The sequence below is a fragment of the Candidatus Fukatsuia endosymbiont of Tuberolachnus salignus genome (assembly GCF_964030845.1).
GTDB classification, from domain to species: domain Bacteria; phylum Pseudomonadota; class Gammaproteobacteria; order Enterobacterales; family Enterobacteriaceae; genus Fukatsuia; species Fukatsuia symbiotica.
Genome location: NZ_OZ034983.1, coordinates 2,187,567 through 2,245,237, shown reverse-complemented (window position 1 = coordinate 2,245,237; position 57,671 = coordinate 2,187,567). Strand labels below are relative to the sequence as shown.

Sequence of the window (57,671 nt, the reverse complement as noted above, 5' to 3'; positions counted from 1 at the left end):
TGACCTTCGACGGCTTCTTCATTCAACCGGGCGTGGGTAGTCAGCCCGGTTAAATAGTTTGCAACAGCAGGGGCGCCCTGTTGATCGGCAGCCAACAAACCGAGTCCCAGCGCAGTGGAAAATGTTCTCGCATAGCGGCTCTTATCACCGAGAAACAGTGCTTGTGGCGCAAGATCAACCCTCACATCAGGCCATTGTGCTTCAAACGTTTTCCAGTCGGTGATGGCACTGACCTGTTGCTCGCTCCAGTTTTGGCTGCGCGTCAGCGCCCGCTGGCCGCTTAAACCCGCCAACTGTGTATGGACACCTCGTAATTGTAACAGTTGTACGACATTATTACGCCAGAGCTGATAAACCCGCGGCTGACTCAGGGCTTTTGCGATTGCCTCTTGATTCAGCGAACCATCCCGACGATGAAAGAAATCAGTCAGGTTTCGACTTTCCTCTGCATCCAGTGTGCTAAGCTGCCGACGATTAGCATGCAATGCATCCATTAATTCGAGTACCTGCCACAGGCGAAAGGTTAAATGGTTTCTGGCTCTCGGGAGATCAGCAGAATCGACAGGACGTAGCGACTCATTGAACGCTGCATTACCACCGAACAAGCCTGTTGGCCTTGACGTGCCAAGTTGCATAACCAGAGGGGCAACAACGGTATGGCCTTCAGGTGATAGACTCAATGGTGCCATGTAATCAATAGTAACTTCACTCCGGCGAGGTAACGGTTCGTTGTTTGCATCAAGATCGTTGATAACAGTCATGTAATCTAATGTAACCCGGAGATTTACCGGATTAACACCGGCTAAATATTGATGAATAAAACGGCCTATTTTTTGCTGGGTATCAGGCAATGTTTGGCCATTCCATTGTATGTTTGATGAAAAGCTTGATTTATCACGGATAAACAGCACCTGTGCGTGTTGATCCGTTGGCAAGGAAGCTATTTGCTGCCTAAACGCTCGCCGTACGAGTTCTGAACTTGCCAGTTCAAGCGGATTTCCATTAGGTGAATAGATAACGCCATTAATATCGACGAGGTGTCTACGTGTTTGATCCTCTCTTAACCATTGACCCGCTGCAATCATGGCATTCTCATCATCTGGATTCACCACCGCAATTTCATATGCATACAAAACATGACCGGCGGGTGGGATATGGGAAGGAGAGGCACGTAGGTTCTGATCAAGAGCAGGGTAGTGCCTGTGTTCATAGTGACGAATATTCTTCAGGGCATTAAATGGGGTGATTTCACTGAGATCCAGTACAAGCAATCCCTTATTTTCAGCTTTAATAAATAAATAGTTGTAGGCGTCTGAATTAATGCCGGCAAAAGTTTGCGTCTCTAGCGATGAAAGTTCTTCATGGAAATGTTCACGTAGATCATCAATTTTGACCGCTTTTGTACCATCACCGTTAACTAACCATATGCGATTAGAAGGAAGGCCGGTACGAGGAACAGAAACGTGTATTTCAGCTGATACTGTCATGCCGCCTACTGTTGCATTATCTGGATTGAGGACCTGATTATCTGCTATTGGCACCGCCTCCATGCCTCGTGTGTCGATTAAATAAACGAATCCATCTTTTTGTCTTCGCCGTAATGCACCAGATTCATCATCGTCACTCTCATCCCCGGAATCAAAACTATAATACTCATCGTCGTCCTGGTAACCATAGTGGAAATGCTCTGCTGATCCTGTATTTTCACGACCATATTTATACGCATCGCCATAGGCAGTACTGGTGCACAATGTTATATCGGTAGTATGCTGTTCTGTGTGTCCACTACTAAATGCTATCATTTTTCCGTGGCTTGCCAATTCATCGGGTGTGCGGTGATCGCCACGAAATACTCCGCTGATATCCGTTCTAAACAGCGCGTTTTCTCTATTACGTTGATAACCGAGGATTTGAGTATAGGCGCGAAGAAATTCAGGGCTAAAATGATAAATGGCGCTGTGGTGGCTGCTAGGATGCCCTCCTACACTCTTCTGAAGAGAAGTAAGAATAGGCGTTGTGACAGCTGTTATGTTATCGAATCTATTGAGATTATTGGGATTCATCGAAGCCACCCGATGATATTCTGCCCACACAGGAACCTGGCCAGTACTAATCAATGCAGATATGAACCGCTGGCGCAGTTCACCCGACATATTGTAGCTACCCCATAACATTTCAATGCTTTTTTTATCCTTCTCTGGATGTAATCTTTTAAGTGTTTCGAGTGATTGTCTCTCGTCTTCTGTAAATGGCCACCCGTAAATATTTTTCGGCCAATAACCACTTTCCTGATAATTACCTGCTGATGCTGTAGGGAGCTGTGGTATAGCAACTGGAGGGGCTGGAGGCAGCGCCTGTTCATGGGGGGGACCACAATAGTGCCAAATTCCACCCTGGTTAGAGAATGGTACTTCTGACTATCTGGTTGTCCAGGCCTGATTGACGCAAGACTGTAACCATAGCTCTGAATACCGTTTAGCAACGTCTGGTAGTCATTGAGTCTGGTCATTGCAGGAAAATTAAATTGCCTGAGGAATGCTACCGCTGCAGCAGTTGAGTAAGAGGGGTCGATATCCTGAATTCTTTGGACCAATAGCGCCAATTGCGTTGGTGCTCCACCAGGCAAGCCTGTTGATCCTGGCGCGCCAGGTGGCACAACAAGAAGGTTGTCAACGATATTGCCTGTAGGTGATGCACTCAATGGCGCCAGATAATCAATAGTGACTTCACTCCGGCGTGGTAAAGGTTCATTATTTGCATCAAGATCCTCGATAACAATAATCTGACCTAATATAACGTGGAGATTTACCCTCTCAACACCGTTTAAATGTTGATGAATAAAATGGCTAATCATCTCCCTGGTATCAGCCAGGGATTGGTTATTCCATTGTATTTCTGATGAAAATACCTGTTTTGTACCCAAAAACAGTACCCGCACCTGCTGCCCAGGGGGTAAGGAAGCCATCTTTGCTCTCAACGCTTCCCGAGTAGTTGCTGCACTTGCCGATTCAAGCTTATTTCCATTGGGTGAATAGATATCACCATTAATATCGACGAGATATCTCCGCGCTTGATCCTCTCTTAACCATTGACCGGCTGCCCTCATAACCTCCTCATCATTCGGGTTCACCACCGCAATTTCATCTGCATCAACGGCATGACTAAAGGGGAAAACAACAGCGGGAGCTATACTGTCTGAGTGTGCGTTATCGATTGCCTGTCCTCCTTCAGCAACTTCATTTTGCCGGATGAGGCCAAGGGCGACTAAAGTGCCAAGTTCAACACGGTTTATCAATTCCTGGACAAAGACGGCGAGATGTCCTGATATTTGTTCTTTCAGCAAATGTGGGCCCGGATTAACAGGCACCGCTGTTTCCACAGCAGTAACCGGATAGGGGAAAGATAGCTCGGTACCGTCCGCAAATTGGTAACGTACCCCCTTATAGGTTTCTAAATTATTTTCTAAAACACGAACATTGCGTTGTAATAGCCTTTTTCTATCCTCAGAGAGAACAGGTATTGTCAGCAGTACGCATGAATTTTCCTGATCTCCAAGTGAAATAACAGTAGCGGTTATAGCCGTATTATCCAGCAATTCCATGCTGAACACGGCCCCTTGCCTGACAGCTCCCTCTATCCCGCCGCGCCTTATCGATATCAGATAGGGATTGTTTGACAAAGGGGCCTGGACACTGAGACTGGATGATTCTATATGTAAGCGCATGACGCCTGATATTTTTAATTCGAAACGTCCATCAGGTTGAGCATCTACACGTGCAAATACCCGCCTGCCAGCGCCTATTGGTACGGCAACCATGCTACCGTTATCCTGCTGAATAAAACGCCGATTTACCATTAAACGGCCTTCTTGCAATTCGATACGAAGAGGTAGCATAGACTCACTCAATGATGTAAGGAGTGATTGTTGAATAATTGCCCTCGCCTGTAGATTAAAATAGTGTTCCGGCGGACCGTTATATTGAGCATAATCAAGAGGAAGCTGGTTTATGATTTCATTCAGTGCATTTTCTGTACGTTGAGTTAACCTCTGTGGGATGAGATTGCTGATAAAATCATCAACTACTGATTTTAGTTGTTCGTCTAGATCAGCAGGTATATTTCCTGAATTGACTAACGCCTGTAATGCTAATACCTGTAAGTTAGGTGTGATTAGCCAGATCAGTTTCTCCATGGCTGAGGTGGTATTTACTGAAGGCTGCGAAAGCTTTTCAATGTGTTCGATAATGCTCAATTTGAGACGACGGGTGTAAGCACTCCGTAAAAGAGTACCTAACCGTAGAGACTCTCTGATACTTTCTTTTAACTCTCCAGGTGTTGCCCTCTCTACCACGGCTGATTGCCTAATCTCTCCTGTCTGGACGAAGTAGGTCTTGTCTATAGGTCCACTGACATGGATAAGTCGCCAGAATTGAGTATCACTATTCTGCCCGAAACCAGAGACTTTTAAACCCAATTCATTATTTTCGTATACTATCTGCGCCAATTGGCTGTTTCCATCCGATGTAGGCAATGCCACCATCTGACCAACGTCTTCTTGAGAAAAATTCCGATTGGCGTGTAAACCCTGCCTTTTTCGTTCTATACGGAGAGCAATCAGTGGTTCCTGCACGGCTTCTGTGAATAATTTTCTAACAATTTTAGCCGACTCTTGCCGAATGAAGACGTCTTCTGTCGGAGTGAAGTGCGTTGTTTCAAGATTTAGGAAATAGTCATCCAGTGTCCGTGTTAATAACTCCTGAGTTAGCCTGGGTAAAATTTTATCTCTGATTACGCTAGTAAGGCTGTCCTTCAGCTGGTTCTTTTCTTGTAGAGAAAAGTAGGTTAACTCCCTTAATTTATCGAGTATGGATGCGTGTATATCATCCGGTAACATGCCTACCAGCATATTGATTGCTGCTACATCACTGTCTGGGGGAGCCTGGACCATCCGGATGACGTTAAACTCAAGTACTGAACGCAAACGGGCTAAAACTGCCGCGGATTTTCTTTGCAGCTGTAATCGTTGAAAAGTATCGTCGATCGTTGCCTTGAGCTTATTTAACGGAATGAACTGTTCCGCTATTTTTGTCGGTGGCAGATTATCCTGGAAAGATAAACGGCTACCGTCTGCAAGTTGGTAAATTGGGCGTCCATAGATTTTTTTCCCCTCACGCAACATCATAGTATTGCGTGGTAAGCTCGCGCGTTCTGCTTCGGAGAGTTGTCCCCGTATCTCCAGTTCTACCAATGGATTTTCTTCTGATCCGATGGCCAAGACTCTGGCCGTTACTGTACGTGCGGTCTTGCCTTCGTGAACGGTAAAGGTTACATCTTCTTCTATTTTTTCTATTGTTGCACTTTGCGTAGTTGGCCTCTCGGTTAGAGAATAGTGGACCCTTGAAAAGGGAACTTTTACGTTATACGAGGGAGGCTGATCTGAATTGATTACCGTGTTAAGTACTTGAGCAGGAGGTAGAACTGGCCCTTGGGCTTGCAGGGACCATTTTTGGGAAATGCCCGATGCTTTTAACATGAAACTGTTATTTTCAAATGCTATACGGGCAAAGTATATTCTTCCTGCACCATCAGGTACGGCAACCATGTGCCCAATGTCCTGTTGAGTCAAAGGACGATTTATTTGCCAGCCTTCTCCTGCCGCCAATTTCTCTACATGAAGGGGAATCAGCGGTTCATCGAATGCCTGGGTGAATAATGTGTTTATAATTTCATTCGTTTTTTGTGCAAAGAATTCATCATCCCATACCCTTTCAGGTTTATCTGCCTGAATGATATGTTGACATACGCTATTGTCTAATAATGATTGAGTTAATCGGGGTAAAATTCTTTCCCTGATACTATTTTCAATCTGTGTGATGAGATCTTCTTTCTGTTGCTGGTCCATGAAGCGTATTGACATTTCGAGTTTTTCTGACAACTCTGGCACAGAAGGAAAAAGGCTGACAAGCCGACTGATTATGTCAGCATCGTTTGTCGGGCGTAGATGAATATTGCGCATAACACTTGCTCTAAGACGCTGGTATCTATCCACATTGTTTAAAATAGTATCAAGTGGCAACTGTTGTTTAATCTGTACCGCTAGAGTGTAGGATGCATCAACAAGCATTGGGCCTGGCAAGGTTGTGCGGAAGAAGCTAGGATGATTGTAAGCGTATTTTTTATTGGAAAAGGACGTATAAATATAGCTTTCAGTGATTGCAGACATTGGACCATTACTGCAGAGCACAAAGTCACCTTCCCACTCGATTATTGTAGCAACAAAATGGGCTTCACTTCTGTTGGGAAGGTTAACGGTGTGGCCCACATCTGCCTGGCAAAAGGCCCGGTTAGCCACCCACCTATCCCCTTGTAGCTCAATAACAAGAGGCACTGGCGGCTCTGTTAACAGGTTATTGAACAATCCCCTTAATTGTTCAGTAATAGCGATATCTGTTGCCCGTTGCTCTATCCGTTCTTCATTCCAAGGCTCATCATGTTGATCATAATCAGGATAGTGTTCCGTTAACATCCCCACGAATCGATCTTTATCTACTCTTGATAAAATCGCTTCTCTTATAGCATGTTCAATCTTGAGGTGTATTTTTCTTAGCAAATAGTCAGGTATTTCCCCTGCCTGTATCCGTTGTTTCAGCGTTGATAGTGCTGGATCTGAAGGCATGAAACGAGCCAGTGCTGCGACGGCCTCGAGCGGATTGGCAAAAAAAGGCAGCATTTTATTGACAATTCTGCGCTGGATAATTTCTGTATATTGCGGTTTTAAGACGTTCTCTAATTTTAGCTGTGTAGTTATTTGTGTTACCGGGATAACAGGAGTTTCGGCAAGGGGAGAGTGATCCAGAAAAGATAAATCAGAGCCGTTTGGAAATTGGTAAACAGGCCGCCCATAAATCGTTTGCCCATTGTACTGAATAAGAAAATTGCGTTGTAACCCGTTTTTCTCCTCTTCGGAAAGGGCCGGCATTTTCAGGATCACAACGGGACCTTGTTCGTTGTCTGTTATTGAAACGACTTCCGCCCTTATATCTTGATTATTAACTTTCAAAGGTTGATGATCCCCAACTGATCATTGGGATGTCACCGGAGAGTTTGTTTGCGCCCTTAGGCTTAAAGCTTGTGCAGTCAGATAAAACCCCGGTGACATATTTATCGTCGCCTGTAAGACCGAACGGTATCTTGTGCTAAGAGCACGTATTTATAAGGAAGGTCGGGGCGATCATTTAATTATCTGTTTTTCATGGGAGAATCAGCCATGGACAAGACCGCAGTGGGTATTGATGTTGCCAAATTAAAATTCGATGTTGCAGTGTGGGTAGAGAGAAAAAAGTATAAAACAAAAGCATTCCCGAATACCCCCTCTGGATTTAGCCAACTACTGAAATGGCTTATCCCTTACGGGGATTGTCATATTTGTCTCGAAGCCACAGGGAGTTACAGTGTTCCACTGGCTATGTTCTTAGTTGATAATGGCATTGACGTCAGCCTAGAAAACCCATCACGTATTCATGCCTTTGGTGAGAGTGAACTGAGTCGGAACAAGACGGATCAGGGGGATGCAAAAATGATAGTGCGCTACTGCGCACTGCATACACCTGTCCTCTGGACTCCTCCTCCCTTGAGCGAACGTCAATTAACCGCGCTAGTACGCCATCTAAAGAGTTTAGAGGAAATGAGGCAAATGCAAGAAAATCGGCAATCAGTGGCTGACGATGTCGTTCAATCCTCACTGCTTGAAATCATTTCTGCACTTAAACAACAAATCCAGGCCACCAAAGAAAAAATAAAAAACCATATCGATAACGATCCTGACTTAAAGAAAAATAAAGCGTTGCTGGAGAGTATTCCTGGTATCGGTGAAATACTAAGTGCCAGTTTGCTGGCGTATGTGGGTAATGTGTCAAAATTCACTAACAGTAAGGCAGTGGTGGCCTATGCCGGGCTTAACCCAAAACTTTGTGAATCAGGTTTATTTAAAGGACGGAGCCGCCTATCAAAACGGGGTCATACCGAGCTCAGGAAAGCGTTGTATATGCCCGCTCTGGCTGCCCTTTCTTGTAATCCGATAGTGAAAGCACAGTGGCAACGACTCGTATCACGCCATAAAGGGGGTAAAATGGGCGTCTGTGCAGCAATGCGCAAATTACTCCAACTGGCGTATGGTGTGCTGAAATCAGGCATCCCATTCGATACAAAAATAGCACTTGCATCATGATGGGCAAGACGGTATCTGACGTAAAAAAGGGTAATTCAGCCACCATCAAATTGCGAATAAATAGTTCGTTAACCTTGTTAAAAAAGGATAAATATCACCCATGATTAATTGATTGTCCTCCAACCCTGACTGATCTCTTTAAGCGTCTTTCTATGAGATTTGAGATGGTGTTTCATTAATTTGATATCGTGCAAATAGGGCTCCGTTTGGGAAACGGAAAATATTGTACGTTAAGATGATTTTTTGTACTGACTGATATGGCTGAACGACATAATAATGATTATGCACTATATTGAGAGAATAAGGCGTCAAGGCTGCAATTTAAGTCCCTTCTTTTGCTTTTGGCTTGTGCCCATTTATGTTCAATGGGATTGAGGTCTCACTTTTACCCACAAAGTTGAATGAAAAATGATTCAGGTGAAATTGGATTATTGGTAGAGTCAATAGTTAAATCAGGAAACAGGCACATGAAAACAGTAACGGGTAATGGAAATGAGTGGATCCGGGAAGAATTTCATCAAATTGATTTCGGAGATAAACGCCTTAAAGAGCGTTTTTTTGAAACAGCGGGCTTATTATCATCAAAAGCGTCAGGTTCAATTTACCCAAGCTGTCATGGCTCCTGGTCACAGGCCAAAGGAGCTTATCGATTTTTTAGCAATGAGAGAGTGAGCGAGAGCGCGCTATTCCGTACACATTGTGTGTAAACACAAAAACGTCTGGAGGGGCATTCACTGGTTTTTTCTCTTCAGGACACATCAGAGTTGAACTTTGACTCACATAAAAAGAGAGGGGTTGGGAAGTCTATCTCAAGCCTATCACAAACATAAAATGGGGTTGATGCTTCATGCAAGTTTGATGGTAACTCAGGAGGGCTTGCCGCTTGGGTTATCCTCGCTTAAATGCGGGTCACGTGTTTCCCGAGAGGAAACCCCTCAGGAAAAACAGCGGCGGCTTTATCAATCGACAATGAAAGAAAAAGAAAGTATTAAGTGGATAGAGACCCTCTACGAGACAGCGGCGCTGATACCCAAAGATACCTGCTTAATCACGCTGGGAGACAGAGAAGCGGATATTTTCGAACTTTTTCGGGTTGCAAGCTCACTAAAAACATTTTTTATTATCCGCAACCGGAAAGACAGAAAATTTATCGATGAAAAGGGAAAAAAAACAACGGTGCAAACCGCCTTGTCAAAGACGCCGATTTTAAAAACCATAGCACTCACCCTGCCCAAAAATCAGCAAAGGGTAGCAAGAACGGCTTATGTGGATATTCGCTCCATTTCAGGCTGGCTCCCCATTAGAAATAATCTAGTTTATGGGCCTACCAATAAAGACGCTTCACGGCATATCCATGAAAAGGTTCACGTATCTGCCATCAGTGTTAAAGAACAGCCTCCTCCAGAAGGAGTAGCGCCTGTCGAATGGGTATAGACTGAGATGGAAGATAGAAGAGTTCTTCAAAACACTGAAATCAGGATGTTGTGTTGAACAATGTCGTTTAAATACGGCAACCCAATTAACGAAAATGATCACACTCAAAAGCATTATCGCCTTCAAACTGATGCATATGACCAAAATGGCAGAGTTGTGTCCTGAGGCTACCTGCACCGATGTGTTGTCAAAGATAGAATGGCAAACCCCCACAGTGCTTCAGGCAATAACATGGCTGGGTCAATTGGGAGGATTTCTTAACCGACGTGCCGAGGGTTTACCGGGAATCATGTCGCTTTGGCGAGGGTATGAGATCCTGCAAGAAAATGTGAGATTGTTCATTATTCTTAATAACAAAAATTGTGGGTAAAAGTGAGACCTCAATCCCATTGAACATCAATGGGCACAAGCCAAAAGCAAAAGAAGGAACTTAAATTGCAGCCTTGACGCCTTATTCTCTCAATATAGTGCATAATCATTATTATGTCGTTCAGCCATAACATTATTTCGTATTAATGAATAGGGCACTTATAATCTCAACAATATGTATAAAGTCGCTGTTGACGCTTGTATGACGAACAAAAAACATTCATGAGAACACCCTGGAGAGCAGGCACGCCAGCGTGATACAGTGCTATCAAATTTTAAGGATCTGCTCATCTTGCCCAGCATCCTAATTTGAGTTCATGATAATGATCATACTCCGACAAATTAAGGACTGAATTATGAATTACGACGACGAAGAAGTAGTACCGGTGGGAGATTGAAGTAAAAATGATTATATTATGCTGAAGTGTTTTCCCTGAAAGATCATTGAGTTAGTGAAATTAAAAAAGGGGGGAAACAACTCGCATCGTAGGTCTCGTCGACCTTCTATCGAAAATTGAGTGTTGATGACTACTGCAGTGCCTGTGCAGAAATTAAGCGCTGGATATTCGATGGCGGTAAAGGTTGTCGTATCCGTGCGAATAACTGTTCAGGTCAACCGATTAGACGAGAGCAAGAAAGTGAGCTTACGTGTTGGGGATTAAATGTTTAATCGCTTATTTCTTATTCTTATAAACCTCATTCTGCTCGTGAGTCTCGCGGCGCTTTATTATCACGCTGAATCAGCAAAAAAAGACAGCGTCATTAAAACGGTAAGTGATGAGCGAGATAATCTCTTGGTCACTCTCCAAACAACGCAGAGACAACACCAACAAATAGCGGTGCTCGATAGCAAACACACTCAGGAATTAGCCGATGCAAAAACTCAGCTTACTGCCCTTAAACGTGATGTTCTTGCTGGCAAGCGTCGGATGCAGCTCGCTGCCCGCTGTCAAACATTGCCCGCCACCCCCACGGCCACCCGCCTGGATGATGCTACCGGTGCCCGACTTGACGACGCCGTTATCAACGATTATTTCCGTCTCCGAAAAGGCATTGAAATAGTCACGCAGCAAATTGCGGGCCTGCAGGCATACATTACCCAGGTCTGTTTGGTCCAATAAATAATCGAGAAGATAACGTTGGGTTACGGTGTTAGTGCCATACGCATTTGAAATGCCGATGGTGAATTCATCCGTAAGCATTCTTAAAAGGTAGCATTTGAAATACGCCCCCTTAGCTACCGTTTTGCTCGTTAATCAATGCTTATCAACAGCAATCGAATTTTGACCCACTAACGTGGTAAAAACGGCAATATAAAATTGACACATCTTGAGTATTTTTTATCCAAAAATCAGTGCTTTTCTAGATCGGTGACAGGTACAATTCCTGCTGTTTTTTTCCTTTTAATCGGTAGCTGTTACCGCTGATTTGGACTATGTGTGCATGGTGCAGTAACCTATCGAGTAAAGCAGCCGTTAACGTTTGATCGTCTGCAAAGGCCGTTGAGCACTGTGAAAAAGGCAAATTACTTGTCACCATCACGCGTCCTTGTTCATAGCGTTTTGCTATGACGTTGAAAAACAGATTAGCCTCTGCCCGTCCAAACGGGAGATAACCAATTTCACCAATCACGAACAGCTTTGGCGACAAAATACTGCGTTTCAGGTAAGCCTCTAAGTGTTCTTGTTTCTTTGCTATGCTAAGTTGCAACATTAAATCTGCTGTGCTGATAAATCGTACTATCCAAAACACCGCATTAATAAATTGCCGATTATCTCGAGCTATACCGCACCAGGTGCCTTTTCTTCCAGGGAGATGAGGTTCCAATCGGCTCCAAACAGGATCGGATATATCGTGGCGGCGATGGGCTAAATTCATTCCCGAATCATCTCAACAGTAGTCGTTATTTGCTGCATGATAATATATTTTTTATTACGTGACGGCCCTATTTAGGGACAGAACCTGGTCATAATATAAATATTATATTTTGACCAGGTATTATATCAGCGAGTATTTTTTACTGGCTGTAGCTATAAAGAAACCTTCATGCTTATTCTTAATTCTTATTAAGTAGATTAAAGATTAATTAATAACATTTCTTTAAGATTAGAACACAATCTTTGCTATTTTAAATTTTTATTAGGGTTAAACAGCATCAGGACCTGTTGACACTTAACTAGTGCTTGACCATCTGGTTATCTTTTTACATTAAATAAGGATGAAGGTTGAAAGATTGTGTAGGTAATATGCAAACGGGATGCATTCAAAAATAAAGAATGAAAACACTGACCTCTTTTTTGGGAATAAAAGTAAAAGAAAAAAAACAGGATAAGAGTAAACTGGTTGCAGAAAGTAATGCAGAGGGAAGAAACAGTAATAATCCACTGGCAGCTGCTTCAACAACATCGCCAAACAGTATGGCCGGTGTTGACGAAAATAACACCAGGCTCCTCGCTATTTTTAGCAATATGTTGCAAAACCCGACACAGCTCGGTTCAACTCTCGAGATAATCACCCGTTTATTGCCCGATAACGTACAGGTAAAAGAGTTGCTGGCATTCATCCCTACTATTCACTCCGCCCCGCGTGAAATAGAAGATTACCTGCAAACCCAACTTAACGATATCTTCAAAGATATTATCTTGCCACGTATTACATCCACACAGTGGCAAGAGATAATCCCTCAACTTAACGGAGCTCCGAGGGATGAGGCCGCTATCAGAGATAGAATAGTGACAATCATTCTTGACTCACTCCCAACATGGCTAAATCAACCCCTTATCCCCTTGGAAATAGTACACAAAGAGGGTACCTGGCAAGTCAATCGCTGTTTCACGCAACAAGATAGTGGTAGCACGGTTAACTTTCCGACTCAAAGTGGACAGTTCATAGAAGCCCGCGTGCTCTTTGAGAATGAACAATTTCGTTTACAACTCTCCGGTGTTAACCCGGAGGAACATTTAACGGGCGTAACATTACAGCCCCCCTTGTTAACAACGCCATATCCGATTGAAATGATAGAAAATGGACAAGAAGAGAAGCCATCTAGAATCGGGCAGAAGTTTATTCTTAGACCAAGAAAGGGGGGGGGGTACAATTTGCAATCGCCGCTAGAGTTACCGCAATTGAACCCGTCACGGGAAAAACCACTATAGTAAAACTGCACATACAAAATCCAGCCAGTGATTATCTAACCTGGTTACCTGCCCATATTGCTATTTTACAAAGAGGCAGAGAAAGTTATGGGCAAGCGATCTATCAATTTCCTGATCGCCCTGAATTTAACCCCTTAGCGCCTCTCTCCCCCGTAGTTGCCACCACCATCCCGGCTGCACAACAAATTACAGAACGATTAGAATTGAGCGTCATTTTAAAACCCTTTCACATAAAAGCTGCGGTTATTCGCAAGCTTTTACAGCCTCCTACAGATAGCTATGTAATGGCAGCGATAATCGCGGGCCTGCAACCACAAACGCTAACAGCACCGGCATTGGTTGATGCAATTAATTTAACCAGTTTGGCACAACGCGAGAGTTTGGCAGATCGTGTTTATACTATCATTAGGGACTATATTTTCCTGCGAGCCGATCAACGCTTATTAGACGAGATTCTGGATCAACATGCTGCTGATTTTAATCAACAGGGAAATGTGCCAGATGGACAATTTATTGAGCAACAGGCTAATAATATCATTCAGGCATTGCTTACCAGAGCACTGAATGAACCTGTGATCCCTCTTCGTCTCACCCTTTCACAAGATGGAACCTATTGGCAGACAAACCGCTATTTTACTCAACAAGATATTGGTAGCATGGTTGCCGTACCAACAGCGAGCGGCCAGACGGTCTTTGCACGTATCGATAGAGATCCGGAGGATATCAATCTTCCTTTTCATAAAGCCCGTGTTGTATTCAAAATTTCAGGTGTTAACAAAGACTCTATTAAAGTGTTGGGGGATACGGCCAGGAGAGTACAACGATTACGTTCAGACTTCATCGATCGTCATCAAATAGCGCCACCAACAATCGGTTCGGATTGGCTTACTACGAGGCCAGGCAATGTAAAAGAAACTAACGCACTTCAACAAGGCGAGGAATTTACATTGCAATTTGAAGGGAGAGATGTCAGATACCGTCTTGCCCATCATGATGCAAGTGCTATTTTTGTATCGAATGGGATGCCTGATTTCAGCACACCATACGCCAGTTGGAGTAATTTGCGCATTGCTGCACAGACGCCCATTTTACCCCCTTTATGGCGTGATACGAGTCGTTGCCACTGTGCTTTCACTATCGGATTACAAGAAAGGGCAGCCAGAGCGGGCATATACAACGCTTTCCTGAGCTCGGTATGACCCCGTTTTGATAGGCGGCTCCGTCCTTTAAATAAACCTGATTCACAAAGTTTTGGGTTAAGCCCGGCATAGGCCACCACTGCCTTACTGTTAGTGAATTTTGACACATTACCCACATACGCCAGCAAACTGGCACTTAGTATTTCACCGATACCAGGAATACTCTCCAGCAACGCTTTATTTTTCTTTAAGTCAGGATCGTTATCGATATGGTTTTTTATTTTTTCTTTGGTGGCCTGGATTTGTTGTTTAAGTGCAGAAATGATTTCAAGCAGTGAGGATTGAACGACATCGTCAGCCACTGATTGCCGATTTTCTTGCATTTGCCTCATTTCCTCTAAACTCTTTAGATGGCGTACTAGCGCGGTTAATTGACGTTCGCTCAAGGGAGGAGGAGTCCAGAGGACAGGTGTATGCAGTGCGCAGTAGCGCACTATCATTTTTGCATCCCCCTGATCCGTCTTGTTCCGACTCAGTTCACTCTCACCAAAGGCATGAATACGTGATGGGTTTTCTAGGCTGACGTCAATGCCATTATCAACTAAGAACATAGCCAGTGGAACACTGTAACTCCCTGTGGCTTCGAGACAAATATGACAATCCCCGTAAGGGATAAGCCATTTCAGTAGTTGGCTAAATCCAGAGGGGGTATTCGGGAATGCTTTTGTTTTATACTTTTTTCTCTCTACCCACACTGCAACATCGAATTTTAATTTGGCAACATCAATACCCACTGCGGTCTTGTCCATGGCTGATTCTCCCATGAAAAACAGATAATTAAATGATCGCCCCGACCTTCCTTATAAATACGTGCTCTTAGCACAAGATACCGTTCGGTCTTACAGGCGACGATAAATATGTCACCGGGGTTTTATCTGACTGCACAAGCTTTAAGCCTAAGGGCGCAAACAAACTCTCCGGTGACATCCCAATGATCAGTTGGGGATCATCAACCTTTGAAAGTTAATAATCAAGATATAAGGGCGCAAGTTTTGGAGCACTAGACCAGTTAATTCTGGTCACAAATGTTGTTGTTTACAGGTTATTACAGCTAGGTCTTTATATCCGGATTGGCAGTCTGGCCCGCTTCCCATACTGATTATTTTTCGACGCCTCAATTCGATGGAATTTTAGACGTTGCCTGCCATTTTTTTAGCGCGTTCGAAGGCGGCTAATGTTCGGGTCCTCGCGGCTCCATGGTCGACGATGGGAAGCGGATAATCGAGCGGTTGACCCTGTTTCGTTGCCCATTCGTGGGGAGTATGAATATAGCGATCTGGCACCGCTGTTAATTCCGGCAGCCAATGGCGGACAAATGCCCCGGTGGGGTCATATTTTTTCCCTTGCAGGGTAGGATTAAAAATACGGAAATAGGGTGCGGCATCAGTTCCCGTTGAAGCCGCCCATTGCCAGCCGCCATTATTCGCAGCCAGATCCCCATCAAGCAGTTGAGACATAAAATAACGCTCACCTTTACGCCAATCAATCAGTAAATCCTTCACCAAAAAGCTTGCTGCGATCATCCGTAGTCGATTGTGCATCAAACCCGTTTCATTGAGCTGACGCATCGCGGCATCGACAATCGGATAGCCTGTCTTACCTTCCTGCCATGCGAGGAGCGCTTGGGGGTTGTTATGCCAAATAATTTTATCAGTCCACGCCATAAAAGGCTGATGTTGGCAAAGGGAAGGATAGGCGACGATAAGATGGCGATAAAATTCTCGCCAAATCAGTTCATTTAGCCAACTAAACGCGCCAGAAACCGTGTTTTCAAATAAATGGGGACATTCCGCTAGCAGACGACTGAGACATTGCCGCGGGGATAACGCCCCTATCGCCAAATAGGGAGACAGGCCACTCGTGCCATCCAGGGAAGGAATATCCCGTTGGGTAGAATAATGCTGTACTTTTTGGCGGCAGAAAACGCGCAAACGATTCAGTGCGGCCTGCTCGCCCACCGGAAAGGTTTTATTCGGCACGACATGATGGGGTGTAAACGGGGGAATCGGGAAGGGATCGAGCGCCTGAGCAGAAGATCTTTTCTCCGGACGAGGGAGGCAACGATTATTTTCACAACGGAGTTTTTTCAAGTAGGCCTGGCGAAAGGGCGTGTAAACTTTGTACATGGCCCCACTTTGCGTCAAAACGCTATCTGGTGGTAGTAACAGGCTGTCATCAAATACGACAATTTTCACGCTGTCTTGCAGTAACTTGGCTACCAAGTGGTCACGGCGGCGTTCGTTAATTTCATATTGGCGGTTGAAAAAAAGCCTCTCTACCCGATTATTCATGCAGTAGTCTGCTAACCATCTCGCCGCCTCCGTATAAGTATCGCAGAGGTGACAGATCAGTGTGATCCCAAGTGCCTGCAGCTGTCTGCTAATTTGAATGAGGTGATCATGGATAAACGTCAGTTGACGCAGTGACATCGCATGCTGTTGCCATTGCCCCAGTGTGGCGGTAAACACGGCGCTGACCGTGGCATCAGGGTCATCACAGGCTGTGTACAGGGCCTTATTGTCCGTCAGGCGAAGATCGTTACGTAGCCAGACAACATGATATTTTCGGTGATGCATGTCGGATCTCCTTTTTTCGCTCGCGTTTGTGCCGTACGCTCCATGGTTTGACAAGGGGTATAATCGTTTTTTGCAAGTTTATTACGACACAATAAATTATGATAAAGAATTAATTATTGATCTTTTCAAGGAAAATAATTAAGAAAAGTGATCATAAGGATAATTTTTGTGTTAATTCCCTATACCTCAAACAAGACTCCAACCGTAACATTATCTCAACATCCAGCCCGCCTGCTCGCCAGTTCTCAACCCTCCTCTGTCTTGGCTACTACAGAAGTTAAAAATACAGCTCTATCACTTGCTAATACAAGACCTGTTAACGGGGGTAAGTCATGATACGTGTGTAATTGACCAGTTTAGATTTTCAATCTGCCTCTAAAACCATATGAAACAAGGCTTGGAGCTATCCGAGATTCAAATAACAATACCCCCTAGGGGATACCGGTATAAAGATTGAAAATATTTTGATAACAGATTGAGAATTTATTGATTTAACCTCATCGCAACATGCCGTCTTAATTCACCATCAGGACCCACATATCGGAATAGGGTCGCGCGGGTAACGCCTAGCTCCTTACATAACTCACTGACAACCGTATCTTTATTACCCATGGCGGCCTCTGTGCCAGGCTGATTTGAGCTCTGGAGAGGGGTCGTGTGGAAGAACTGACAAAAATGTTCGTTCTAAATTAACATTCTGAAATTATTTTCTTTTTTCTACCAAAAAATACACCACGTGATCGCAAATATACTCATTCAACTTGAAGGTCTGGATTAGATGGTTTGGAAATTATCGTTAATTCTGCCCCTGAGAAAGGGAGCAATTTTTGCCAATGTACTATCAAAAAATTCGGCTATAGCCCCACGAAACTCTTTGGCTGAAGAGAAAAATCGGTTGTTTCTGACACGCTCGTTCATGACCTTCCATAATCGCTCGATGGGATTAAGATTAGGGCTATAAGGGGGTAAATAATGGAGTACGATAGCCTTCTCTAATGCGGCGTCTTTGACTCGCTGACGGCAATGATAGCCAGAATTATCTAAAATAATGTGTATCTTTTGTGCATCAGGATAAGCAGCTTTGAGCTGCTCAAAAAAAGCGACGGTGGTTTCTGAATTCACCTGCTCAGGACGGGCACTGACCACCTTCATGGTGCTCAATTCAATGGCTCCCATGACATTAACCCGTGTTTTTGCCCCTGTTTTGACCAGCGGCTTATCTTTGCCTTTCCTTATCCAACCGCAGACCACTTTAGTAGCCATCGTTGGAGGGGCTGAATCCATAAAAACAATCGGTTCATTCTTAAGAGCACTCTCTAGCAAAGTGAAATAAGACGCGATAAACGCTTCTTGCTGAGCAACATCCACTTTAACCGGCGTCGCTTTGGGCTGCTTATAGCTAAAACAATGCGCTTTCAGCCATTTTGTCATGCCAGATACGGTGTAACAGACGCCAAATTGGGTTTCCACATAAGCACAGATATCGATGACACGGCTATAAGTCGTGCTTTCAATGTGTTTTTCAAGCAATAAAGATTCATGCACGCTCAACTTACTATACGAGCCGCCATTTTCAGGCTTTAATTTTTCGTCTGAAAGCCAATCTGTTACATGTTGCCTCACTGTTTCTTCATGAATACGTAATGCTTGGGCAATCGCTTTGTTATTCCAGCCTTCATTTTTCAACAACACCGCTTTGATTCGATCTCGAACACGGCCATCGTGTTCGTAACGATTAAGGCGTTCCAAATCTTGTTTTTGAGAGGCTGTCAGTGAGTTTATTTTCATGACCTTATTTTTAATCTAGTTGAGCAAATTTTCCAGTGGTTTTAATGGCGATGGGTATATATGCGGCTCCACTCGATTTTTTTCGATAGGTTTTTTACGGCTTATTTCCACCAAGGCTGGCTCACCTCCCTGCTCATACAGCTTTTTAAAACGGTAATAACTGTCTCTGCTGTAGCCCATGACTTTACACGCTGACTGAACATTACACAGCTGTTTTGCCAGGTCAAGTAAGCCGAGTTTCGGTTTGATTATTTTTGCTGTTTGATTCATTTCTAACACGCCTTCATTTCATATTAAATATATTGAAATGTCAGATTAAATTCAAACTTTTACAAAATTAAAGCATCCTGATTTTGCCCTACCTGGACGCAAAGCTTTATTAAAAAGTGATAGGGAGTATGAGCTCGTTCTTATTGACGCCACAGAAACGCCGATTGAACGTCCAAAAAAAACAAAAGCAGTTTTACTCAGGAAAAAAGAAACGACCCACCTTAAAAACCCAAGTGTTCGTCGATAAAAAAAGCAAAGCAGTCATCTGTACAACCATTTACTAATGGGAGGCGTCATGATTTTAGGTTGCTCAAGGAGTCTGGTGTGCGAATACATCCTGAAATCAAAACAGTGACAGATACAGGTTACCAAGGGCTTGGCAAGATTCATTCAAACTCGGCGTTGCCTAAGAAAAAGACAAAGAAAAATCCTTTAACACAAGAAGATAAACGCAACAATCGTAAGTTATCAAGCCTGCGTGTATTAAACGAAAATGTCATTGGTATGATTAAACGATTTAAAATTGTATCAGATCGTTATCAAAACAGGCGAAAACGGTTTGGATTAAGATTTAATCTGATTGCAGCAATTTATAACATGGAAATTAGATAAATGAGAGTTTCCGAAGAGGTCTAATGAGTCAGGTGGGGAAATACATCCGCTTGTGCTTGTTGAACGGTACTCAAACAACGGCAATATTGGTGTACAATGACACAAATGACAGGTCAAAACGAATCAGCAACTTAATGAAGAACTGTGACACATCATTCCTGCAAAAAGCGACCCGAAAAACGCCATTGTTTCCTAAATAAAAACAAGAAAAAAAAGTGATTTCCGGCATTCGTATTACCACTGAACACGCCATCGTGGGCATCATTAATTATCTGATCCGTTGTAAAATTCAATTTTTTGCCATAATAATTCAGCGTATAACAAGTAGGGTTGACGCTATTTTTGAGTAATGGATTGACACTCCATGAATACCAATATATCAGACCGTCTATTATATTCTGTGTACTGACTCGAATAAATAAGTTCACTATGGTCATGACCATGAATGACATGATTATATAATAAAAAATGATATTATTTATTTGTAGGAATATACATAGACGCATAAAAGCGACCTGCCCACCCTGCGTTAAATCATAGGAATTCAGGTTCATTATTTTCTCAATGTAAAGCAGGATGAATGGAAGGGTAACTTGAATTTAGTGGTTTCTGCCTCCATCTTCTTACTATCCAAACGTAGTTTAGAAAGCTCAGCATTTATCCTTGATGTTTCAGCACTGTTTTTTGACGTTTCAGCTATCAATCTTGCTATTTATGCATATATTTTTTCAGATTCGTGATTGTCCAATCTCTTACTGGTCATTTTTTTCTCCTGAAGAGCATTGGTGCTCGCTTTTAATTAATAGCCATTTGCAAATAAAGAGCGAGTCACTGCTTGTTGCTATATTTTCAACATTATTTCCCACTGTGTATGCGGATGATCCTTACAGAATTTCTATCCTATTTTATGTAAAAATTGTGTAAGTCCTTATAAATGTTTCCATACCCTATTTAAATATTGAAACATTGACCAAAATGTCAGCACCACAGCAACGTAAAGCAAGACAATACTGGTAAATTCGACAATGGGTATCGGCCGCCAGAGTAAACCTACCAATGATAACATTTGCGCCGTTGTTTTCATTTTACCCATCCAAGAAACAACCATACTGCTACCTTTTCCTATCTCCGCCATCCATTCACGTAATGAAGATATGATAATTTCACGTGTAATCACAATTGCTACAGGTAATGTAATCCACCAAACATGGTAGTACTCTGTAACGAGCATGAGAGCGATAACCACCATCACTTTATCCGCAACTGGATCAAGAAACGCCCCGAAACGAGTGGTTTGTTTCCAACGCCTGGCTAAAAAACCATCAAACCAATCAGTCACTGCGGCAAACACAAAGATAAGAGCACAGAACATCGGTGCCCACGTGAAAGGCAGGTAAAATGCCAGAACGAAAAATGGGACAAGTACAATACGAAGCAAAGTAAGCCAGGTCGGTATATTCAATTGCATAGTGCTACGCTAATCTGATCGAGGTGAATGGACGAGTATGGTGCAACATTAACTCCCGTGTTTCAATGCATCGTAGACTCTTTTAGCCAATGTTTGTGAAATACTCGGCACTCTTGCAATTTCTTCAATGCTGGCACTAAGTAGTGGTTGTAATCCCCCCATATACTTCAATAACATTTGACGTCGTTTCGCACCTATACCTTGAATCGTTTCTAATATACTGGTCTTTTTCACTTTCGAACGGCGTTGCCGGTGCCCGACTATGGCATGATTATGAGAATCATTACGGATTTGCTGGATCAAATGCAAAGCAGGTGACTCTGGCGGTAACGATTGTCCTTCACTTTGCTTTACAAAAAATAACATTTCTAATCCCGCTTTACGATCACGCCCCTTTGCAACAGCCACCAGCAATGGTTTTTGCTTATCCCAAGGAACATCTAATGAAGAAAATACATTAATAGCCTGAGTGAGTTGCCCTTTTCCTCCATCAATAAAGATAACATCAGGAATGTACTTATCATCCAGCGCTTTATCATAGCGTCGTATCAATACTTGTGACATTGCAGCGTAATCATCTCCCGGGGTAATAGCACTAATATTATAGCGTCTGTATTGAGATCGTAGTGCGCCATTGCCATCGAAAACGACACAAGAGGCTACTGTCTGTTCCCCCATCGTATGGCTGATATCGAAGCACTCTATCCGATTTATCACTTCGAGGTTTAAAATGATAGCCAACTCTTTCATTCTTTTCTGGGTAGTAGATCGTTGTGATAAACACGTCATCAATGCAGTCGTAGCATTGGTGCGCGCCAATTTTAGGTAGCGAGAACGAGTGCCACGCGGATGGCTTTGTATCTGAATTTTACGACCTGTCACCTTGGTCAACGACGCCAAAAGTAGATCTTTTTCAGACAAACTAAAATCCAGTAAGATCTCCCCAGGTAAAGTACGCAATTGACTACCCTGCAGATAAAATTGACCGATGAAAGTCTGTATTACCTCGTCTAGCTCCGTTCCATTTGGTACTTTAGGAAAGTAGCTACGACTACCCAACACTTTACCTTGACGAATAAACAAAACATGAACGCAGGCTAAGCCCGCATCAAAAGCAACTCCGATCACATCAATATCTTGATGATCTCCAGAAACAAATTGTTTTTCCGTTACTTGGCGCACAACCTTAATTTGATCACGAATACGGGCAGCTTCTTCAAAATGTAATAATTGGCTAGCGGCTTCCATACGGGAGATTAATTGAGTTAACACTTGCTGGTCTTTGCCAGTAAGGAACCAGCGAATATAATTGACCTGCTGTTGATATTCTTCATCACTGATGAAACCCTTTACGCAGGGAGCTGAGCAACGGCCGATCTGATACTGTAAGCAAGGGCGAGAACGATTGCGATAAATACTATTCTCACATTGCCGCACGGGGAACAACTTTTGCATCAATGCCAATGTTTCTCGTACGGCATAAGAATTAGGAAATGGCCCGAAATATTCTCCTTCCTCGTGCGTTGCTCCACGATGCAGAGCAAGACGAGGATGAGTGTCTGCACTGAGAAAAATAAATGGGTAGGATTTATCATCACGCAGTAAAACGTTATATCGTGGCTGATAGCGCTTAATATAATTGTGTTCCAGTAACAATGCCTCAGTTTCGGTATGTGTTACTGTAACATCAATTTGAACAATATTTTTAACCAAATGCTCTGTTTTCAGGTTGCTTACCTGGGTGTGAAAGTAATGGGTCAGGCGTTTTTTTAGGTCTTTAGCTTTGCCGACATAAATCACCGTCCCTATCGCATCATACATGCGGTAGACGCCGGGTTGACTAGTGACCGTTTTTAGAAACTCTTTTGCATCAAAACAATTACTCATCGTTTGACAAAGTCTCCTTATTAAAAAATCCATGACGAATAGCTAAATGAGTCAATTCAACGTCGCCATTTATATTAAGCTTGCTGAACATCCGGTAACGATAGCTATTAACTGTTTTTGGACTAAGATGAAGTTGCTCAGATATTTCATTCACTTTTTGTCCTTTGGTTATCATTCGCATAATCTGCAATTCACGATCCGAAAGACAAAAAAGCGAGGTCTCAACCGGAGGCTGCAGTTGACTTAAGGCCATTTGTTGCGCGATATCTGATGCAATATAGCGCTGGCCTGAGTGAACAGCTCGAATAGCATTGACTACATCTTGAGGAGCTGCACCTTTACTGAGATAACCACTCGCCCCTGCTTGCATAACTTTCGCTGGCAATGGATTCTCCGTATATATAGTTAGCATTATTACTTTACTATCGGGCGAGAAACGCAAAATTTTCCGGGTCGCTTCTAACCCACCGATACCGGGCATGTTCATATCCATTAATACGATGTTTGCTGAATGGCTACGGCACCATTTTACAGCTTCTTCACCGCATTGCGCTTCACCTGCAACTTTGATACCCCTGGTATCTTCAAGAATGCGTCGCATCCCTGTGCGCACAAGTTCGTGGTCATCAACAAGAAGAACGCTAATCAAAAAAATTCTCCAAAATAAGTGAGTAACCTAATCGCTCTTTGTTTAAAACTTACATCAGCGATATTACTTGTTTTCAGTCAAAGAGTGAATACTGAAAATTTATAATGTTACATTAATGTTGTTTAACATTTCATGCTAGTCCAACTGTTATACTGCCACATTTGCAGTTAAAAAAACTAATTAAAAACATTTATCTATTTACCTTGATTATTTCATGTCTAATATAACTTATTAATTTTTAAAGGCATTGTAAATATTTTCAAGTTCATTTTTTAAAAAAATATTGATAGTGACAGATTAGAAAATAATCCAATAAAATACTACTATTTTATAATCTGTAATTTTTTAGAGTCATAAACTGGAAATTGAAACGAGACAGATAAGGGAAAAAAAATAATATTAAATTCTATTAATATTGCTTATGTAAGAATATTAAACAATAAGCATTTCTCATGAATACTATAAAATTATAAAAAAATAATGGATTCAATGTAATTAGGTAAAATAGATGAGTACTCTTTTAAGCGGATGTACGTCCCTACCTGACTCATTATTACAATCAAGTCAGGCTACATAGTGTTAATGATTACCAAGCGCCACTGATGAAAAAACATAAAGCGACATAAAACCCCTGAATTTGTGTCCAAAATTACTTGACCAGAATATTAAGAGCGCGGATTGGTCGTGAATTATTTCCTTCTGGCAAAAATCTGTGGCCCCTGATAAGTTAAGTCGGTATTGATATTCCACAGGGCCTGGAGGGTTCGTTCTGAAAGTGGGTTACCTCCAAGGAAAACGTGGCCACTCTGAGGCAAACGAGTTATGGACACAGGTAGGCTGGTTAGTTGATTATCAAACACCCATAATATTATCAGAGATACAGGTAAATTATCAGGCAGTACTGTCAGTTCATTATCAGACACATCTAATGTTGTCAGAGATGCCGGTAAATTATCAGGCAGTGATGTCAGTTGATTATCAGACACATCTAATGTTGTCAGAGATGCCGGTAAATTATCAGGCAGTGATGTCAGTTGATTATTAAACACCCATAATGTTGTCAGAGATACAGGTAAATTATCAGGCAATGCTATCAGTTGATTATCAGACACATCTAATATTGTCAGAGATACAGGTAAATTATCAGGCAGTGATGTCAGTTTGTTATAGAAGAGATTCAGTGTTTTTATACTAGGGGGAAGTAGGTTTGGCAATGAGCTCAGCTTAAGATCAGAGAGCCAGAGGACTGCATCATTTTTCTCCAAGCAATTTTTCATTTTCAATAGGGCTTCCTGCCGTTTTTCGCCTTCTTTTCCAGCTTCATTTGCCCATTTATGCCATAACTGATGGTATTCTTTTGTCATTAAATATTTCATTGAGGTTTGATTTGTTTTTCCCATTTGTGCATGACTGTTTGGGGCACTCGGTACTGGCAGTGGATGTGATGTTTCATTGCTATCCGAACCTGTAGCTGTTCTTCGACTAAGGGGCAAATTAGAATTAAGGTTTTCGATGGGCACTTTTTCTCCGGTACGCATTTAAATATTTTTTATGTCATAGTTACTAGATGAGTATATTTTAAACAATATACACTCATCATCATCCATAATATTGGAAAAATCAGATTATTTAATAGTGCTCAACATTATGATTTTTATAAAAAATTGATAATATTCTTCTAAACAAAAAACAGTATCTTCAAATCAAATGGATATCAGTGAAGGCCATTATATTTTTTATAAAAATATATGTTTTCAAAAAACGACCAAATGGGGTAATAACCGGAAAGATAAAGAAGCAAAAAGGGGACTCTGGTCTTTTTCCGAATCACAGAAAGTACAGCCTTCGGAAGCGCACAAATCAAAAGGTCAACTGGAGAGAAAAAAATCATCCCCCCTCACGCTATCTGAGTTTAGCTACGATGGAAAACATTTTTGTAGCAGGGATTCAAGTGTATACTCATTCAACTTGAAGGTCTGGATTAGATGGTTTGGAAATTATCGTTAATTCCGCCCCCTGAGAAAGGGAGCAATTTTTGCCAATGTACTATCAAAAAATTCGGCTATAGCCCCACGAAACTCCACTCTCTAGCAAAGTGAAATAAGACGCGATAAACGCTTCTTGCTGAGCAACATCCACTTTAACCGGCGTCGCTTTGGGCTGCTTATAGCTAAAACAATGCGCTTTCAGCCATTTTGTCATGCCAGATACGGTGTAACAGACGCCAAATTGGGTTTCCACATAAGCACAGATATCGATGACACGGCTATAAGTCGTGCTTTCAATGTGTTTTTCAAGCAATAAAGATTCATGCACGCTCAACTTACTATACGAGCCGCCATTTTCAGGCTTTAATTTTTCGTCTGAAAGCCAATCTGTTACATGTTGCCTCACTGTTTCTTCATGAATACGTAATGCTTGGGCAATCGCTTTGTTATTCCAGCCTTCATTTTTCAACAACACCGCTTTGATTCGATCTCGAACACGGCCATCGTGTTCGTAACGATTAAGGCGTTCCAAATCTTGTTTTTGAGAGGCTGTCAGTGAGTTTATTTTCATGACCTTATTTTTAATCTAGTTGAGCAAATTTTCCAGTGGTTTTAATGCCGATGGGTATAACTGCGCGATTTAATATATTCTTCTAAACAAAAAAACAGTATCTTCAGGTCAAATGGGTATATACAGTGCCAGAGAAGTGTCACAACAGTGTCACTGATTTCACGTCATTGTTTTACTACCTGGAGTATTTAGAAATACCATCTACATAATACCAGCGTTTTTTTAAACGGAGAAAACGTGAACATTCATATATCATGCTTGTTTTTGTAGTATTCCTATCAGTAAAGCCCGCACAAAATTCAACAAAACCTTCATCGGTATGAGATCCTGCCATTTCTTTTATCACGATCAGTCCATGCCATTCAGTGTCACATTGCATTAGCATTGCACGAAATTTTTCTGCATGACAATCCGGATGCCAACTGATAATCAAATAATCAACATTGTGTTTCACATAGGCACTATAGCGTGAACGCATCAAAATTCCGGGCGATGAGGCTATTTTTTCACCTATTACATAGGGTTCACAGCAAACATTATATTTTAATATACTACCGCATGGGCACAATTCTGACACGATATCCCCCTGGTATAAGCAAATTGATGCCAGACATACTACTTAATTTTAACGTAAAATTCAAAGTCATTGCTCAATTTATCCCGGGCTGAAGTTATTTATGAACGTCAAAAAAGCCGTAATCCGTTTATTGACTATCCTGAATGGGCAGTCAGTCTTTACGGGGAGAGTTGTGGGAAAGTCGACGTGAATATGACAAGGACCTCTACAAACATCGACATCTTGTGAGAATGCTTTTCTACATCTCAAGCGCTAGCGGGGCATTGCCACACGTTATGCAAAGAATACCCCCCCCCCTCTTTTCTCTCTGCTGTACAAATACAATGCCTTGCTCGACGGCTCAAGATTTTATGACGACACTATCTAGAGACGGTTTCCTCTTTTTCATCGTTAACTTTTGCTAGTAATATCAGACAGCTTTTGTGGTCAACTCATGTCATCAGACTGCCATCTTGCCCGTATACAGTATTATCTTCTCAATCTCTCATTGTCATCATATTACCATCAGGATTTATTACTAGAAGGTTGACTATAATAACCCTAAATTAAATCATGTTGCTATTTTATGATAAACAAAAAACCATGATAAAAATTGTGAAACTTAATGATTCAATTGATTCTGTATGACAATATTTTTTAATAATTCATCAAATAATTGATGAATTATTAAGGATATAGAAGAAGAATTTAATTTTAATTATAATATGAAAACAAGTTATTCATTATATTTAAGCAGAAAAGTATTCATTATGTAATTATTATTATATATTTTGTATATATGTGGGATTAGAATATTGAGATAATATTTTATTTAAAACAGAGTAATTATTAACACAAATAAAATTTCAATATTTTTTAAAAGATAAAAAATTAATTAAAATTTTGGAGATAATTTATGACTATTGGTGTAACACCCGTTTCCACTAATTCTTATAATATGCGAAACGGAAATCCTCACTATGATCAAAAATTACCGATAATCGCATCTGGGAATATACCGGAGTCGCTATTATTCAAGGAAAGAAATGATAGCTTTTCTAGCAACTCGAGTGGCTATTACAGTAATATATCCGAACATTTTTGTACAAAACAAACAGTGCCCATGAAAGCGGCAGCGGTAAAGAAAACAAAAGTCAATTCTAAACACTTAGAACAGACAGAGATTGAAAAAATCGTGGCTCGTGACTTTATCAGTGAAATACATATGAAGGCGATAGCCAAAGTTTCAATAAAACATCGTATCGCTATCACTTTTCGCTCAGCAGGTAGAGATACCCTGGAAAAGATAGCACAAGGAGCGGCAGCCAAAGGGCATGACATTATGGAAAAAACAATTAAACTTTCATCCATTGCAGCAGCCTATCCTAAGGAATCAAAAACGTTTCATCAAAAGATCTACGACCAATGTAAAGCGGTTGGTATCACAGGTTGTGTAGGACATTGGGATAAAGAGAAGGGGTTGATCGGTATTTATCTAGCCAGCGATCACGGTTTAGGAAACAAAGTAGAAGAAGGCATTTATCCCATCGACATGTCTAGACTGGAGGAAAGCCTTAAAGCATTAACAGTAGATCCCAATTGGAGGCGATTAGTCTTTACGGGTGATTATGATACACATGATATCCTAGTCCGGGGAGGAGCAGGAAGACCGCGTACCCCATCAGAAAAAGAAGAAAAAAGGGTAATTAATCTCATCAACGAAGGCGTCGCTGAAGTGGACGAAAAGCGGCCCCTTGAGGATAGAGAACGTAATGTCGCTAGACATGGTGCTCAAGTTCGTTTTATTGCACATATGTTACAAAATGAACTAGAAAAGGTTAAAGAAGACCGTGGTTTTTCAAAGCCGATTGCTGAGGCAGGGCCTTTCCCATTAGCGGCGATCAGCAAAGGAGTGTGGGCTATCATTCATGATATTCATGAGCTTAAAGCATTTTATGAAGATCATGGTGCCATTATGAAAGAAATTTGGCAGCCTAACGGAAGCAGGCAATTACACGGAATTGGTGAAAAAGTGACATTAAGCAGGGGTAGTAGGCGAGATTTGCACACAACAGCCTCTCGCTAATATGGCTGAACCTATCTCCGTTTGTGGAAACAGACGTTGTCCATGACGGTGCCAAAACAGCTTTGACTTCAAGCTGATGCGTAAGAGTAAAAAATGGGTGGAATTGTGGAGATGAATGCCACTCATCTGACACTGTGTTAAAGAATTTTCTCCTATTCTACAGGGTCGGATAAGCATATTTTCACGTACCATTAGAAACGATTAATATCAAAGGATCTTGTTCTCGTTGCTGTCTACTAAAACCAAATCGCTCGTAGAAGGGATAGCTTATGTCACTTGGCCAGACAACAAGAGCCTGTCCTGAAAATTGTGTAATTGCCTATATTTAAACAATTTGTGAATAGGATATAGACAATGGTAAGAAAGAATAAATTACCGGATACCCCGCAACAATCTCAGCTACGTCAGGTAGCTCAGGCGCTGGTAAAAGACATTAAAACTGAATCTGATCTAAACAAGATACTCAATGAATTCGTTAAGATGACAGTAGAAGCGGCATTAGGTGCTGAAATGGAACATCACCTAGGTTATGCCAAAAATGCGGCTGAAGGACGTGGCAGCGGTAATAGTCGTAATGGCTATTCTGCAAAAAATATTACCTCTCAGTACGGTGAATTAGCGATAGAAACGCCCCGTGACCGTAACGGCGAGTTTTCCCCGATAATGGTTGAAAAAGGGCAAACTCGGCTGACCCATTTTGACGATCACATTTTAGCGTTTTACGCTCAAGGCATGACCACACGGGAAATTACCGAAACCTTTAAAAAAATCTATGATGCTGAGGTATCGCCAACCTTGATATCTAAAGTCACTGATGCGGTAATTGACCGAGTAACCACCTGGCGTAGTCGCCCACTGGACAATCTGTATCCGATTGTTTATCTGGATTGTATTGTCGTTAAAGTTCACCAGGATAAGCGGGTTATCAATAAATCTGTCTATATCGCGCTAGGCATCAATATGGAAGGACATAAGGAATGCCTTGGCTTGTGGATAGCGGAGACGGAAGGAGCAAAGACCTGGTTATCGATTCTGACCGAGTTAAAGAATCGGGGCTTAAATGATATATTAATTGCTTGTATGGATGGTTTAACCGGGTTTCCTGAGGCTGTCAACACGGTCTATCCTGAGACAAAAATCCAGCTTTGCATTGTCCATTTAGTCCGTAATTCGGTCAAATACGTCAGTTGGAAAGATCGACAAGCACTCTGTGCCGACCTAAAACTCATTTACCGTTCCGCTACAGAAGAAAATGCTTTGCAAGAGCTTGATAGTTTTGAAGGACGCTGGGGTGAAAAATACCCAACACTGGTACAAATTTGGCGCAGAAATTGGGATAACCTATCCACATTTTTTACTTATCCCGACGAAATTCGCAAGGTGATTTATACAACAAATGCGATAGAATCACTCAATAGTGTGATACGTAAAGCCATAAAAAAACGCAAAATATTTGCACATGATGGGTCTGCATTAAAAGTGATTTATCTGGCAATAGAATCTGCATCAGAAAAGTGGACAATGCCGATACCAAACTGGCGTCAGGCTCTCAATCACTTTATGATCGAATACCCTGAACGGTTATCAGTGTATTTATGAGGAATCGGCAGTTACACAGAATCTTGTACAGGCTCCCGTTGGTATCATTTGCGGCTTCTTGTAATCTTACCCCTGCCATCTTTAATTCTTCTTGAATGGCTTCTATCCGTCGTCCTTGAGCCCCAAAACTAATTTGCAGACTTTGGTTATTTTTTTGATACTGTGCAATGACCGTGTTCTCGCTCTGCACCTGTAAATTTCTGGCACTGGCGACAACATCATCTGAAGGCTGTAGCACCCGCATTCCATCGCCACTGAGCTGCTCACTCAGCCGATTTATTCTCGTTCTAATGTCGGCAGTACTGGATGACATTATCCGTGAGAACCTTGCTGTACCTTGTCTGCCATAGCCACTAATGTGTTCTGCCATATTGATTTCCTTGTAAGAAGTCTAGTATCAGAATATTTCTAAAACGCTGCTAAAAAGTTGTCCGGCGATCATGATCATTTTCAGATTGGCATTATAGAGGTTTTGATATTCCACCAAATGGGGCCCTTCTTGATTCTCATCTACACCATTCGCGCTGATTCGTTCACGATTTGCCCTATTCAACTCCTCTCTGCTTATCTCAAATTGACTCTTATAGTTAGCTGATTTCCTCGCCAGATCATTGATAGTAGAATCGGCAGCCTCTTTAATCGTAATATTTCCTAAAGCGGGGAATTTCTCGTTTTTCAATGCTATTAATTTTTTCAAATTGCCATTATCAGAGACAGTGCCCGTCGTCGCTGAGAGCCCCAATTCTTCAGCTTTAATATCAGTGATCTGTAATATCCGGCTTGGATTGTTACTATCAAAATGAAAGAGCGGTTTTCCTTGATTGCTATTTAAATCATAGCCAGCCTGTAATTGAGCATTAAATTTCTGTTCTATTGTTTGCGCGATATTTTGAATGTTTTCCTGCAAGGGCATTAGCGTATTAGATTCAATATCATTCATTGCCCCTAGCTGACCACCGCAAGACGGATTAACAGTAGAAGTCGAGCCAGGATATTTCAGCTGAATTTGCTGGCCACCACCGGGTAACGTAGTTAACGCCATTTCTCCCGCTGTATTACCTGTGACCAAGGGATGACCATTTTGTAAGGAAATATCATAACTGCCATTATTCGCATTATTAACCCGTACCTCTATCAAGGCGCTTAACTCTCTGACACTTTTATCACGCTGATCCCGCAGGGTATTGCTATTGCCACCCGTGGATTCTAACTCGATAATTTTTTGGTTATAACTCGCGATGTTAGTACTGAGGTTGTTGATCGTGGCAACAATATTTTTGCGGTCATTAGCCAACCCTGCTTTCTGATTATTAATCTCTTGATTAAAATAATTAAGACGTGATGCCAATACCTTAGCCTGATTGATTATTTCCGCACGATTTATGCTGCTATCAGGTTGCTCCTCACTATTAATCAGACTATTAAAAAAGGCATCCAATCTTGCTGGCAAGGAATTTTTGGATTGAGTACTAGACTCGCTGAAAATCTCTTCCAACGTTTGCAAATACTGCATAGCCTCTCTGTCATAACTTTCTTCACTGCCTGCTTGCCATTCCTTGCTCACTAAAAATTGATCACAAATCCTACGGATACCATCAATGCTCACACCATCACCGGCACGGATCCCGCTGTTCGTACCAGGGCCAAGGCTGCTGGTTTCAATCTGTTGGCGTGAATAATCTCTATTTTCCTGGTTCGCCATGTTCATCATCACAGCATCTAGATGCGCTTTCATGGCTCTGGCACCACTGGAGGCAATCTCAATTAAACTCATTTGCTCGCTTCCCTTTCTGTTAGTCAATAAGAATTAACAGTAAATTTTTTGTGGTATTCACTGTGGTTTTATAAGAAAAACGACCGCTGAATCTTAGACTTAAATAACTGCAGCAAGATAAGCCTGAGAATCTGTTCGAAATCTATTGAGCACTTAATTGTTTAATCAGTAAATCAGCGATACCACTACTGCGTTGTGCAGCCAATGTCGATGCGAGTTTGTCATCGTAAAAATCACGCATGACCCCTTGTTGTTTACTATTAAACAGATTGTCACCCTCAGCTAAGGCATCAGATGTTTTGCGCATCTGTTGTAACAAATTGCGCATGAATAACGCCTCGAACTGTATTGCGGCTTCTTCGATATTTTGCGGCTGAATTTCCCCGGTAAAACTGCCGGGGATCACGGTGCTTGGCTTACTGATTACTTTTTTATTAATGATTTCGTTCGCCTGGATACTCTCAGTCATTTATTTTTTCCTTAGATTACTACCAGTTCAGCATCTAGCGCACCCGCTTCATGTAACGCTTGCAGGATAGCCATAATGTCATCAGGGGATGCACCTAAGCTATTGATAGTGTTTACAATACTGCGCAAACTGGTACCCGCTGGTACAATAACCATTTTTCCACCGTCTTTGTCGACGTTGATGTCACTTTGTGGCGTCACTGTGGTTTCACCTCCCGATAACGCATTCGGCTGGCTAACTTTTTGATCCTCACGAATGCTAACCGTCAAATTGCCGTGTGAGACTGCCGCTGCGCGTACTACCACCCCTTCACCGATCACAACCGTACCGGTACGCGCGTTAAACACTACCCGAGGTATCTGCTTGCCAGCATTAATCTGCACATCTTCTAGCATCGACATAAAAGCGACGCGAGCACCTGCCCCTTGCGGTGCATTGACCACCACATTCGTTGCGCTTTGAGCTGTGGCAGTATTGGCACCGAAGATCCGGTTAAGGGCAACAGCAATATTATTGGCTGATTTAAAGCTAGGGCGTTTCAGATTGAGGATCACGGTGTCGTTGGTTTGAAAATCGCTGATCACTTGCCGCTCAATACTGGCACCATTAGGAACGCGTCCTACAGTCGCTGTGTTCACTGTCACACTAGAACCACTATTCCCCTCTGCTTTCATACCGCCAACCACCACATTACCTTGTGCTAATGCATAAACTTCACCATCGGCACCACGTAACTGAGTGAGCAACAAGGTACCGCCGCGCAAACTTTTGGCATCACCAATGGATGAAACCGTAACATCAATCGATTGACCACGGGCGTACATCGGAGGCAAGGTGGCGCTGATAGCCACTGCCGCCACATTTTTCACTTTAGGATCAATCTTGGCTGGCAGCTGCACACCAAATTGACGCAACATATTAGCCATCGATTGACCCGTGAATTTAACCTGGTTTTTATCTCCAGTACCGTCCAGACCTACTACCAGGCTGTAACCCACTAATTGGTTACCACGCATCCCTTGAATATCGACCAAAGAGCTTAAGGGCTGTGCGTTGGCCAGCGGTAATGTCAGCCATAATCCAAGCAGCATAAAATAACGTTGAAACATAGTTAATACTCCTGCTTAGATAGGGAACAGCTGATGGTTGAAGAAACGCGTCAACCATCCCGCTGAGTTAGCATCACTGAGCGCACCACGACCTGCGTAGGAGATGCGCGCATTAGCAATACGTTGCGAAGAAATGGAGTTATCACGCTCAATATCCTCTGCGCGTACCAGACCTGTCACACGCATGTATTCATCCCCTTGATTAAGAGTGAGCCATTTTTCGCCGCGAATAACCAATACGCCGTTCGCCAATACCTGATGTACTGCTACGGTAATCGAACCACGCAACATATTTTGCTGCTGTGAGCTGCCGGTTCCATCAAATTTACGTTTACCAGAAAGTGAACCGCTGAATTTGTCAAGTTTTTTGCCTAATACCTCCGGTATTCCTAGGGTCATATCATTATTTTTGCCAAAATTAGTCTTCGCTTGCTTACTCGATTGGGTCGATTCATCCAACTTTACCGTCAAAATATCGCCGACACGGTAAGCACGCCGATCTTGCAGCAAAGACCAGTTATAGGCGGGTTGATACAGTCCGCCTCCTTGCAAAACAGGTGCTGGCTGGTTCAGATTCTCCGGTGGAGCATAAGCAGCATCATCTTTATGCACCAATAATGCCGGAGATTCACAGCCACAGAGCGCCAACACTATCGGCGTTAACATTAAAAACCTTTTCATTCATTATTCGCTTTTAAATAATTGGCGAGAAGATTAGATATTATGAGTAACGTATTTATCCATCTCATTACCCGCAGTGATCGATTTGGCGATAATTTCCCAAGCTTGTTGTACTGCAAGCATCTCAACCATTTCTTCTACTACCTGTACATTAGATCCCTCCAATGCATTCTGCATAAGTTTGCCTAAAGCGCCTTCTCCGGGTTCCCCTTCCTGCGCCTCACCACTGGCTGTCGTTTCTCTATAAAGATTGTTACCAATGGGAAGTAGCCCGGCCGGATTAACAAAATTAACCAGTGTCAGTTGCCCGAGCTCAACCGGATCGGCTTCACCACCGACCATGGCATTGACAGCACCGTTTTCGCTAATGATTAACCGTTCAAGACCTTCTGGAAGTTCAATCCTCGGATTCAAAGGGAAGCCTTCTGTCGTTGTCAGTACACCATCCGCGTTTTTACTCAGATTACCAGCACGGGTGTAGGCCATGTTGCCATCGGTCATTTCTACCTGGAAAAAACCTTGCCCCGTGATCGCCACGTGCATCTCGTTCGGGCTTTCCTTCTGGGTACCTATGGTAAATTTCTTTTGCGTTCCTACGACTCTCACCCCTCCGCCAAACTGAATACCGTTAGGAGAGATATTATTCTGATCCACCGGTGAACCTGGAAGTCGCTGAGTCTGATAAAATAGATCGGCGAATATAACGTCATCACGTTTAAAAGAATCGGTATTAACGTTAGCCAAATTATTAGCAATAGCTTTCATTTTGGCATCTTGTGCCAAAAGACCGGTTTTGCTGACCCATGTTGCGTGACTCATTATTTCTGCTCCTCAATCACTGATTTTATGATTAGCCTTGAAGCAGTTTATTGCCTGCCTGCGCCAGTTCTTTTGCAATTTTTATCATGTTGATTTGTACCTCAAAATAACGACCGATTGAGATGCTGGAAAGCATCTCGCTGACTGCAGAAATGTTGCTGCCTTCCAGATAGCGATTTTCAATCAGGATACCTTCATCACGTGGGTGAGTAGGAAGATCAGTGATTAAGAGACCGCGGTCGTTCTTGCGTAATTCATTCGCCGGGATATCAACCAGTTTGATACGATCGATATCCGCTGGAATAGCGATCCCATCTTGAGGTACGATAGAAATCGTACCGTCACGGGCTATCGACAGTGAGCTATGAGGGGGTAATACAATGGCCCCACCATCACCCAGCAACGGCAATTGATGAACCGTTAATTCTCCATTCGCACCAATATTGATATGACCATCACGGGTGTAGACTTCACGGTTGCCGTCTTGCAATGCAATCAAACCTCGATCTTTCAAAGCAATATCGAGATCAAGTCCCGTTTCCTTTAACATGCCGGCAGTCATATCAACCCCGGCGTTTTCCAGTGCGATAGGAAAACGGGTAGCATAGCCTTTTCCTGCTACCCTGGTGGTGATGGATCTTTCCAGATCCGCACGAAAGCCTTGGGTATTGACATTCGACAAATTATTAGCATGAATTTTTTGTTGAGCCAGGCTACGATTAGCGCCACTCACGGCGGTGAATAGAAAATGATCCATGTTATAGCGCCCGCATTAATGTATCCTGCATGCTTTTATTGGTCGTCAACACTTGGGCATTGCCTTGATAGTCATGTTGCGCGCTCAGCATTTTTACCAGTTGGTCAGTCACGTCGACGTTAGAGCCTTCTCTTTGACCTACGTGCAGCTCGCCCAACAAACCATTGTTGGGCACATTGATTACGGGATCACCGGAAAGCGCGGTCTGTGCCCAGCTAGTTTTACTGACAGGGGCAAGATGACTTTCGTTGGCAAAACTCGCGAGCAGAATTTGACCCATTAACCTAGATTCGCCATTGCTGTAACTGGCGCTAATCTTGCCATCTGCTTGAATTGTCAGATTCTTATAAGTACCAGGCGCATTACCGTCACGACTGCTATTGACATCCGATGACGCGCCATATTGTGTAAAATCGTTATATTTAACAGCGAGAGTAATGGGATCGATGCCAGGGATAGGAGGGGCTGGTGGATTCGTATTCCCTATAGCAGGATTAGGCGTGACTAATTTTCCTTGCGTGTTAAATTCCAGAGCTGTTTGGCCTACATCGACCTGATCCAGTTGGTAGTGAACAGTCCACTCATTGACGCCAGTCTTGACAAAATACTGAGCAAAAGAATGTTCATTGCCTAATGAGTCATAAACTTTGGTGAAGTTCGTAAGGCTGTATGTCTGATCATTATTGGGGTCAAAATTTGGAATGGTAGGGATGATAGGCATCCTCGCGTCTAAATTATTCTTCACATTCACTTCACTGCTTGCTTTAGCCGCTATCATACCCTTATTGATTTTTAAATTACCGACAACCCCTTGTTGCAATACACCATTGGCATCGACTGGAGAGCCTTGAACCTTTTTGCCATCAAGACCAATTAAATTTCCTGCTATATCGGTATCGAAATTTCCAGCACGGGTGTAAACCGTATCACCTTCATCACTCGCCAAAATAAAGAATCCGTTACCACTGATCGCCACGTCCAGGTTATTGTCAGTCCGAATAGCGGTTCCCTGTCGGCTGATGCTATGCGATACGCCACTGACTGCCACACCCATAGGGTCACCTTGGGAATACATGGCGGCAAATTCAGCTTCTTCCGATTTATAACCGATAGTGCCCGAGTTGGCGATATTATTACTGATACTTTTTAACTTCTTAGTAATGGCATCCAAACCAGTGACAGCGATATTATTACTCATAACATATTCCTCCTAGATTAATGGGTTTAAGCAGCAACAGGCACTGAACCTGGTGTTTTTACGCTGGAACCAAGCTGACTGATTTTGTTAAAAGAAACATCACCCAAACCTGAAACATTCAATCGCGGCTGGCGACCGTTTGAGATACGCACATTGTTCACCGTACCCGCTAATTCCAGCGGAATGGTTTTGGCTTCTTCACCAGTGCCTGTTACCACTGTGAGCGTATATTGCCCAGGGGGCATACCCAACTCTTTGGGATCAAGGGTGAAATTCACGGTTCCCGCTTCTTGCTGACCGAGAGCGAGTTTATATTCTTTGTCAAACTTATCTTTGAGATAGACGGTAACAGCGGCTGATGCATTTTCCAACGTTAAACGCGCATCATACGTTTCTGTCCCCGATTCAAGTTTATTGGTCTCTACCATCACCTTTTGTCCCACTAAATTCGCTTGAGCCAAGGCTTGCATGTTTTCCATCAGAACCGTATTTTTATTAGTAGCCTCGACCATTTTTTGGCTAGATGTAAGTTGTGCCAATTGGGCCAACTGACTAATAAATTCCGTCCCGTCGGTTGGATTAAGTGGATTCTGATGTTGCATCTGTGCGACCAGCAATGTCATAAATTGGTCTTTTAATTCTTTTGATGATTGAATTGTAGGTTCTAGCGTTTTCTTACCCGTTGAATTCATCGGTTCTGTAATATTAGGAATCGACATCGTTATGGTTCTCCAAGTTTTAATACACTTTTTTGCATGCTTTTTATGCTGTTGAGGACTTCAATATTGGTTTCAAAGCTGCGTTGTGCAGAGGTCATGTCTGCCATTTGTTCGACGACATTCACATCTGAATAAAAGACATAACCTTGCTCATTAGCAAGTGGATGATTAGGTTCATAGCGCTGTACTGCATTGCCGGTTTCGACTATGTCAAGCACCCGTACTTGCGCCCCGCTGACACCTTGGCGGTACTTCCTGCCTTCGCGCAAATAAACCGCAGAAAATAGGGGACTGCGCGTCTTATAAACGGCAGCGGCACTGGCTGCAGGTGAATCAATATTGGCCAGGTTACTGGCAATGGTATTCAGCCTGATAGTTTGAGCGGTCATTGCCGATCCAGATATTCGATAAATATTCTCAAAAGACATGGTTTATTTCCCTTCTATCGCTTTTTTTAGCCCCAGTAATTTCATATTCAGAAATGACAAACTGGTTTGATAGTCGAGGGCATTCTTTGAAAATTCTGCTTGCTCAATGTCCAATGCCACTGTATTCCCATCTGTAGACGCTTGATAAGGCATGCGATATTTTATTTTCGTATCAGGCAGCGTATTAAATTTAAGTTTTACACGTTGCATTTCAGAGACAAAATCAATATCTTTAGCTTGAAAATGTGGGGTATTCACTTGAGCTAAGTTGGCTGCTAGCAGTTCCGCTCTAAGAAGTCGAAGCTGCATTGCTTTAGGATGAACGCCCAGCGATTTTTCAAAACTCATGCTCACGAAATTTTTCCTGTCTGATGTTAAAAAGATTTTGGCACATTCAATAAAGCAATCAACGTGCCAGGTAAATAACATCATGATTAATATTAATTTTTCTTTATTCGTCTTAAAAAAATGGAAGTGCTGTTTCCCAATTGTATTTTTCCGCCAGACGACAAGTTTTAGTCGAAATCTATGGGGCCACCGTTATTTTTATGGTGATCTTTTGCTGATATTACTATTTAGCGCTCATTGCTATATCGGGCAGGCTATTGCTGCGGAACAAAGCGTAAGAAAACAGATCTATGCGCGAACAGCCGCTAGCGTCAGCGCTGATATTGCCCGTACCGCCAAGCGTAAAAACTGGCAAGACTACAGGGTACAAATGAATATTTTTATTCCCAGCGAAATCAGTTATTACGCACCCTGTCACAGCCCTCTTCAGGTAGCCGATCCAGACGAGAGTCGGAGTGATCTAGCGCGCATGCGTTATGTGATCAGCTGTGAGGATCCTCACAGCTGGGAAGTTGCAGTTACGGTGAAACCCGATATTTATTTACCGATATGGGTTGCTAAGAAGAGTATTGAACGTGGTAAAAAAATTACTCCTAACGATATCGAGTTAAAAAAACGCAATATCAGTGGCCTCTTTGGCAATTATCTTACTGATCCTGATGAAGTGGTCGGTTTCACCGTTAAACGCCGTATTCGTGATCTCCAGCCATTATCCGTATCCCATCTTGAACAGCCGACTCTGGTTACGCGAGGACAACAAGTATTGATGATTGCTGAACAAGAGGGAGTGGTCGCGCAAATGTTAGGTGAGGTATTAAAAAACGGTCATAAAGGTGATCGGGTAAAAGTAAAAAATTTAAGCAGTGGAAAAACAGTGAACGCCACAGTCGATGGTATTGGTATCGTTCGAATGTTAGTAGGGCCAAATTAGCGCACACCGCGTAAAACCTACTTATGTGCTCGTAAATACGTTATGCAAATTCTGCGTCACCTGGTGCTCGCAATCCTCATGTACACGTATGTACCGTGCAGTTACTTCGCTCCTGACGCCTTGAATTCGCATAACGAACGACGGTTTTGCAAAAAGTCTAATACATTTCAAACAGATGATAAAAAAGATAAGAATGGGCTAAAGATCTGTCCTGTTAGTGTCGTTTGATCGGATATGAAAATAATTTCACTGATTTTTAACTTTTATAGAGGGATTTTATGACTACCATTCGAGATGCCATTAATACCTCTCCTATTTCAAGAACAAAGAAAAAACTGGAGAACACAGAACCTGAGGTTAGATCTGATCACCCTAATACGGAGAAGTCGGGGGGTTCTAACCAGTTAGAGAAACATTTAGGAAAAGCGCGCGAAGAATTGAATGCCATGTCAGAGATAGATAACACACTAATCCAAAAGATAAAAGAGGGGATAAAAGAGAATAAGGAAATCAACCTCTCTGACTTGGCTGAAGCAATGATAAAATTTTATAGATAAAGGCTAACTGACGATGAACGCAACCCAAAGTTTAAAGCAGCTTCTTTTGACCATTCAATCGGATCGCAAGCACTATATTTCATTGGATAAGCTGTTGCTAACACAACGCCAATGTATGATTACTTGCAATGCCACGAAATTGTTGGCCGTCAATGAACGCTTGAGTGAGATCTATCACGCATTATCTCAAACCGCGACAGAGCGCCTAGCGCTCTTGAAAAAGCTAAAAGTAACGGCTGATAGCAAGGGGATGCAGATACTTTTTCAGCGTTTACCAGAACAGTACCGTGAACATGTTACCGCGCTATGGGCAGATCTGGAACAACGCGTTCTATCCTGTCAACAGAAAAATCTGAGCAATGGTAAACTTATTTCCATGCAACACGATATTTTCGCACCATTACTCGGTTATAAAGAAGCGTTTCTTTATGCTGGCTAATCATTGAAAAGAAGATGGCTTTTACTCAATATGATTAATAAAAATAGTGTTCTCATAACATTGATTATTTTTATCAGCATTTTTATATTGCTTTCTCAAACTATGAATATTGAGTTAATTACCTTGAGAAAATCTATTTATGATATACCAGAACATGTGATTAGAACCATGAAACAAACGGTAAAGCATACAGTAAAACAAACGGTGAAACATACTTTTTTAAGCTGATGTTATCAGCTTAAAAAATTCTTAATCGATTGTCACCGATTTCATCTTTATTTTAATAGGGAAATACCAATTAACAGATCTTCACCAGAGTCTAAATGGATTTTTTTCAACATCGGCGTAAAATCAAAATTTTTATCCATTCGCCAACGGCTATAAGCACTCACCATTTTTACTATTATCGTTTCATCCAATGTATCATTATTCAGCTTCCATATTGAGCATAGTATCTTTATATTAAAGAGATCAATACTTAATAATCTGAACATTTGACCGTAATTTAAGCTATCATGATAGGGGAATGTGTTATGATATACTTGATACAAGACATAATTTTGTAATATATGCGGATGCTTGTCAAAATAAGGTGCCAATTGTTCCTGCCAAATAGTCATTAATTCTGTTTTACGTTCATCCAGATGGATTTTTTGCATGAGGCTTAATTCACTTAATTTCAATATAAATGGTATTTTTTGTGCGATAGGTAAAGTGAGTGATAATGGAACCATTCCCAATAAAGCTAATACCGATGATTTAACATTTTCTATTTCAGGCAATTCGCAAAAAGTTTGTTGTAAGCTTCCCTGTTCACTAAGTAGATTAAATTCATCGGCTAATATCTTGATCCTTTCCAACACCTCTTCCTGATTTTCTGCTTCCTGTTCTTGTTCTGCGCGATTTAATAAGATGCTGGCCACATATAAGCTTTGCTCCAGAGAAAAATTTTCGTTAGTCACAAGATTAAAAATTAAATAATTGAGTTCTTGACCCTCTATTTTGCATTCAATATTGGTTTCACTTTGTTTATTGACAGCATAGATAGTCAATGCTTGCGGATTTAATAAAATTTCACGGCAAGCAGTTTCACAGCCTAAAAATAAACTTTGTCTTTCTTCATTTTGCCAGTTAAATGTGATGCTCGTATCAAGTTCATTCTCAGTGGCACAAAATGGACACTCACAACTTGTCTCCAAATCGGCAAAACAATTGACATATTCGGGTTGATAGCATTGAATATTTGACATGATTCTTCCTAAAGTGGTGATTATTTTATAGTGACTAAGTCCTTGGCTTGCAATATTTTATGAAAAAACAGGTGTGCACTTTCTATTGCAACCTGTTTTTTTTCATCCCATTATTTGCTTTGATAAGCAAAACTGGGATAAAGGCCTAGCCAGCGATCGCGTTGCATCGGGATTAGCCAATAAGCATTTAATGAATAATCCGCTGGTGATGCAATTTGTTGCTGGTATGTGATGCCTTTTGTCATATCCTGTAATAGGATATCGTAATAAGGTTGATTGACTGCATAAGCACAAGCGGCTGATGCTATCTGGACCCGAGCGACGCCAGGCAACACAGTCAGTGTTTGCAGTTCTCCGTACTGACCGCCCAATAATATAACCTCCCAAGGAAATGAGGTTAAAAATGTGAACAAACGATTTACATGATTTAACGTTCTGTCTTTTTTTACAAATTCAATATCTTCTTCAAGGAGTAAATAATTACGCCATGCGGCATCTTTAGCCTGTTGTAATATCGCCAGGTGAGTCTTACTTTGGGAAACAATGTGAGAGGGATGCTGCAACAGAGGATAATGAACCAGTTGTTCTGCGTTGATACCAAGGTCAGTAAATTTTTTCTGTAACTGTTGCCAATGAGAAATATCATCGTTGCGTGTTACTATCACTATTTTTTCAAAGAATGCCCAATTTACTTTCAGCGATGCTGGCGCCTGAGTGAGACGGTGATAATAAGCCAATAAATTTTTATCTTCGACGATATCCTCAAGCGTAAAATCTGATGCTTCATTAGAACTAATAATAAAATCTTTATCAAAGGTATTGTGATTATGTGCAATACACAAAATAGCCTTCCGTGGTTCAATCTGTAAAACCGGCACAGTAAAGTTGCGTAAAAACTCCGCTTCTTCCGCCAGGATCTTTTTATCAAGATAACGATTTTTCTTCAGATAATTACGATGATATGCAAAGGTACCATTTAATGCATGATTAGCCCCCATCGATGTTGTCTTGTATATTTTATTTAAATGACTGTACCAAACATAAATTTGATCTGAACCAGAGAATTGTGCGTAATTATTTTTCATTTGCGTGATAGTGTAAGAAATTTTATCCGGAGGATAATAATCGTCATCATCCATACAGATAATATATTCCCCTGTCGCCAATACATTTAATTGGTTACGTTTCTCCCCCAAAGCTAGACGTTTATCGCTGTATATATAGCGAATAGTTTCATCACTCGCGCTACCAACCAGTAATGTTATCAAATCCTGATTGCTGTGTTCAGAATCATCCAGAAGAATCAGCTCACGGCGATCAGCAGGATAGTCTTGATATTGATAGATATACAATAGATAAGGTAGAAACTCACGCCTATTGTAAGTTGGACAAATAACGCTGACAAACGGCTGAAATTGACCTTCTATGATTTTTTTATTCTGGCTCCGCTTAAGCGATGCCTTCACCAAGGTATTAATCAAAGATGTGCCACTGTTTGTTACTTTGTTATGTTTTTTTTATTTTTTTTCATTATTTGCCTCCATGTCTCTTAATATTATTAGACATGATTACGTAACCAACATTGTGTTGAAATACCGTCACTAATTTTTAGTTCTTTACGTGCTTGTGCCAAAATGAAAGCATGTTGTTGTTGCTCTAATACTATTTCAACCATTTTTTCCTGGCAGACTTGTTGTTTTAAGCTAATTTGTAAATTCTGCGCCTGAATATCGGCCAATTGTTGTTCTTGCTTCTGCCAGTTAATGACCCGTTGAATGTTTTTTTTATAACTGGATTTATTGCTCAGTAACGCTGCAGAAGTAGCATGGATCGTAGGGCTTTTATTTGATAATGCTGTTAATGCATTAATATTTTTTTCATAACGCAGACAAAGTCTTTTCTGTTGTGATAGCTGAGCGGTTAATTTGTTAACTTTCTGGTGACGTAATTGCAATAATTTTTCCAATATAGAGTTCATAATTTTTAGCCCTATGTGTTGTCATCCCTCACTATGGTGAGAAGTCTATTATTATATGATTTATCGTTATTTAAGTTGATCCTGTATAGAGTGTGGCAAGCTGTGCCACAGTGGTAGCCAAAGACGCTGATTGGCTCACTTCTTGGTATAAAAAATGGGCTATCGCCGGATAACTATTGACTGCTTTATCGGCATTGGCATCAGCGCCAGGGATATAACCGCCTAAAGGGATCAGCGGCTTAATACTAATATAATCAGCATATAATTTTTTTAAATGACTCGCCGATTTTATATGTTCCGTACTTGCTATTTGGCTCATACAACGACTAATAGACTGACCAATATCAATCGCAGGATAATGTCCGCTTTCAGCCAGTTGACGCGAGAGCACAATATGTCCATCCAATACCGCTCTGGCACAATCGACCACCGGATCCTGCTGATCATCACCTTCCGCTAAAACAGTATAAATTGCTGTCATGGTTCCCTTACCGTTACCCGCACTTTCTGCCAGGCGTGGGATCACACTGAAAGCAGAAGGAGGATAACCTTTGGTCGCGGGGGGTTCTCCCAGTGAGAGGGCAATTTCGCGTTGTGCCATCGCATAACGCGTCAACGAATCGACCAATAGCAGGACATCTTTGCCTTTATCTCGATAGTAGGTAGCAATCGAATGGCAGATTTCAGCAGCTTTGATGCGCATCAAGGGAGATTCATCGGCTGGCGCGGCGACGACCACTGACTTCGCCATTCCTGCCGCCTGTAGTGAATGTGCGATAAATTCATTGACTTCGCGTCCGCGTTCACCGATCAGTCCAACCACCACCACATCCGCTTGGGTGTAGCGCGTGATCATACCCAGCAGAACACTTTTACCCACGCCACTCCCCGCCATCAATCCGACACGCTGTCCCTTACCTATAGTAAATAAACCGTTGATGGCTTTTACACCGACATCCAGTGGTTCTGCCACCGCACGCCGCATCAGTGGATGGATCTGCGGTAATTGCTGAATCAGGGGTGTTTCGCCCCCTAAGGCGCCCTTACCATCTATAGGTTCTCCTAAGCCGTTTACCACGCGCCCTAACCAGCTATCACCGATCAATTGTTCGCTTTCATCGTAGCCTGGAAAAACCCTGGCACCGCTTATCAAACCACTCGGCGGCTTAAAAGGCATTAAGTAGGTGACATCACGATCAAAACCGACAACCTGTGCTTCGACAAAAATAGAGTCGCTACCTTCAACCCGGCAGCGCTGACCAATGGCGAGACGGCAGCCGACACATTCAAGCAAAATACCATTAACCCGTACCAAGCGGCCTGAAACGCGGACAAGACTGATATTGTCAATGGATTTCAATGCATTATCGATAACTGAACTATCAGTAATACCCTCCACCGGGTTCTCGGTCATTTTAATCATGCGTGCTATCCGTTAATAAATTGCTTTTTAACATATCGATACACTGATCCAAACGATGTTGACAACCCACATCCATTTCAGTGGTTTCGGTGACAACACGACATTCACCGGGTTCCATGGCCACATCCGCCTGTAAACCCCATTGTTTTACTTTTTCTGCGGCTACATCATTGATACGGGCAAATTCTTCTGCATTGAGATAAATTTTTAGTTGTTTCGGCACTGTGGGTAAGCTAGCGAGTGCTTCTTCTACCAACGTCAATAATTGCGTAGGTTGTAACGCCAACTCACAACGGATCACCTGACGCGTCACTCTTTCTACTAATTTCATTAACTCATCACGGCGTCGGACTTCATAATTATTCAGATAATCTTGCATCGCAGTAGATAACACAGAAAAAGGCTGGATCGCGTTGGTAAAAAGATCTTTCCCCGATGTTCGTCCTTCCACCCGACCTTTTTTCATGCCTTCGTCATAGCCTAAACGAACACCTTCCTCATAGCCCTCTTCCTTGCCATCGATCACACCTTGTGTGAAACCTTGCTCAATGCCCTGCTGAAAACCTTTTTGTAATTGCTTTTGGTATTCCTCTGGTGCTAGCTCAACCCTATCCTGCCCTAACGATAGCAAAGGTGTCTGGTGTAATGGCGGAAATTTATGTAACCGGTACTTCACCCCTGAGGTAGCTAACTTATTTTTACCTGACATGTGCTATTACTCCACGGTTGGTTCAGCAAAGAGTTGCACCTGAATTTCTCCTGCTTCGGCTAATTCACGGACTCTGGCCATAATTTCTTTGCGTACCTGTTCAACTCGACTGACGGTGATAGGCCCCATGCGATCCGTTGCATTTTGCAATAGCTGAATTTGACGTTTCGGTAATACGTTGAAAATAGCTTGACGTAATACTGGCTCAGTGCCTTTCAATGCGACCGCCCAATCGTTCATTGGCACTTCATCTACCAGACGTTGTAAGGTGGTTTCCGTCTGACGGCTAAGGATGAAGAATTCATACATTTCATCTTTCAGTTCATTAAGTACATTTTCATCACGTTCCCCCAACTGCTCCAAGAGCTGTTGTTGATTATTCGGAATACGGTTAACAATATTGGCTGCCTGTTTGATACCCAATACTTTAGAACCGTGTTCTGAAAGCAGTGTTACGCCGCGTTCAATCAAGCGATCAAGTTCATTCACCACATCATGATTAATGTCATCCAGTTTAGCGATGCGGTACAACACATTATCCTGTTGATTCTTATCTAAATAAGAAAGCACATCAGCAGCGACATCCGGTGGCAAAAATGCAAGGAATACCGCTTGTAACTGCAAATGCTCCTGAGCAATCAGCGCCGAGAGTTGTACGGGATCGATCCATTGTAGACGCGTCATTCGATGGCGAATCTCATCGCCATAAATGCCGTTGATCACGCTTTTGGCGATCTCTCCCCCTAAGGCCTTTTCCAGAATACTTTGTAAATAACTGCGTGAAGCACCGTTAATGCCACTCTGCTCACTGTAATCATGGAAAAAATCATTTAACGCTTGTCGGGCATGGATAAGTTTGACATCTTGCAGACGTGACATGGTTTCACTGATACAGATCACCTCTTCACGACTTAATTTCTTCATCACCGCCGCCGCGGCGTCCTCACCAATGCTGAGCAGTAATATGCCAGCCTGATCCAAACGTGTACGGATCTCCTTCTCAGCAGGACTGTCAGAGATATCAACTAGTTTGTTCATTGGATTCTGTGTTGCTTCTTTCATTACTATTGATCCATTGTTTAATCACTTCAGCTACACGGTCGGTCTCAGAATAAGCGAGCATCTGCATATGGTTTATCTTGGTTTCCAGACCTGAAGACGGTGATGGTAAATTTTCTTCTTCCTGGAACGGGGATTTAGGTAACGCTTTTGCTAGAACTTTTTCATCCGTGGCTTCTGTATCAAACTCGCCCAATTGAGGTTCTGCTTCTTTTTCTTCTTGCGCTGTTCTCTGATCGCTAGCGGCAACGGCTTCTACTGGAAACTTCTCTTCACGAGTAAGACGTTGCACCAAAGGTCGGATTCCAAACCACAAGAACAACAGTGTTAACAGACCTATGCCTATCATCTCGGCCCAGCGTAAAATGCTCGGTTCTTGCCACCAAGGTAAGATAGGTTCCTGGTACTCAGCTTGTTCGGTGAAAGCGATCATATTCATCGTCAGAGAATCACCTCGTTTGAGGTCGATACCAGCGGCATCTTCTGCTAGCTGCTTTAACTCATCGAGTTGTTGTGTTGTCCATTGCTCCACCGCCGGGGCAGATTTATTCAATACAATGGCGACGGTCATTTTTTCTAGCTTGTAACTGGGATGACGCACATGGCGAATATCGCGATCATAAGCAAATTTACGCTGTGATTGATTACGGCTAATAACGGCAGCAGCGGGTGGCCCGGTATCTGCCTGCGCTGCTGGCTCATTACTCAAGGTACCAGGAATACCTGTTGCGCTGTCATCGTTGCCACTTTCCTGACTCACATTTTCGTCAATGGTGTGCGGATCGGTGCCATAACGTTCGGAGGTTTCTTCAATATGGCTCAGATCCACTTGTGTCGCCACACTGATACGGTAGTTATTGAGCCCGACAATGGAATTGAGTAGATTGGCGATATTTTTTTCCGCCGCCATTTGCAGCTTATGGGCTAATTCTGGGCCAGTTTTGACCATTGACAAGCCATTATTGCCAGTTTGATATGCTTCAGAAAGTAAATCACCATTTTGGTTAATCACCCGGACATTAGCGGCTTTCATCCCGGGAAGGCTACCAGAGACTAATTGAACAATGGCACCTACCTGTTCTTCTGTCAGCCGATGACCGTATTTCAAACGTAATATCACCGAAGCGCTGCTATCGGGTTTGTTACTAATGGCAAAAGAGCTGGCTTCAGTCATTCCCAAATGCACCCGGGCATATTCAACCGCGTCAAGTGCCATGACACTTTGCGCTAGCTCACCTTCCAGACTCCGTTTATAGCGAACGTTTTGCATAAACTGGCTACTGCCGAGCATGGCTTCTTTATCCATTAACTCATAGCCAACGGGTAAAACAGCAGTGATACCTTTTGCAGCCAATGTCATGCGTGCTTTGCCTAACTGACTTTCGGATACCAGAATTTGACCGTTATCCGGGTTGACACGGTATGGAATAGATTCGCCGCCGAGTACCTCCACCACTTGCGCAATCGGAATATGTTCCTGAGAACCAAATAATGCGGTGTAGCCTTGTGAACTGCGCCAAAGACTGAAAATTATCGCGCCGCTAATCACGGTTGCCGCGATACCCATGAGGATAGTATTTTTATTTTTGTCCCACTTAATAGGGGGCAATTTTTGTTTAAGTTTATCTAACACCGTTTTACCTTACAGCGGAGTATTGATGATTTCATTCATTGCAGTGAGGAGCTTGTCGTTCACCTTCTGCAGTGCCGAGAAAGCCACGCTCGCTTTTTGACTCTCTAACATGGTGCCAGTTAAATCGTCACTGATGCCCATATCTATTGCTTCCTGTTTGTCACTGGCCACATGTTGTAGTTGATCCACACTATCAATCGCGTGATCGAAAATCCTGGCGAAAGAGAAGGGCGTGCTCTCTTTATCAAGAGTTAACACCGTATTCGCAAAAGCACCATTGGCAGCAATGACTATTACCTGCTGCATTTTTTGCAGTATGGGTGCTTGCAAAGAAGCGATACCCATCAAATTAACTTTATACTCATCCGTCATAGCTATTTTTTATTCCTTAACTCGTTATGAGTAGCATTCAATATCGATACCTTCTTCACGCATAGAAGCGAGTCGGTAACGTAACGCTCTTGGTGTTATGCCTAAAAATGCTGCTGTTTTTGTTTTACTACCTTGATGGCGTTGCAATAAATCAACAATATATTGATATTCCGCTAAGCGACCGCGTGATTTAATATTGCTTTTTCTTTCATGCGTATTCATTCGGCTATCATCTGTTTTAAGCAGAGACATTTTTTCCATCTGGATACTACCCGTAGAGAGAGGTAAACCGAGATCTGAAAAATCAATCACTCCGTTATTACTCATGATGATGCCACGTTGAATGACATTTTCTAATTCCCGGACATTACCTGGCCAGGAATATGTTTGTAGCCTTTGCTTGGCTTCTAACGTTAATTCTATTTTAACGTTTAAAAAATCGTGATATTTTTTAATAAATTGTTGTGCTAATGGCTGAATATCTTCTGGACGTTCACGCAACGGTGAAATGTGAATGGGCACGACAGAAAGTCGATAAAAAAGATCCTGCCTGAAATGTCCTTTCGCTATTTCAATCTCCAAATCTTTATTGGTTGAAGCTATTATTCTGATATCAAGTGGAATACGTTTTTGTCCACCAAGACGCTCTACTTCCTGTTCCTGTAAAACTCGCAATAATTTAACCTGTAGCGCTAACGGCATATCGCCAATTTCATCGAGTAATAATGTGCCGCCATTTGCTTGTTCGAATTTTCCTGGAACACTGGCAATAGCACCGGTAAAAGCACCCTTCTCATAGCCAAATAGAATAGCTTCTAGCATACTTTCAGGAATAGCTGCACAGTTGACCGCAATGTAAGGGGAATGGTCCCCTATTGCTTTTTGATGAATATATTTTGCTACACACTCCTTACCCGTTCCTGTTTCACCGGTAATCAGCACGGGAACATTGAACTCAGCGACACGGCGCGCGAGGGAAAATACGCTCATGCTGGAGGAAGCATGAGCGACAAAACCATGATCATTTTTAGATAAGAAATCCATAGTGATACTCATCATAATGTGTTTTCACCCTGAAAAATAAATTCTGTAAACTCTTTTTTCATCAAACTTATTGCTTTATTAAACTATGGTCTAACTAAACTATAACTCAACAATGAGTGTAAGTACGGTAGAGAGTGATGATATTAGAAACAATTCTGTATCAATTTAATTAAGTTAGTACATTGGTGATATTTAATCATCGGCGGCAAGTATACAAGTAGCTACTGGCATCATAGCATTAAAAAAAAATTAAAAAAATTAATTTATTTAAAATCAATAAGTTGACTATTATTTATTAATTTAATTAAAAATAAATAAATAATAAAAAATCTATTGTACAGTTTGGTAATAGGAGGTTTAATTAGCGCCTGTAAAATTTGATTGATAAATAAAATGACGGGATAGAAAATGAGGCGTGATATCCTTTGCAAGCAGTCAAAAGGCGTGCAATTAAAAAATGTACAATCAAAAAAAATCAAGGCAAAAATCTATCAAGGTGATCAATTACCAGAGGTAATGACACTCGATATCAATAAACTGGGTCGCCCTTACAACAAAGTACCCAAAATAATTTCTGATTATTTTGATATTTTAGACTCTAAAATTAGCCTGTTTTTCCTAAAAAAATATCGGGTTAATCTATCGTTAAAGAATATTAATACCGAGATGGACTGTAGCCATAAAAACGCTAAAGTCTTCAGTACTGAATTGGGAAATGTCGCTTTCGATACTGAACGTAGTTTTTTATTGAGTATGCTCAATGGCTATTATGGACTCAGTAAAGATAATACTGCTGTTGAATCCGGGGTACAAACATCGATAACCAAAACAGAAGAAAGACTGAAAAATAAACTGGGCATTGAGTTAACACAATTATTTCTGAATATCGATGATTTTGGTGAACCATTGGTATTAAAAAATACTCATAGTACCTTTGTTAAAAAATGGTCTTATCGCATAATATTTTCATTAGCCGGTGACGAACAGCATGTTTTTTATCTTTTACTTGATGCTAATCATGTTGATAGATTACTCCGTTCTCATCAGTCTGACGATGAAGAAGAGAAAAAGGCAGGTAATAATAAAGCAGCGCTCCCTTTGGAAGAATTGTTTAATAAATTGCCGGTTACGTTAAACTGTAGATTAACCAGTGTTAACCTCACATTAGCCGAATTAAAAGTGCTGAAGGAAGGAGAGATTATTACTGTCTCTATGCCTGAACGTTTTCCGGTTTTTATTGGTAGAGAACAAATGTTTAATGCAACCATTACAGAAAGTCGCGGAAAACTTTTCCTTTCCGAATTCAATGAAAAAACGATGAGATAATACCCATGACTGACGAGCAAAAAGAATTAAACGCCGATCTTGACCTCGATCTCGATTTTACCTTAGATCAGATAGCAGATAGCGAATCAAGTGATGTGGATGCTGTTGAACCTCAACAAAATACTGTTACTGAATCTGCAGTAGCCAAATCAGCGCTAGCCGAAAAAGCACGTAATATGTCATTGTTTAATCGTATTCCAGTTGCATTAACATTGGAGGTGGCATCGGTTGAACTTTCATTGGCTGAGCTGATGTCTATCAACACGCAATCCATTGTTGAACTGGATAAACCTGCCGGTGAACCCCTTGATATCAAGGTAAATGGTATTTTATTCGGTAAGGCCGAAGTGGTCGTACTCAACGATAAATATGGCCTGCGAATTATTGAGTTGAATAATCAGAATCTGGGTGAACTTGCCCTATGAATTGTGAACAGCGCGCAATGCCCAATTCGCGTAGCCTGGTCGGTTTAACAAGAGGTTTATTGTTGATCTGCGGATTGCTGTTTTCCTCTGTTCTGTTTGCACAGGACGGAGGCATCACTTTCTTCAGTACCACTGAAACAGCCAGCGGGCAAGATTACAACGTAAAAATTGAAATCCTGATCCTGATGACTTTGTTGGCCCTGCTGCCAATTATGTTTTTGATGATGACCTGTTTTACCCGTTTTATTATCGTGCTAGCGATCTTGCGCCAAGCCTTAGGTTTACAACAAAGCCCACCCAATAAAATTCTGGTGGGTATTGCCATGTCTCTAACGCTGCTGATCATGCGTCCAGTCTGGACGAAAATTTATGATAATGCCGTGCTACCTTTTCAAAATGATGAAATCACACTCAAGCAGGCGTTGATGAAAGCACAACAACCGCTGAAAAATTTTATGCTGGCTCAGACCAGTACTTCATCATTAGACCAGATGATGGGGATCGCGCAGGTTACCGGTGCGGCGCAAGAGCAAGATCTGAGTGTGGTGACGCCGGCTTATGTACTCAGTGAATTGAAAACAGCATTTCAGATTGGTTTTATGATTTATCTTCCCTTTTTGGTGATTGATCTGATTGTTGCCAGTGTTTTGATGGCAATGGGAATGATGATGTTGTCCCCTTTGATCGTTTCTTTGCCGTTCAAGCTGATGTTATTTGTGCTCTGTGATGGCTGGACGCTGATCGTCGGTACTCTAACCGCTAGCATACAGGGGCTATGATATGATGACGATGGATATCGCTGGGGATATTGTGGCTCAGGGCGTCAGTTTAGTGCTGATAATATCGGTTGTCGCCATCGTACCCAGCTTATTGGTGGGGTTGTGTGTCAGTATCTTTCAAGCAACCACGCAAATCAACGAACAAACCTTAAGCTTTTTACCTCGCCTTAGTGTCACTTTGTTGGTACTGATTTTGGCCGGTAAATGGATGATCACCAAGTTGAGCGATTTTACCATTTCTATTTTCACCCAAGCTGCTCAGTTGGTGGGGTAAAGAGCGATGGAGATCGATATTAAGGCACTTATCACAGCGCTATTTGCACTGTGGCTACCTTTTGTGCGTATCCTATCTTTTTTGCATTTTTGTCCGCTATTGGGTCACAAAGCATTTAACCGTAAAAGTAAGCTGGGTGCTGCATTGCTATTAGCGATTTTGATTACTCCGATGTTAAATCAAAATATTATCCTGAAAGATTTGTTATCGATGCGGGCATTGTTGTTGGTCGCCGAGCAGATTTTATGGGGGTGGCTATTTGGTTCGACCCTTGGCCTGGTTTTTATTGCCTTGCAGACTGCCGGACACATTCTATCAATGAATATGGGTTTAGGAATGGCAATAATGAACGATCCCGGCAGTGACGCATCCACTGTCGTTGTTGCGCAAATTATTTTTGTTTTTAGTGTGTTAATATTTTTTACTGTCGATGGACATTTGCTTTTTATTAGTATTTTATATAAAGGTTTTACCTATTGGCCGATTGGCGATGCCATTAATAATTTTTCATTACGTTCATTGTCTCTGAGTATGGGATGGATTATTTCGTCAGCCGTGCTATTAGCGTTACCAACAACCTTTATTATGTTAACTGTTCAAGGCGCATTTGGTTTGCTAAATCGAGTATCGCCAACCCTGAATCTTTTTTCGCTAGGCTTTCCGATTAGCATGTTATTCGGTTTATTTTGTCTGGTGTTGATCATGACCAATATACCTGATCACTATTTGCATCTGAGTAATGAGATCCTCGCACAATTAGATAAAATGAAGGGGTACTGATGTCTGGTGGCGGTGGTGAAAAAAGTGAAAAGCCTACGGGGGGGAAATTATCCAAGGCACGTAGAAAAGGAGATATTCCTCGTTCAAAAGATATGACGATGGGGGCGGGATTATTGGCTTCTTTTTTTACCCTGGCCTTATTTTTTCCTTATTACAGGCAATTGTGTGAAGAATCATTTATTTCTATTGGTATGATGGCAGGAAAATTGGATGATAATGGTGCGATGGAGCAATTCATGCTACGTAATTTCTTGGTTATTTTTAAGTTTATCGCTACGCTATTGCCGATTCCTCTGGTCAGCATAATTGCTTCTTTAATACCCGGAGGATGGATTTTTACCACGTCAAAATTAATTCAGGATCTAAAAAAATTGAGTCCTATTAGTGGATTTAAACGTTTATTTTCTCTCAGCCATATTACTGATGTACTAAAAATGTTGCTAAAATGCACGGTGTTAATTTTTACACTCTGCATTATGGTAAAAAATAATTTAGCAGAACTCATGTATTTACAATCTATTCATTTGCAAGAAGCGATTTCTCTCGGATTCAGTCATTATCATTATATATTCGCTTATTTTATCGCTATTATCATTATTTTTTCTTTATTTGATGTACCACTCAGTAAATATATGTTTATTAAAAAAATGAAAATGACCAAGCAGGAGGTTAAAGAAGAACATAAAAATAACGACGGCAATCCACACACCAAAGCACGGATACGCCAATTACAACATCAATTTTCTATTGGTCAAATTAATAAAACCGTTCCGGTTGCAGATGTTATTATTACCAATCCGACTCATTATTCGGTAGCCTTAAAATATGATCCTCAAAAAGCCAGTGCACCCTATATTGTTGCCAAGGGTAAAGATGATATTGCGTTATATATACGCAAAGTTGCTCAAGAAAATGGTATTGAAGTCGTGGAATTTCCGCCACTGGCACGCGTGATATATCATTCAACCCGGGTCAATCAACAAATTCCAGCCCCATTGTATCGGGCAATAGCACAAGTACTTACTTACGTGATGCAAATAAAATCCTGGCGTTCTGGGCAGGCAGAAAAACCTGCCTTGGATACACACCTAGGGATCCCCAAAGAGATGCTAAAAGCCCATGATAAATAATAGTTTAAAAAATATTACTCACTTTTTCAGGCATACACACATCAGCGTGCCCATATTGCTGCTTTGTGTTTTGGCGATGATTATTTTACCGCTTTCTCCATTGGTACTGGATATTCTGTTTACCTTCAATATTGTATTGTCGGTATTGGTGTTATTGGTCAGTGTCAACAGTAAAAGACCGCTGGATTTTGCCATTTTCCCAACAATATTGTTGATAACGACCTTAATGCGTTTAACGCTCAACGTTGCTTCAACGCGCGTTGTTTTGCTTCACGGCCATGAGGGGATAGGCGCAGCAGGTAAAGTGATCGAGGCCTTCGGTCAAGTCGTGATCGGGGGCAACTTTGTTGTCGGTTTTGTGGTGTTCATTATCCTGATGATTATCAATTTTGTCGTGGTCACTAAGGGAGCGGAACGTATCTCCGAGGTTTCTGCACGTTTTACCCTGGATGCTTTACCGGGTAAACAGATGGCGATAGATGCTGATCTTAACGCCGGTTTACTCAATCAGGAACAAGCACGTCAACGTCGTAAAGAGATCGCCAATGAGGCGGATTTTTACGGGGCGATGGATGGTGCTTCTAAATTTGTCCGCGGTGATGCCATCGCTGGTATTATGATCCTGATCATTAATGTGATTGGTGGCGTTTGTATCGGCATTTTTAAATATGATCTCGACGCCAGTCAATCTTTTCAGCAATATGTCTTGCTGACCATTGGTGATGGTCTGGTTGCTCAAATTCCTTCTCTATTATTGGCGACGGCCGCGGCAATTATCGTCACTCGTGTCAGCGATGGTGGTGATATGAGTGATGAAATAAAAGATCAACTCCTCGCCAAACCGAATGTTTTATATACTGCTGCTTTCGTGATGTTTGTTCTGGCAATCGTACCGGGTATGCCGCATATCGCATTTCTCAGTTTTACGGCATTGCTGTTGTTTGCCGCTTGGCAGCAAGGAAAGAAAATTCAGTATGCTGCGCCAGAACCGGATATTAATACCATTACTCAGGCTATTTCTACCGATGATGCAATGAACATCAGTTGGGAAAGCATCCCGATAGTTGAACCCATTGCACTGACGTTAGGATATAAGCTAGTGACGTTGGTCGATAAAGCGAAAGGTAGCCCACTCACGCAGAGGATCCGCGGGGTGCGGCAAATTATTTCTGAAACATGTGGCATTTTGTTCCCAGAAGTGCGTATCCGGGAAAATTTTCGCCTTAAACCAACACAATATTCAATTAATATTAATAATGTCAAAATGGCTGAAGGAGAAGTTCACGCCGACAGGTTAATGGCTATCCCCACTCCTGAATTGTACGGTGAAATCGATGGTATATTGGAGACTGATCCGGCTTACGGTATGGCGATTGTCTGGATCGACCCTGAAGATAAACCTCAGGCACTGGGTCTTGGCTATCAGGTGGTAGATTGTGCCAGTGTGGTGGCAACACATGTAAATAAAGTCGCGCGTCAACATTTGCCAGAATTATTTAATTATGATGACATCACGCCATTACATCAGCGACTGGCAGCCTTGTCGCCACGTTTAGCTGAAGATCTTGCAACTGCTTTAAACTTTAGCCAGTTATTGCGGATCTATCGCCAGTTATTGACTGAGCATGTGCCGTTAAAAGATATCGTGACTATCGCTGCCACTTTAGTAGAAAGTTCTGCGGTCACTAAAGATACCCTGTTGCTAACCGCAGATGTTCGTTATGCGTTACGTCATGCTATCGTTAATGAACTCAATCGGGATAAAAAAGAGTTGCCGGTCTATACCATCAATAATGAATTGGAAAATCTGTTGCTGGGTGCATTAAGTCAATCTCAGCAAACAAGTAAAATTTCCCTCGACAGTTTCCCCGTCGATCCCAACATCCTGACCCAACTGCAAAACAATATGCCGATTATCAACGAGCAAATGAAAGTTCAGGGGCATACGCCAATTTTGTTGGTCACACCTCAGCTACGGCCTTTGCTTGCCCGCTATGCACGGCTATTTTCGCAGGGTTTAAATGTATTGTCTTATAACGAAATACCGGATGATATGGATTTAACCGTCGTAGGTACATTGGATTAGCTCACTGCGGTTTTGCAAGAAGTCTAATGTACTGTTGAGTAACGGAGTCGCGCCCTGTTGTTTTATCTGTAGACGCAACAATTTCTGTAAGGGCTGAATATCCTCTGATTTTAAGCGTGGGATCAGCAAAATCAGTCGCTCATCGTATTGGCGTTTAAGACCTTCGAGAATAATTTGTTGAGCGATTTGATGATCGTTGCATTCGACCAGATGTTCGACCATAGCCACCTGCAGTGGAACTTGATGGCGAATTTTTCGGCTGAGCGATCGCCACCAACGTTTCAGTCCTTCGCTGCCTTCTTCCGTCATGCACTGATCCATCATACCGATATAAACCTGTTGTTTTAATGCCTCTATTTCGGCCTCGTTGTGCAGTGATATTTTGCTGATCGTCGGCAAGATATTCAATAATGCGCTATAGGCACCCGTACGCAGGAAAATCTGCTCAGATAGGCGCAATACTTCAGGATGTCGCGGAGCCTGGTTGAGCAAATCATCGATACCGTGACGAGCAGCATGAATATGTCCTTGTGCCAGTTGGATACGCACCCGGGTGATATCTACCGGTAATTGACCGCTATTCGCTACTTCCGCAGCGCGTTCCAAATACTGATTAGCACTGCGTTCATCACCACGTTGCTGAGCGGCCTCAGCTGCCAGCAAATAGTTGACCATAGGTTGCTCAGCATGATCCGCATTGAGTGTGAGCAGTTTTTCTACCTGTTTAAAATCGCCTTCAG

At 42.1% G+C, this 57,671-nt stretch carries 48 protein-coding genes and 8 pseudogenes (2 of these 56 cut by a window edge); 21 read left to right on the top strand and 35 right to left on the bottom strand.

Annotated elements, in window-relative coordinates; all coding sequences use genetic code 11:
• Positions 1-2,153: the start of an FG-GAP-like repeat-containing protein gene (locus AAHH42_RS10975; RefSeq protein WP_342221121.1), read on the bottom strand. Its footprint begins 5,032 nt before the window's first position; the window shows 2,153 of its 7,185 coding nt (coding positions 1-2,153); the start codon lies at positions 2,151-2,153; the stop codon falls past the left edge of the window.
• On the bottom strand, positions 2,114-7,060 hold the full coding sequence (locus tag AAHH42_RS10970) for a hypothetical protein (RefSeq protein WP_342221120.1): 4,947 nt from the start codon (positions 7,058-7,060) through the stop codon (positions 2,114-2,116). Before AAHH42_RS10970 ends, AAHH42_RS10975 begins: the two co-directional genes overlap by 40 nt.
• 192 nt (positions 7,061-7,252) lie before the next feature.
• Here AAHH42_RS10970 and AAHH42_RS10965 point away from each other — a divergent pair, with 192 nt between their 5' ends.
• The 7 genes and pseudogenes from AAHH42_RS10965 (at position 7,253) to AAHH42_RS10940 (ending at position 11,151) form a co-directional block, all read left to right on the top strand.
• Positions 7,253-8,227: an IS110 family transposase gene (locus AAHH42_RS10965; RefSeq protein WP_342221038.1), complete on the top strand. Its 975-nt coding sequence runs from the start codon at positions 7,253-7,255 to the stop codon at positions 8,225-8,227.
• 401 nt (positions 8,228-8,628) lie between these two features.
• The gene (locus tag AAHH42_RS10960; RefSeq protein WP_342221119.1) at positions 8,629-8,934 is read left to right on the top strand and encodes an IS4/Tn5 family transposase DNA-binding protein; all 306 of its coding nucleotides are present in this window, start codon (positions 8,629-8,631) and stop codon (positions 8,932-8,934) included.
• 64 nt (positions 8,935-8,998) lie between these two features.
• Complete coding sequence (locus AAHH42_RS10955) at positions 8,999-9,661, top strand: hypothetical protein (RefSeq protein ID WP_342221118.1); 663 nt, start codon at positions 8,999-9,001, stop codon at positions 9,659-9,661.
• Positions 9,645-9,722 (top strand): annotated as a pseudogene (locus tag AAHH42_RS14865) (hypothetical protein); the annotation flags it as partial. The gene AAHH42_RS10955 and the pseudogene AAHH42_RS14865, both read left to right, overlap by 17 nt.
• Before the next feature lie 33 nt (positions 9,723-9,755).
• Positions 9,756-10,031: a hypothetical protein gene (locus AAHH42_RS10950; protein WP_342221117.1), complete on the top strand. Its 276-nt coding sequence runs from the start codon at positions 9,756-9,758 to the stop codon at positions 10,029-10,031.
• Between the two features lie 492 nt (positions 10,032-10,523).
• Positions 10,524-10,700, top strand: a pseudogene (locus AAHH42_RS10945) (lysozyme); the annotation flags it as partial.
• On the top strand, positions 10,693-11,151 hold the full coding sequence (locus AAHH42_RS10940; RefSeq protein ID WP_342221116.1) for a lysis protein: 459 nt from the start codon (positions 10,693-10,695) through the stop codon (positions 11,149-11,151). The pseudogene AAHH42_RS10945 and the gene AAHH42_RS10940, both read left to right, overlap by 8 nt.
• Before the next feature lie 230 nt (positions 11,152-11,381).
• Here the strand turns inward: AAHH42_RS10940 and AAHH42_RS10935 are convergent.
• Positions 11,382-11,767, bottom strand: a pseudogene (locus AAHH42_RS10935) (ATP-binding protein); the annotation flags it as partial.
• Between the two features lie 539 nt (positions 11,768-12,306).
• Here AAHH42_RS10935 and AAHH42_RS10930 point away from each other — a divergent pair.
• The gene (locus AAHH42_RS10930) at positions 12,307-13,185 is read left to right on the top strand and encodes a hypothetical protein (RefSeq protein WP_342221115.1); all 879 of its coding nucleotides are present in this window, start codon (positions 12,307-12,309) and stop codon (positions 13,183-13,185) included.
• Positions 13,186-14,173: 988 nt separating this feature from the next.
• On the opposite strand, the gene AAHH42_RS10925 is transcribed toward AAHH42_RS10930, so the two are convergent.
• From AAHH42_RS10925 to AAHH42_RS10905, 4 genes and pseudogenes are all read right to left on the bottom strand, one after another.
• Positions 14,174-15,148, bottom strand: coding sequence for an IS110 family transposase (locus AAHH42_RS10925; RefSeq protein WP_342221038.1), 975 nt, complete (start codon positions 15,146-15,148; stop codon positions 14,174-14,176).
• A 366-nt stretch (positions 15,149-15,514) separates the two neighbouring features.
• Positions 15,515-16,960, bottom strand: coding sequence for a deoxyribodipyrimidine photo-lyase (phrB, locus tag AAHH42_RS10920; RefSeq protein WP_342221114.1), 1,446 nt, complete (start codon positions 16,958-16,960; stop codon positions 15,515-15,517).
• A 774-nt stretch (positions 16,961-17,734) separates the two neighbouring features.
• Entirely contained in the window at positions 17,735-18,748 is a 1,014-nt protein-coding gene (locus AAHH42_RS10910; protein ID WP_342221113.1) for an IS630 family transposase, read from the bottom strand.
• Between the two features lie 57 nt (positions 18,749-18,805).
• A pseudogene (locus AAHH42_RS10905) lies at positions 18,806-19,018 on the bottom strand (helix-turn-helix domain-containing protein); the annotation flags it as partial.
• A gap of 61 nt (positions 19,019-19,079) precedes the next feature.
• On the opposite strand from AAHH42_RS10905, the pseudogene AAHH42_RS10900 reads away from it, so the two are divergent.
• Positions 19,080-19,630, top strand: a pseudogene (locus AAHH42_RS10900) (IS5 family transposase); the annotation flags it as partial.
• Between the two features lie 928 nt (positions 19,631-20,558).
• Here AAHH42_RS10900 and pgsA read toward each other — a convergent pair.
• The 6 genes from pgsA to AAHH42_RS10870 all read right to left on the bottom strand — a co-directional run bounded on the left by pgsA (position 20,559) and on the right by AAHH42_RS10870 (position 26,770).
• Complete coding sequence (gene pgsA, locus AAHH42_RS10895) at positions 20,559-21,098, bottom strand: CDP-diacylglycerol--glycerol-3-phosphate 3-phosphatidyltransferase (RefSeq protein WP_342221112.1); 540 nt, start codon at positions 21,096-21,098, stop codon at positions 20,559-20,561.
• 48 nt (positions 21,099-21,146) lie between these two features.
• A complete protein-coding gene (gene uvrC, locus AAHH42_RS10890; protein WP_342221111.1) occupies positions 21,147-22,985 on the bottom strand; it encodes an excinuclease ABC subunit UvrC in 1,839 nt (612 codons plus the stop codon).
• A complete protein-coding gene (gene uvrY / locus AAHH42_RS10885; RefSeq protein ID WP_072551130.1) occupies positions 22,978-23,634 on the bottom strand; it encodes a UvrY/SirA/GacA family response regulator transcription factor in 657 nt (218 codons plus the stop codon). Before uvrY ends, uvrC begins: the two co-directional genes overlap by 8 nt.
• Positions 23,635-24,323: 689 nt before the next feature.
• On the bottom strand, positions 24,324-25,154 hold the full coding sequence (locus AAHH42_RS10880; RefSeq protein WP_342221110.1) for a hypothetical protein: 831 nt from the start codon (positions 25,152-25,154) through the stop codon (positions 24,324-24,326).
• A gap of 529 nt (positions 25,155-25,683) precedes the next feature.
• A complete protein-coding gene (locus AAHH42_RS10875; RefSeq protein ID WP_342221109.1) occupies positions 25,684-26,193 on the bottom strand; it encodes a helix-turn-helix domain-containing protein in 510 nt (169 codons plus the stop codon).
• A gap of 175 nt (positions 26,194-26,368) precedes the next feature.
• The gene (locus AAHH42_RS10870) at positions 26,369-26,770 is read right to left on the bottom strand and encodes a YchJ family metal-binding protein (RefSeq protein WP_342221108.1); all 402 of its coding nucleotides are present in this window, start codon (positions 26,768-26,770) and stop codon (positions 26,369-26,371) included.
• Positions 26,771-27,665: 895 nt separating this feature from the next.
• Between AAHH42_RS10870 and AAHH42_RS10865 the strand changes: the two genes are divergently transcribed.
• Both AAHH42_RS10865 and AAHH42_RS10860 read left to right on the top strand, forming a co-directional pair.
• Entirely contained in the window at positions 27,666-28,835 is a 1,170-nt protein-coding gene (locus AAHH42_RS10865) for an Insecticial toxin (RefSeq protein WP_342221107.1), read from the top strand.
• Between the two features lie 354 nt (positions 28,836-29,189).
• Positions 29,190-30,434: an IS256 family transposase gene (locus tag AAHH42_RS10860; RefSeq protein ID WP_342221106.1), complete on the top strand. Its 1,245-nt coding sequence runs from the start codon at positions 29,190-29,192 to the stop codon at positions 30,432-30,434.
• Here the strand turns inward: AAHH42_RS10860 and AAHH42_RS10855 are convergent.
• From AAHH42_RS10855 to flgB, 11 genes are all read right to left on the bottom strand, one after another.
• A complete protein-coding gene (locus AAHH42_RS10855; RefSeq protein WP_342221105.1) occupies positions 30,394-30,804 on the bottom strand; it encodes a hypothetical protein in 411 nt (136 codons plus the stop codon). The genes AAHH42_RS10860 and AAHH42_RS10855 overlap by 41 nt on opposite strands.
• A 27-nt stretch (positions 30,805-30,831) precedes the next feature.
• The gene (gene flgK / locus AAHH42_RS10850; RefSeq protein ID WP_072550122.1) at positions 30,832-32,208 is read right to left on the bottom strand and encodes a flagellar hook-associated protein FlgK; all 1,377 of its coding nucleotides are present in this window, start codon (positions 32,206-32,208) and stop codon (positions 30,832-30,834) included.
• A gap of 142 nt (positions 32,209-32,350) precedes the next feature.
• Positions 32,351-32,677 (bottom strand): rod-binding protein, encoded by a 327-nt coding sequence (locus tag AAHH42_RS10845; RefSeq protein WP_072550123.1) that lies wholly within the window; start codon positions 32,675-32,677, stop codon positions 32,351-32,353.
• 11 nt (positions 32,678-32,688) lie between these two features.
• Positions 32,689-33,786 (bottom strand): flagellar basal body P-ring protein FlgI, encoded by a 1,098-nt coding sequence (locus AAHH42_RS10840; protein WP_072550124.1) that lies wholly within the window; start codon positions 33,784-33,786, stop codon positions 32,689-32,691.
• Positions 33,787-33,801: 15 nt separating this feature from the next.
• On the bottom strand, positions 33,802-34,467 hold the full coding sequence (gene flgH / locus AAHH42_RS10835) for a flagellar basal body L-ring protein FlgH (protein WP_072550125.1): 666 nt from the start codon (positions 34,465-34,467) through the stop codon (positions 33,802-33,804).
• A gap of 33 nt (positions 34,468-34,500) precedes the next feature.
• Positions 34,501-35,286, bottom strand: coding sequence for a flagellar basal-body rod protein FlgG (flgG, locus tag AAHH42_RS10830; protein WP_342221104.1), 786 nt, complete (start codon positions 35,284-35,286; stop codon positions 34,501-34,503).
• A gap of 31 nt (positions 35,287-35,317) precedes the next feature.
• Entirely contained in the window at positions 35,318-36,043 is a 726-nt protein-coding gene (locus tag AAHH42_RS10825) for a flagellar basal body rod protein FlgF (protein ID WP_072550127.1), read from the bottom strand.
• 1 nt (position 36,044) lies between these two features.
• Positions 36,045-37,241 (bottom strand): flagellar hook-basal body complex protein, encoded by a 1,197-nt coding sequence (locus tag AAHH42_RS10820; protein ID WP_342221103.1) that lies wholly within the window; start codon positions 37,239-37,241, stop codon positions 36,045-36,047.
• A 26-nt stretch (positions 37,242-37,267) separates the two neighbouring features.
• Positions 37,268-37,960 carry a flagellar hook capping FlgD N-terminal domain-containing protein gene (locus AAHH42_RS10815; protein WP_072550129.1) on the bottom strand — a complete coding sequence of 231 codons (693 nt, stop codon included), beginning with the start codon at positions 37,958-37,960 and terminating at the stop codon, positions 37,268-37,270.
• Positions 37,961-37,962: 2 nt separating this feature from the next.
• Positions 37,963-38,388, bottom strand: coding sequence for a flagellar basal body rod protein FlgC (flgC, locus tag AAHH42_RS10810; protein WP_072550130.1), 426 nt, complete (start codon positions 38,386-38,388; stop codon positions 37,963-37,965).
• Between the two features lie 3 nt (positions 38,389-38,391).
• Complete coding sequence (gene flgB / locus AAHH42_RS10805) at positions 38,392-38,736, bottom strand: flagellar basal body rod protein FlgB (protein WP_420836466.1); 345 nt, start codon at positions 38,734-38,736, stop codon at positions 38,392-38,394.
• 82 nt (positions 38,737-38,818) lie between these two features.
• Here flgB and flgA point away from each other — a divergent pair, with 82 nt between their 5' ends.
• The 3 genes from flgA (at position 38,819) to flgN (ending at position 40,663) form a co-directional block, all read left to right on the top strand.
• Positions 38,819-39,667: a flagellar basal body P-ring formation chaperone FlgA gene (flgA, locus tag AAHH42_RS10800; protein WP_072550131.1), complete on the top strand. Its 849-nt coding sequence runs from the start codon at positions 38,819-38,821 to the stop codon at positions 39,665-39,667.
• A gap of 278 nt (positions 39,668-39,945) precedes the next feature.
• A complete protein-coding gene (locus tag AAHH42_RS10795; RefSeq protein WP_072550132.1) occupies positions 39,946-40,224 on the top strand; it encodes a hypothetical protein in 279 nt (92 codons plus the stop codon).
• Between the two features lie 13 nt (positions 40,225-40,237).
• Positions 40,238-40,663: a flagellar protein FlgN gene (flgN, locus tag AAHH42_RS10790; protein WP_072550133.1), complete on the top strand. Its 426-nt coding sequence runs from the start codon at positions 40,238-40,240 to the stop codon at positions 40,661-40,663.
• A 275-nt stretch (positions 40,664-40,938) separates the two neighbouring features.
• Here the strand turns inward: flgN and AAHH42_RS10785 are convergent, their stop codons facing one another.
• The 10 genes and pseudogenes from AAHH42_RS10785 to AAHH42_RS10745 form a co-directional block, all read right to left on the bottom strand.
• On the bottom strand, positions 40,939-41,913 hold the full coding sequence (locus tag AAHH42_RS10785) for a hypothetical protein (protein ID WP_072550135.1): 975 nt from the start codon (positions 41,911-41,913) through the stop codon (positions 40,939-40,941).
• 110 nt (positions 41,914-42,023) lie between these two features.
• Positions 42,024-43,394 (bottom strand): glycosyltransferase family A protein, encoded by a 1,371-nt coding sequence (locus tag AAHH42_RS10780; RefSeq protein WP_342221102.1) that lies wholly within the window; start codon positions 43,392-43,394, stop codon positions 42,024-42,026.
• A gap of 77 nt (positions 43,395-43,471) precedes the next feature.
• Positions 43,472-43,891, bottom strand: coding sequence for a flagellar export protein FliJ (gene fliJ, locus AAHH42_RS10775; protein ID WP_072550137.1), 420 nt, complete (start codon positions 43,889-43,891; stop codon positions 43,472-43,474).
• Positions 43,892-43,961: 70 nt separating this feature from the next.
• Complete coding sequence (gene fliI, locus AAHH42_RS10770) at positions 43,962-45,305, bottom strand: flagellar protein export ATPase FliI (RefSeq protein ID WP_425286333.1); 1,344 nt, start codon at positions 45,303-45,305, stop codon at positions 43,962-43,964.
• Position 45,306: 1 nt separating this feature from the next.
• Positions 45,307-46,023, bottom strand: coding sequence for a flagellar assembly protein FliH (gene fliH, locus AAHH42_RS10765; protein WP_342221101.1), 717 nt, complete (start codon positions 46,021-46,023; stop codon positions 45,307-45,309).
• A gap of 6 nt (positions 46,024-46,029) precedes the next feature.
• The gene (locus AAHH42_RS10760; protein ID WP_342222067.1) at positions 46,030-47,061 is read right to left on the bottom strand and encodes a flagellar motor switch protein FliG; all 1,032 of its coding nucleotides are present in this window, start codon (positions 47,059-47,061) and stop codon (positions 46,030-46,032) included.
• A complete protein-coding gene (gene fliF / locus AAHH42_RS10755) occupies positions 47,045-48,715 on the bottom strand; it encodes a flagellar basal-body MS-ring/collar protein FliF (protein ID WP_072550140.1) in 1,671 nt (556 codons plus the stop codon). Before fliF ends, AAHH42_RS10760 begins: the two co-directional genes overlap by 17 nt.
• A gap of 9 nt (positions 48,716-48,724) precedes the next feature.
• Positions 48,725-49,087 carry a flagellar hook-basal body complex protein FliE gene (locus AAHH42_RS10750; protein ID WP_072550141.1) on the bottom strand — a complete coding sequence of 121 codons (363 nt, stop codon included), beginning with the start codon at positions 49,085-49,087 and terminating at the stop codon, positions 48,725-48,727.
• 24 nt (positions 49,088-49,111) lie between these two features.
• Positions 49,112-49,288, bottom strand: a pseudogene (locus AAHH42_RS14860) (helix-turn-helix domain-containing protein); the annotation flags it as partial.
• Between the two features lie 69 nt (positions 49,289-49,357).
• Positions 49,358-50,146, bottom strand: a pseudogene (locus AAHH42_RS10745) (sigma-54 interaction domain-containing protein); the annotation flags it as partial.
• Positions 50,147-50,539: 393 nt separating this feature from the next.
• Between AAHH42_RS10745 and AAHH42_RS10740 the strand changes: the two are divergent.
• Genes AAHH42_RS10740 through AAHH42_RS10710 form a run of 7 tightly spaced genes read left to right on the top strand, consistent with a single transcriptional unit; the run spans position 50,540 to position 56,931 of the window.
• The gene (locus AAHH42_RS10740; protein ID WP_072550143.1) at positions 50,540-51,457 is read left to right on the top strand and encodes a FliM/FliN family flagellar motor switch protein; all 918 of its coding nucleotides are present in this window, start codon (positions 50,540-50,542) and stop codon (positions 51,455-51,457) included.
• Positions 51,458-51,462: 5 nt separating this feature from the next.
• Entirely contained in the window at positions 51,463-51,882 is a 420-nt protein-coding gene (fliN, locus tag AAHH42_RS10735) for a flagellar motor switch protein FliN (protein WP_072550144.1), read from the top strand.
• A 17-nt stretch (positions 51,883-51,899) separates the two neighbouring features.
• Positions 51,900-52,661, top strand: coding sequence for a flagellar type III secretion system pore protein FliP (gene fliP / locus AAHH42_RS10730; RefSeq protein WP_072550184.1), 762 nt, complete (start codon positions 51,900-51,902; stop codon positions 52,659-52,661).
• 1 nt (position 52,662) lies between these two features.
• Positions 52,663-52,935 (top strand): flagellar biosynthesis protein FliQ, encoded by a 273-nt coding sequence (fliQ, locus tag AAHH42_RS10725; RefSeq protein WP_072550145.1) that lies wholly within the window; start codon positions 52,663-52,665, stop codon positions 52,933-52,935.
• A 6-nt stretch (positions 52,936-52,941) separates the two neighbouring features.
• Positions 52,942-53,715: a flagellar biosynthetic protein FliR gene (locus AAHH42_RS10720; RefSeq protein WP_072550146.1), complete on the top strand. Its 774-nt coding sequence runs from the start codon at positions 52,942-52,944 to the stop codon at positions 53,713-53,715.
• Positions 53,715-54,845 carry a flagellar type III secretion system protein FlhB gene (locus AAHH42_RS10715; RefSeq protein WP_342221100.1) on the top strand — a complete coding sequence of 377 codons (1,131 nt, stop codon included), beginning with the start codon at positions 53,715-53,717 and terminating at the stop codon, positions 54,843-54,845. The genes AAHH42_RS10720 and AAHH42_RS10715 overlap by 1 nt, the downstream gene beginning before the upstream one ends.
• Positions 54,835-56,931: a flagellar biosynthesis protein FlhA gene (locus tag AAHH42_RS10710; RefSeq protein WP_072550148.1), complete on the top strand. Its 2,097-nt coding sequence runs from the start codon at positions 54,835-54,837 to the stop codon at positions 56,929-56,931. The genes AAHH42_RS10715 and AAHH42_RS10710 overlap by 11 nt, the downstream gene beginning before the upstream one ends.
• A 24-nt stretch (positions 56,932-56,955) precedes the next feature.
• Here the strand turns inward: AAHH42_RS10710 and AAHH42_RS10705 are convergent.
• Positions 56,956-57,671: pseudogene (locus AAHH42_RS10705) on the bottom strand (heme biosynthesis HemY N-terminal domain-containing protein); its annotated part runs 286 nt beyond the window's last position; the annotation flags it as partial.

Coding starts and splice junctions, on each gene's coding strand:
- AAHH42_RS10965 (WP_342221038.1), top strand. CDS start 7,253: ATGGGAGAATCAGCCATGGACAAGACCGCAGTGGGTATTGATGTTGCC.
- AAHH42_RS10960 (WP_342221119.1), top strand. CDS start 8,629: ATGAAAAATGATTCAGGTGAAATTGGATTATTGGTAGAGTCAATAGTT.
- AAHH42_RS10950 (WP_342221117.1), top strand. CDS start 9,756: ATGATCACACTCAAAAGCATTATCGCCTTCAAACTGATGCATATGACC.
- AAHH42_RS10940 (WP_342221116.1), top strand. CDS start 10,693: ATGTTTAATCGCTTATTTCTTATTCTTATAAACCTCATTCTGCTCGTG.
- AAHH42_RS10930 (WP_342221115.1), top strand. CDS start 12,307: ATGAAAACACTGACCTCTTTTTTGGGAATAAAAGTAAAAGAAAAAAAA.
- AAHH42_RS10925 (WP_342221038.1), bottom strand. CDS start 15,148: ATGGGAGAATCAGCCATGGACAAGACCGCAGTGGGTATTGATGTTGCC.
- phrB (WP_342221114.1), bottom strand. CDS start 16,960: ATGCATCACCGAAAATATCATGTTGTCTGGCTACGTAACGATCTTCGC.
- AAHH42_RS10910 (WP_342221113.1), bottom strand. CDS start 18,748: ATGAAAATAAACTCACTGACAGCCTCTCAAAAACAAGATTTGGAACGC.
- pgsA (WP_342221112.1), bottom strand. CDS start 21,098: ATGCAATTGAATATACCGACCTGGCTTACTTTGCTTCGTATTGTACTT.
- uvrC (WP_342221111.1), bottom strand. CDS start 22,985: ATGAGTAATTGTTTTGATGCAAAAGAGTTTCTAAAAACGGTCACTAGT.
- AAHH42_RS10875 (WP_342221109.1), bottom strand. CDS start 26,193: ATGAAAATAAACTCACTGACAGCCTCTCAAAAACAAGATTTGGAACGC.
- AAHH42_RS10865 (WP_342221107.1), top strand. CDS start 27,666: ATGACTATTGGTGTAACACCCGTTTCCACTAATTCTTATAATATGCGA.
- AAHH42_RS10860 (WP_342221106.1), top strand. CDS start 29,190: ATGGTAAGAAAGAATAAATTACCGGATACCCCGCAACAATCTCAGCTA.
- AAHH42_RS10855 (WP_342221105.1), bottom strand. CDS start 30,804: ATGGCAGAACACATTAGTGGCTATGGCAGACAAGGTACAGCAAGGTTC.
- flgK (WP_072550122.1), bottom strand. CDS start 32,208: ATGAGTTTAATTGAGATTGCCTCCAGTGGTGCCAGAGCCATGAAAGCG.
- AAHH42_RS10845 (WP_072550123.1), bottom strand. CDS start 32,677: ATGACTGAGAGTATCCAGGCGAACGAAATCATTAATAAAAAAGTAATC.
- AAHH42_RS10840 (WP_072550124.1), bottom strand. CDS start 33,786: ATGTTTCAACGTTATTTTATGCTGCTTGGATTATGGCTGACATTACCG.
- flgH (WP_072550125.1), bottom strand. CDS start 34,467: ATGAAAAGGTTTTTAATGTTAACGCCGATAGTGTTGGCGCTCTGTGGC.
- flgG (WP_342221104.1), bottom strand. CDS start 35,286: ATGAGTCACGCAACATGGGTCAGCAAAACCGGTCTTTTGGCACAAGAT.
- AAHH42_RS10825 (WP_072550127.1), bottom strand. CDS start 36,043: ATGGATCATTTTCTATTCACCGCCGTGAGTGGCGCTAATCGTAGCCTG.
- AAHH42_RS10820 (WP_342221103.1), bottom strand. CDS start 37,241: ATGAGTAATAATATCGCTGTCACTGGTTTGGATGCCATTACTAAGAAG.
- AAHH42_RS10815 (WP_072550129.1), bottom strand. CDS start 37,960: ATGTCGATTCCTAATATTACAGAACCGATGAATTCAACGGGTAAGAAA.
- flgC (WP_072550130.1), bottom strand. CDS start 38,388: ATGTCTTTTGAGAATATTTATCGAATATCTGGATCGGCAATGACCGCT.
- flgB (WP_420836466.1), bottom strand. CDS start 38,736: ATGAGTTTTGAAAAATCGCTGGGCGTTCATCCTAAAGCAATGCAGCTT.
- flgA (WP_072550131.1), top strand. CDS start 38,819: ATGATTAATATTAATTTTTCTTTATTCGTCTTAAAAAAATGGAAGTGC.
- AAHH42_RS10795 (WP_072550132.1), top strand. CDS start 39,946: ATGACTACCATTCGAGATGCCATTAATACCTCTCCTATTTCAAGAACA.
- flgN (WP_072550133.1), top strand. CDS start 40,238: ATGAACGCAACCCAAAGTTTAAAGCAGCTTCTTTTGACCATTCAATCG.
- AAHH42_RS10785 (WP_072550135.1), bottom strand. CDS start 41,913: ATGTCAAATATTCAATGCTATCAACCCGAATATGTCAATTGTTTTGCC.
- fliJ (WP_072550137.1), bottom strand. CDS start 43,891: ATGAACTCTATATTGGAAAAATTATTGCAATTACGTCACCAGAAAGTT.
- fliI (WP_425286333.1), bottom strand. CDS start 45,305: ATGACCGAGAACCCGGTGGAGGGTATTACTGATAGTTCAGTTATCGAT.
- fliH (WP_342221101.1), bottom strand. CDS start 46,023: ATGTCAGGTAAAAATAAGTTAGCTACCTCAGGGGTGAAGTACCGGTTA.
- AAHH42_RS10760 (WP_342222067.1), bottom strand. CDS start 47,061: ATGAACAAACTAGTTGATATCTCTGACAGTCCTGCTGAGAAGGAGATC.
- AAHH42_RS10750 (WP_072550141.1), bottom strand. CDS start 49,087: ATGACGGATGAGTATAAAGTTAATTTGATGGGTATCGCTTCTTTGCAA.
- AAHH42_RS10740 (WP_072550143.1), top strand. CDS start 50,540: ATGAGGCGTGATATCCTTTGCAAGCAGTCAAAAGGCGTGCAATTAAAA.
- fliN (WP_072550144.1), top strand. CDS start 51,463: ATGACTGACGAGCAAAAAGAATTAAACGCCGATCTTGACCTCGATCTC.
- fliP (WP_072550184.1), top strand. CDS start 51,900: ATGCCCAATTCGCGTAGCCTGGTCGGTTTAACAAGAGGTTTATTGTTG.
- fliQ (WP_072550145.1), top strand. CDS start 52,663: ATGATGACGATGGATATCGCTGGGGATATTGTGGCTCAGGGCGTCAGT.
- AAHH42_RS10720 (WP_072550146.1), top strand. CDS start 52,942: ATGGAGATCGATATTAAGGCACTTATCACAGCGCTATTTGCACTGTGG.
- AAHH42_RS10715 (WP_342221100.1), top strand. CDS start 53,715: ATGTCTGGTGGCGGTGGTGAAAAAAGTGAAAAGCCTACGGGGGGGAAA.
- AAHH42_RS10710 (WP_072550148.1), top strand. CDS start 54,835: ATGATAAATAATAGTTTAAAAAATATTACTCACTTTTTCAGGCATACA.